The organism is Arachidicoccus ginsenosidivorans (assembly GCF_007971385.1).
Classification (GTDB): Bacteria; Bacteroidota; Bacteroidia; order Chitinophagales; family Chitinophagaceae; genus Arachidicoccus; species Arachidicoccus ginsenosidivorans.
In genome coordinates this window covers 5,536,460-5,594,130 of the sequence record NZ_CP042434.1, presented here as the reverse complement: position 1 = coordinate 5,594,130, position 57,671 = coordinate 5,536,460, and the positions used below count along the sequence as shown (strand labels likewise).

Genomic DNA, 57,671 nt, shown 5'->3' with positions numbered 1-57,671 from the left:
GGCAATTTGAATAAGCAGGTTTTATCGGAATACAATACTAGGTATGAATATGAAAGATACTTTTTATTAAAAGGTCGAACTGAAGCAAATGCTCAAAATCTTATTGATAGAAATAAGATTTTATCAAATGGTTTAAATGACTATTCAGAACTAGAAATAGAGATTGAAGATCTTAAAAATAAACTCGCTGGTTTCAACTTAAAGGTAGAGATAGAAAGGGCACAAATAAAATTAGGTGAAAAGATGAGTGCCATTTGTGAATTGCTTGATTTTGAGGAAGAGTTTAAGCCAGGAAAAATTCTTTTCGATTTGGAGAAGTTTAGCTTAAAATACAATTTAAAGAATAAAGAAAACATTCTTCTTTCAGAAATGGGAAGTGGTTCAAACTGGTTAGCAATTCATTTATCTGCATTTTTAGGTTTTTTATATCTGCATAGCATTACTCCGACTTCTAAAATACCATCTATTTTAGTATTGGATCAACCAAGTCAAGTTTATTTTCCGAAAATTTACAAACAATTGGATGAAGAGGGTGAAAGTAAGGAAAAGAAAGAAAAGAAAGTTGATGATAATATTATTCAAGTGAAAAATATATTCAAAGTGATATCTGATGAAATTGCTAATATTGATAAAGAATGTGGATATAAACCACAAGTTATTGTTTTAGAGCATGCTGATGAAGATGAATTTTCACAATTTATTAAATATCGATGGAGCAAAACTGGTGATAAACTAATTTAAGCTAGTGCAAGAAATTTAAGTTGCCGTAATATGGTAAGGATTTGTCGGGGCCTTCATTGCCACTGTTTTCCCATGGTATTTTTTGGCATAAACCAATAAATTTGGCAAGATTTACAGAAGAATAAATTATTAAAATTATTGATGGGATGCCGGAGGACGTTTCGATTAAGGATGACTATTCACAGGAAGTGGCATGGAAAATAAGTACTCACCAGGACCACCCGTTGTAAAGTTTGTAGGCTTTTAGCAACGACATAAAACGATACCAATTAGCGATACATGAAAGTTATATATTTTATTCAGAGTCCAGATTATGCGTTTAGAACACCATGCGTGTCCCTTAACTCCTTATCAAATAGCGCATGGTCATATCCAGCTGTATAATAACGGCTGAATTTCTCCCTGCCGCCCGCCTTTTGGTAATTTAAGGAATGCTGCTGTATATATTTAATAGGAAAAATACCAGATGCCGCCTTTTTGACCACCTCCGCATTAATATCCGTGCCATATATAAAATAGACTTATGTAGTAAACTGGCTTCCTTTAGTAATATAGCTATAGAATAGACTTCTTCCCCAGTAGAACAGCCCGCATGCCAGATCCGGATCAAAGGATAAGTAGCCAGTAACGGTAACACATCTGTTAGTAAAGCCTTATAAAACAGCGAATCCGGAACGTTTCAGTAACATTTACTATCAACTGCTCAATAAAAAGGTTAAAATAGCCCTGATCCAGCCGAAGCCTATACCTATATACTGCAAAACTTGGGGAACCTAACAAGCGCATACAACCGGTTAATTCTCCATTTGAAAAAGTTTTAGCGTAAGCTGTAAAATCATACGACTTAGACTTAGGTGCCAGGCTTAACGCAAAGGTACTCTGGTTATCGTCCTCAATAATCAAAATAGACGGAGCTTTATTTTCCGTAATTATTGTCATTGGCTACTTTAAAACTAATATGTTCAAACTATTTTGCCCAAGGTTTTTCATTAAATAACCATACCCGCAACAAAGAAATCAACTGATCATTATTCAAAGGCTTAGAGATATAATCAGAAGCAGCCTCTGAAATATAATATTCCTATTCACCAACCACTTTCGGCTTAGCCGCAATAATTGTTACAGGTGCTGATATATGTTTAGATCACACATAGTTATATTAAAATGATACTGGAATTTTTTTAAAAAGCTGATCAATCTTAATTCTCCAGAAGATTTTTCAAATATCTGGCCGATATTCAATTGGTTAGGGCTTTGATATTTTGTTACTACTCAGCGGGGTTATTGACCCAATTTCGTCCTTTTTTATTAGCGGCACCTAAGCTCTTCATAATTCTTTGGCATTGCCTGACTTTTAGATCGATTCTAAATTTATCTTTCAAAAGAGTCGACAGGCTTTGTCCTTCCCATCTCTGAGCATTAATACCATAATTTTGTGGAGACTTTTTTAATACGTCTGATATTATATTCAATGGGCTTTCTTGAACACGTGGCCTCCTTCCAGATTTATCCTTATCTTTCAAAACGCTAATATCTCCATTTGTTATATTAAAGGCGTGTATCCATCGTGCAATTGTTTGTGGTGTCGTCCCATGCAGCTGGGCGACATCATCACAACTTAGTTTACTGTCTTGGATCAACATCAGAATACAATGTAACCGATAGGATAATTTTAAATCATCCGAAGTGTCAAAGTATTCCAGAATGCGCTCTTTGATCAATTCCCTATTTTTAATTTCTAATCTCTTCATGGTAAAACAAAATTACAAAAAAATATCGTTTTTTCATTGTTTATAATATATGACGTTATATATTTGCGTATCGTTACAAAATCTACCATAAAAGGCGCGGCGAAAGCCATAAGCAGGACGCAATCGTCCTACAAACCGGGTTTAGCGGCCGACGAGGCTAAAAAGGAATTCAGTCCCTCAAAGTGAGTCTCGAAGAAGAAAAAAGGCTGTCAAAAATAAAGGATGCCATCATTGCAGCAGAGAAGTGGAAGAATGTAAAGTTAAAAAAGGCTAATACATTACTTCAAAAAAAGGTCAACAATGGACTTGCGACTATTGCAAAGTTGAAGGAAAATCTGCGTATTGCCAAGCTGCCTAAAAACAGTTCCAATAGCTCCAGGGCTCCGTCAACTGATTTATACAAGCCTAAACGGAGTAAAGACTTAAGCCTCAGGGAAAAGTCTGGAAAAAAGACAGGGGGCCAACCAGGTCATAAAGGCACCACGCTTGCTTTTAGTACTGAAACGCCTGACGAGGTAATAAACCATATTCCAGATTTCTGTTCTGAATGTGGAAGATCCCTTGCTAGCATTCCGGCGGAACTCGGAGAAGTGCATCAGCAGGTTGACATTAAAGTGCCACCTCCTGTTTTGATCAACCACCAAAGCATGATTAAACACTGTACCTGTGGTAAGTGCAATAAAGGCGCCTTTCCTAAAGGGGTTCAGGGAAGAGTCAACTATGGATCAGGACTTATAGCCCTTGTTGTCAATTTATCAGTTCGTCAATATGTTTCTTATGAAAGAGTCGTAGAGTTTATTGAAGATCTTTATAAAATCCATATCAGTGAAGGAACGGTAGCCAACATTTTAAAAAGATTTGCCATTGGTTGCGACGGTAAAATAGAAGAAATTAAAGATGGGCTACAGGCATCAAAGGTTGTTTGTGCAGATGAAACCAGCGGCAAATTAGACGGCAAGAAAATTTGGTTTCATGTCTACCAAAACGATCGCCTTACTTTTATCGGGGCGCACCGTTCCAGAGGACAGATTGCTCAACAAACATTTTTTCCATTAGGTTTTCCATACAGTGTACTGGTACACGATTGCCTATCAATGCAATTATCGACACCAGCATGCCTCCACCAGATTTGCAACGTCCATTTGCTGCGTGAATTAAAAGCCTTCTTGGAAGCGCATCCAAAGATCGAATGGTCAAAACAATTAATTAGGTTAATAAAAGATGCCATAGACCTTAATAAGAAAGATCCGAAACCAACTGAGGTGGCAAAAATTGAAGACAGATTAACCAAGCTACTTAAACAAAATATGGGGAAAGCACCTGGTAAGATACCAGCCATGTGGAAGCGTTTGAACAAACACAAAGACAAAATCTTTTTATTTCTAAAATACCCAGAACTGAAGATTCCTCCAGAAAATAATTCAAGTGAAAGGGCGATCCGCAACGTAAAAGTCAAGGTAAAGGTCTCGGGACAATTTAAATCTGACGATGGAGCAAAGGACTATGCTACCATTAGATCTATTATCGACACCGCAAACAAGCAAGGGATAAACATCCATGAAGAACTAGTAAGCATCGCCCAGGCCTAGGTTCAATTAATTCCGTATTATTTATTTTAGACACCCATACCGAGTCAAATACATCAGCTCGGTATGGGTGTTTGATTGCAACAACGGGTCTTTGTTATTAAACAGATCCTAATCGTCTGCCGGCTACACAAAATGCGTGCGGAAATAAAAGACCCAACCATGACGCGACGTAAAAAAAACAGACATCAACGTAGATGTTCCACAACAAATTTAGGTAAATTTTGTATTAAAGAGAGTTAGTATCAGGAATTAATCCATCCAATATGATGATTATCAAACAATTATCCACCTGAGTAGTAACGATATTTTAAATTTTAAGCGCTGAAAAATTTATTTTTGGAATTGTCCATTTATTTTCTTTTAACTTTACATTTAAACTGGATCCTATTTAAATTTCTGATGAGTACCTATCATTCATATGATGATCTTACATTATTATCCCTGCTAAAAAGTAGTGATGATGCTGCTTTTACGGAAATTTATAATCGTTATGCTGAGACTCTTTACCATTATGCTTATAACATTTTGCGTGATGAAGATGAATGTACAGATGCCATTCAAGAAGTCTTTGTATGGTTATGGAATAGTAGAGAGAAGCTCCAAATTACTGAATTAAAATATTATTTGCTAGCGGCCGTCAAGCATAAACTAGCCAGAGCCATCCGCAACAGCAAAAGGAAGGCAGAAATACTAGCTGCCCATCCATTAATCCAGACTTCTTTTGAAGAGGACAGTCTGGAATTAAAAGAGTTAAAGGCGGTTATAGTTCAATTCACGAACAATCTGCCTCCAAGAGCAAAAGAGATTTTTCACCTCAGTAGAAATGAATATTTGACCAACCGGGAGATTGCCGCCAAAATGAATATCAGCGAAAAAACAGTTGAAAATCAAATGACTATTACGCTAAAGAAGCTAAAACAAACCCTGGGAAGCTTTTGGGTGTTCTTTCTCTAATAGCGAATACTGCGATTTATAATACCAATAATTTTAATTTTTTTTGTCCCTTATTGGGGGCTGAGTCTTTTTGATGTCCCTTTACTATGTAGGCCTTTGTTTACTGGCTACATAATATAATGGAAAAAGAAGAAATAATTCAGTTATTGGAGCGTATCTCAGATGGAGTGGCTAGTGAAAATGAAATTCGCCAGTATAATGATTGGTGCAATGAATTTCAAATAGATGGCGTTTCCAATGTGGATTTTGAAAAGATCAAAGCCTCCATGTTGGCGGAGATCGAAAATAAGATACACCCGCAGCCGCGGGCTGTAAGGTCTATTGTATGGCCACGCATTGCAGTGGCCGCTTCCATTATATGCGTTTTGTTGCTTGGTGGCTATTTATTTAACCATCAGTCTAAAAATCAATTAGTTCTAACTAAAAAATCCGAAGTTGCCCCAGGAGGCAATAAAGCGGTACTTACACTAGCTGATGGCAAGACTATTGTTTTAAACAGTCTTGCTAATGGAAGCTTAGGTGCGCAGGCGGGCAGCAATATATCCAAACCTGAAAACGGTGTACTTGTTTATAGCGCAGCGAAAGCAGAACCCAAAGCTGTTCAGTATAATACACTGCGTACACCCAGAGGAGGAAAGTACAAGGTTGTACTCTCTGACGGAACGATTGTTTGGTTGAATGCGGCTTCTTCCATTACCTATCCTACCGCATTTAATGGCAATACAAGAACAGTCTCCATTACCGGAGAGGCCTATTTTGAAGTAATCCATGACCAGGCAAAGCCCTTTACGGTGTCTGTTATGGGACAGACTATTGAAGACCTTGGGACAAAGTTTGATATAAATGCATACGGTGATGAACCTGTGGTAAAAACAACCTTGGTACATGGTAGTGTCAGAGTGACCAAAGGGAGTCATCATGTTTTATTGCGTCCTGGTCAACAAGCAGTTGTAAGCAATTATAAAGATCAAATTACCGTGCAAAATGTCAATACAGAAAATGAGGTAGCTTGGGTCAGTGGGTTTATGTCACTGGATAATATTGCAGTAAAGGAGTTAATGAACCGCCTGTCCAGGTGGTATAATATTGATATAGTCTATAGTGGAAATGTACCAGAGAATAAAATCAGCGGGATGATTAGCCGAAAGGCTAATTTATCCGACGTACTCTCTGTGTTAGAAGCTAGTGGCATTCATACCAGGCTGGAAGGAAAAAAAATCATTGTTTTACCCAATTAAATATAAAAGGAATGCATAACATGACCTGACTTTTTTAAAAAGTTGCTCATAAAAAAACCGGATTTCGATCGGAACTCGAAACCCGGCAAATATTTGGGCAAACTAAAATCTCGTACGCTTAATGAACGACCTCTTTGTTAACCCAAACTATGCAAAAGTATGGTAAATATTACTTTTCCCAAACTGCCTTTTTTCTATAGGCGGTTTTGGCCTAAAATCTGGATGATTATGCGTTTAATTGTCATATTAATCATCATTTCCACATTGTCCGTAAGTGCCAAGAGCTATTCTCAGAAAGTAAGCCTTTCCCTAAAAGACGCTCCATTGGCAAACGCCTTTGCCCAAATTCGTCAACAAACAGGCTACTCCTTTTTATGGGACGAACATGTGCTGCAACATATGCCCTCCATTAATGTAATCTTCCAAAATAAGGGCGTAGAAGAAGCCATTAAAGAGTGCCTGCAAGGGCTTCCGCTTACATATCAGATTCATGGCAATGTGGTGTTGATTAAACCAAAGCCTAAAATTGAAGTTACAATACCATCTGCGCTTTACAGCCTTCCTCCCGTCAGAATGATTCGTGGACGAGTCATTGATACCGTGGGGCACCCGCTGGAGGGGGCCTCCGTTAAAAATAAACGTACCAGACAAACGACCTCCACAAATGCCAAAGGAGAATTCGAGATGACCGATATATTACCAGGAGATATTTTGGACATCTCCTATGTCGGGTTTATTCGTCGTCAAGTGACTGTTCCGCAAAATTTTATGAACAGTAATGTTTTTATGATGGTGGTATTAAAAGCCAGCCAAAATGAACTTGACAAGATGATTGTACAAGGGTATGGGACCACTTCCAGACGTTTTAGTGTAGGTGCAATTGCGACAGTAGACGCATCCACAATTGAAAAGCAACCTGTAACCAATCCATTATTGGCACTGGAAGGTCAGGTGCCTGGTCTCTCAGTGATTGCAAAAAACGGTGTGCCGGGCTCAACTACGCTCGTGCAGATCAGAGGACAGAACTCACTTGCTACCGACAGACTGAATTTTAAGCCGTTTGATCAGCCTTATTTTATCGTAGACGGCATTCCCTTTGCTTCTGGAAACGCAAATATTAGCCAACTAAGCAATCTTGCCATGTCTCAGTCCTTTAGTGGTGGCCTGGATCAAGCCACTGGAATAGGCTCATTTAATGGCATTAATCCAAGCGATATTGAAAGCATTTCCATTTTAAAAGATGCCGATGCGACGGCTATTTATGGTTCCAAAGGCGCCAATGGGGTTATTTTGATTACCACCAAAAAGGGTAAACCTGGCAAAACAACCGTTGACTTAAAAATCAATACCCAGTTCAATCAGGTCACACGGCCCATTAAGTTCTTAAATACCCAGCAATATCTTCAGTTAAGAAAGGAGGCCTTTGCTGCTGATGGGATTACACCCAATGATAACCCAAATGACTATACCGGTGGGTATGCGCCTGATTTGACCATTTATGACCAAAATAAGTATACTGACTGGCAAAGGATTATCCAAGGCAAATCCACCAATAATACAGATGTCCATGCCACCATATCTGGAGGGTCGGCAAACAACACATTTATAGTGTCAGGTGGATATACCCGTTCTAATTATAATTATCCCGGAGATTTTGCAGATCAGCGCTATAGTTTACATAGTGCACTGACCAGCACTTCAGCCAATAAAAAACTTAACCTTACGTTTATTTCTGATTTTTCTTATGATCAGAACAGGTCTGCTGGATTTGGTGGCAGCTCTTATATCACCTTACCGCCAAATGCACCGGACCAGTTGGATGAAAACGGGAATTTAATCTGGAATTATAAACAAATACCCATTAATTCTAATTTTTATGCCGGATTATTGCAACCAAGCACCTTGCAAACGTATAATTTTAATACTTCACTAAATATACACTATGAAATATTAAATGGCTTAAAAGTTGGTTGGAGTATGGGCTATAATCGTAATACAGCAAAAGAACATGCAATAAGTCCAGGGATTGCACAGCCACCTTCCATTTATAGTGCGCCAAATATATCCGCTTCTTTTGCAGATGTTGCCAACCAGGCCATCAACGTGGAACCGCAAATCAATTACCACCGAAACATTGGGAGGGGAGTCCTTTTAGCCTTATTGGGCGGGACTTACCAAAAAAATATAAAGTACTCTTCCCAGACCCAGGCATATGGATATTCTAATGATGCTTTTTTAAACTCTGTTAATGGCGCTGCCTCTACTTCTTCCTATGATGTACAGGATCTGACTAAATATGTGGCTTTATTTGGGCGGCTTAAATATATTTATGACCAGAAGTATATCATTGAACTCACCGGAAGAAGAGATGGATCCAGTAATTTTGGCCCGGGAAAGCAATTCGGTAGTTTTGGCTCTGCAGGCGCCGGATGGATCTTTTCAGAAGAAAAAGCCATTCAAGCAGCACTACCATTTATCAGTTATGGAAAGCTGAGTGGTAACTATGGTGTTACGGGAAGCGATGCCTCGAAGTCCTATCAATATCAGGCGCTGTATGGCCCGTATCCTTATACCAGTACGACACCATTCCAAGGTATTCGCCAAACTATTCCCAAAAATCTATATAATCCTGATTTTCAATGGGCAACGACCAAATCCTTGAATTTGGCGCTGGATCTGGGCTTTTTTAAGGACCGTCTGTTACTGAATGCAACCTTTTACAGAGACCGACAAGACAATCAGTTGGTGGCCTATCCACTAGCTGCACAGGCAGGCTTTGCTTCAGTGTTTGAAAACCAGGATGCCACTGTACAAAATCAAGGCCTGGAATTTACCCTTACCTCAGTAAATATCAAAAACAAAAAACTTAGTTGGACCACCAACTTCAATTTGACATTTAATCGCAATAAACTCATTGCCTTCCCTAATCTGGCCTCTTCCTCTTACGCGACCCAATATGTAATTGGAGAACCCACCTCAGTAATTTATGGTTACAGGTACAAAGGGGTAAATCCCACAACTGGTCTATTTGAATTTTATGCGGCGGACGGTTCGCTTACCTCATCACCTAAATATAAACCAGTCGCACTGGGCGGTGATGAGGTAGTCATCGGAAACAGGGAAATAAATTATATGGGCGGATTTGGCAATACGATTAGTTATAAGCATTTCAGCCTGTATGTATTCTGCCAGTTTTCCAGTAGCATGGAACCCAATGCGCTCTCCGCACTTTATAGTAATCCTCCAGGATACGCCCATAATCTTCCGGCTTATGTTCTTGGAAAATACTGGACTGGACCCGGGGATACCCATGCGACGCTACAGCGCCTGGTCAGTAGCTATTATTCACCCTATACATCTCCTGTATATACTTTCCAACAATCTTCCGGTGCATATACCAATGATACCTATCTCAGGGTTAAAACAGCAGCATTATCTTATGCCTTCCCAGAGCAGTGGTTAAGTAGGATGAGCATTAAGAGCGCCAGTATCTTTTGTAATGTGCAAAACCTGTTCACCTTCACCAATTATAAGTTCGGCGATCCCGAGCAACCTGGCAATTTCCTAACGTTTCCCTTACAGCGCATCATAGCGCTTGGCCTAAATCTTAAATTTTAAATCATGATGACGATGGAAAATATATGCACTTATAGAAGGGTATTTCACTTAAGTAGCCTGCTGGCACTCCTTAGTATGCTGGGATCCTGCAAAAAACTAATAGAAATACCAGTAAACCCTCCAACTTCTGTTATTAGAGAGCAAATTTTTAAGGATAGTGCTACAACGCTTTCGGCGGTGGCCGGTGTATACTCACTAACGCCTGGTGGAGCAGGACTGCCATATCAGGATGGTACTTTTACAATATCTACGTCACTTTCTGGCCATGAAATCGCCTACACAGGCAGTACAGAGGAATTTTCACAATTCTTTACTTATAACGTTACTCCTGTAAATGCGGTATTAAACGGTATATGGCAGGCGCATTATACAGAAATCTATCAGGTAAATGATATTCTGGAAAATATAAAAGATAATGGTTATTTATCTACCTCATTTATCCGGCAAATAACCGGAGAGATGAAGTTTGTACGCGCTTTTTGTTATTTTAATTTAGTAAATCTGTTTGGGGGAGTACCCCTGGTCACCACGACAGATTATCAGACCAATGCAAGGCTTCCAAGAGCCCAGTCGGAAGCCGTGTATGCCCAGATATTAGCCGATCTTGGCGATGCCGTCCAGCTATTACCACCCGCTTACCCTTCACCAGGACATTTACGCCCTAATCTTTATACGGCCATTGCCTTACAGGCCAAAGTAAACTTATTTCTGGGTAAATGGCAACAGGCCTATAATGAAGCGGACTCAGTCATCCGTTCAGGAGACTTCAGTTTAGTGACCAACTTAAATGACGTATTTCTGGATAACAGTAAAGAGGCCATCTGGCAGGTTCCAGTTTTAAATACTTTTCAAGGCTCCATGGAAGCGAGCTATTTTTTGCCCAATAGTACCACAGTGGCGCCAAATTTTGTCATAACTGACTCATTGTTAAATCAGTTTGAACCAGGAGACCGTAGGCTTAGTGCCTGGACGGGGGTAAATGTTATTGGTGGTCAAAATGTATATTACCCTGCCAAATATAAAGACAAACAACAAACAACCCCCAGACAGATTACATGCTTTTAAGGTTCGCTGAGATGTACCTGATCCGGGCTGAAGCAGCTGCCCAGTTAGACCATTTGGATCAGGCAATAGCTGATATCAATACATTGCGCGCAAGAGCTGGTCTACCTGCAACAAAAGTAAGTGCCAGCTCCCAGTCTGCTGTGCTTATTGCAGTACGCAAAGAAAGGCGCACAGAGATGTTTACAGAGTTTGGTAGCTGGTGGTTTACACTGATTAGAACCAGTACGGATAGCAAATATCCAGCAAATACACAGGCGCCTGCTGTATTAACAGGCTGGAAGCCAACAAATGCCCTTTATCCGATCCCTGAAAATCAGATATCGCTCAATAGTACACTAACGCAAAATCCGGGGTATTCTCATTAATATACTTTCTTCAAAAACCTTTCAAATTGAACGGCCTCGGGGTTGATCAAAGAGACACCTAAGGCCTTACTTTAATAAAAACTACAATGGAAAAACCTATTTTAAAAATAGAACATTTGTCCCACCGGTACAGTAGTTCCAACTGGGCGATTCGCGATATCAATATGGAAATCGATCGAAACGGCATCCTAGGCTTATTAGGATCCAATGGCGCCGGTAAATCCACGACCATGAATATCGTCTGTGGCGTACTGAACCAGACAGAAGGCAAGGTCTTTATTAACGGGCTGGATGTGCGCGAACAACCAGAAGCAGCAAAAAGGGAAATAGGTTTTTTACCTCAAATACTGCCCTTATATACAGATCTCACTGTAGATGAATATCTTACCTATTGCGGCGAACTCCGTCAGATGGAAAAAAGCGCCATAAAACCCGCTTTAGAAGATGCTAAACAAAGATGTGGCATTGCCCACTTCAGTGACCGGTTAATCAAGAACCTATCTGGTGGCTACCGCCAAAGGGTCGGCGTTGCCCAGGCCATCATTCACCGACCAAGATTGGTGGTGCTGGATGAGCCCACCAATGGCCTGGATCCCAATCAGATCATTGAAGTAAGAGCGCTGATCAAAGAAATTGCCAAGGAGCATGCCGTTGTGTTTTCCTCCCATATACTCTCTGAAGTGCAGGTGCTGTGTAAAGAGATTATGATGATTGAGCAGGGAAGAATCGTATTTGCTGACACGATGGATGCGTTCAATAATTATATCGAGCCCCATAGTTTGCTATTGTCCATGGAAAACCCACCTACTGAGTCGGAATTATTGCAGATTGCCGGTATTGAAAAAGTAGAATTTCTGACACAACGGCAGATAAGGCTCTGGTTTAACAGTGGTCAAGACATTAGCGAACGAATAATTGCGCTGAGCGTAGAAAAGGGCTGGCGGTTAAGAGAAATCAATCTCGATAAGACAGCTCTTGACGAGATTTTCAAACAATTATCCTCAAAAATCACCTTGTAATACCATATTGACATGAAATTAATAGGAAAAATAGCCAAAACAGAATTGCGTAATCTGTTTTATTCGCCGATAGCCTGGTTTTTAACCGTCGCCTTCTTAGTACAATGTGCGATCACTTATACCAGCAATATACATTCTTATGCCGTTACGCAGGAGATGGGAGGGATTGGATTGCATTACATGAAAAACCTGACTTATCAGGTCTTCAATAATCCCTATAACGGCCTTTTTGGCCGGGTCATGCAGAACTTGTACTTATATATCCCTCTTTTGACCATGGGCCTCATCAGCCGCGAAATGAACGGCGGCACCATCAGCTTGCTATATTCGTCGCCCGTGAAAGTAAGGCAGATCGTGCTCGGCAAGTACCTGGCAATGATGATCTATAGTCTCGTACTGGTGGCCGTCGTAGGCATTTTTATCCTGTCCGGTATTTTTGATATCCGGTCTGCAGACTACGGCATGCTGCTTTCAGCAGCGCTCGGTTTTTATTTGCTATTATGTGTTTATTCGGCCATTGGTCTTTTTATGTCTTGTCTGACCACCTATCAGGTGGTGGCAGCTATCAGCTCCTTTGTGATGATAGGCATCTTAAGTTATATTGGCAAACTTTGGCAAGGGATCGATTTTGTACGAGATCTGACCTATTTTTTATCCCTTCAGGGAAGAACACAGCATATGCTGCTAGGACTGATCACCACCAAAGATGTACTTTATTTTGTGCTGATTTCAGCCATGTTCTTGGCTTTTGCCATTTTTAAACTAAGAGGCGACCGGGAGACCAGACCCTGGTATACCAAAGCCTTACGGTATACAGTTATTGTTATAGTAGCCTTATGCATCGGCTATATCAGCTCCCGCCCGGCGTTAATCGGCTATTGGGATACCACCGCAAATAACATCAATACCTTAACGCCAAATGCCCAAAAAATTATAAAAGAGTTTGGTGATAGCACGCTAGAGGTTACTGCCTACAGTAATTACCTGGATAATTTTTCGTATTTAGGAGATCCAGAGCGTCGAAATGACTACCTGTCCAGATGGGAGATATATTTACGCTTTAAACCGGACATTAAATTTCATTACCAGCGCTATTATGACAGTGCCTACGGCAATGGCTATAATATGTTCCAGTTCTACAAAGGAAAGAGCTTAAAACAAATTGCCGAACAACGGGCAAAAGGCCAGGGACTCGACCTCTCCAAGCTAAAGACTCCAGCGGAGATGCATAAAATCATTGATTTGCGCCCGGAACTGAACCGCTTTGTCATGCGTTTACAATACAAAGGCAGAAGCACCTATCTCAGGGTCTTCAATGACCAGATGGTTTGGCCTTCAGAAACAGAGGTATCCGCAGCCTTTAAGCGGTTACTACAAGCAAAAATGCCCAAAATCGTTTTTATTACAGGCCAGGGTGAACGTAATGTCAACAAAAAAGGTGAGCGTCACTACCGAACCATTACCAATGAAAAGACTTTCCGCTATGCACTATTAAACCAAGGATTTGATGTGGATACCGTTTCGCTGGAGACCCAGGATATCCCCGACTGCATTACAGCCCTGGTCTTAGCAGATCCTGTAAGTAGTCTCAGTCAAATAGCATTCAATAAAATACAGCAATATATTAATAATGGTGGCAATATGATGATCATGGGAGAGCCTGGCCGGCAGCAACTCATAAATCCGCTACTGAAATCCTTAGGCGTTCAAATGCAAAATGGCATGCTGGAAGAACCCAGTGAAGATTATGCCCCTATGTTTATTATGTCCCATATGACCAAAACGGCCATTGGCTTCTCCAAGGCATTAGATAAGCCTTCTGTAGATACCCTGCCTGTTACCATGAATGGTATCACCGCTTTAAATTATGTAGATACAGCCGGATTTAAAGTGGCCCCTTTGCTGGTGACAACGGCAGGTAAGGTGCATAATACCCGGGCCAGAAACCCAGATCTGGATTTGGTCGGAACTGCGGATACTTTAGCTGAACAGCAAAATCAAATGTTCACCAGCTATGGAGGCGGAATGGCTGTATCAGTGGTATCTGGCGATAATGCATCAAGTAATCCAAAAGCCGAAGCAGCTAAATTAAAGGCGATAAAAGATTCGCTGTTACCAGGCAACAGCAATAGCCCGAATAAAACCTATACCCCCGCTTTGGCACTGACCAGGCAAATTCATGGAAAGCAGCAGCGCATTGTCGTTACCGGGGATGCGGATTTTATGAGTAATGGTGGCCTTGTCAACAGAAATATGCAGACGGCTAATTTCTTATACAATACTGCATTATTTAGTTGGTTAGATGATGGCAAATTCCCCATTGATACCTCCAGGCCAGATGGCAAGGATATAAGAGTCACGGTAAGTACAGATCATGTTGGCCTACTCAAGATTATTTACATCTGGATACTGCCAGCGATATTATTAATTTTTGGTACCGTCTTATTAGTGCGCAGGAAAAGAAAATAGCGACTTTACTTGTAACCATCAAATTTTGAAAAGTGAATTTAACAACCGATAGCCAAACAATCGCAGATTTAGGCCTATTTAGCAGTTCAAGTGGGAGCAGTATCTATGAGTTATATAACCGTACCCATACACGGGGCGGGGAAGCGGTGCTTAAGGAACTGTTTTTAAATCCGCTATCCGATAAGGAGCAGATTAATCGAAGAAGCAGCATTATAAAAGCCTTTGCCGAGGCAAAACTTCAATTTCCTTTTGAAGGAGCCCTTTTTGATATGACCGAGAAGTACCTGATGGAAGGGGCAGATATAAGTAATGGTAGTCCGCAACGACCCTTGCTCGGAGAAAAGGAAATACTTCAAGGCGTTACAGCGGTCATTGAGCTTATCCAAGGCGTTAGGGGATTTACCAATCAACCTGAGATTATGGCAATGAACCCCTTCCAAAATGAGCGGGAGAAAATGAAGGCGCTCGTAGAAGACCCGGTATTTTTGCCTGCACTTCAACAGTCGCTAAAGTCAAGACCTTCCTATTCGGCCATAGCGGCTTACGATACCTTGTTTCGGGAACAGCAATCCGGCAAACTAATCGCACTATTAAAACATATTTATTATCTGGATGTCTATCTCTCCATTGCTCAGCTAGCCACCGAAAGGAATTTTGTTTTTCCAAAAGCATTAGAGAAGGGCAGTAGCTTGCTAAAACTAGTAGATGTCTATCACCCAGAATTAGAAAAGCCGGTGGCTAATTCCATTCAGATGGACGGGGCAAACAATGTAATTTTCCTTACCGGAGCGAATATGGCGGGCAAATCCACTTTCTTACGCTCAGTCAGCACTGCCATTTACCTGGCCCATATAGGCTTTCCAGTAGCGGCCAGCTCCATGGAATTTTCTGTGCTGGATGGCATTTTTACCACCATTAACCTGCCGGACAATTTAGGCATCGGTGCCAGCCATTTTTACAATGAAGTGCTCAGAGTGAAAAAGGTGGCTACTGCACTCAGTCAGGGCAAGACCTTGTTTGTGGTCTTCGATGAACTTTTTAGGGGAACCAATGTGAAAGACGCTGAGGAAGGCACCATTGCTGTTACCGGTGCTTTTTCTGGTAAAAATAGTAGTCTCTTTATTATCTCTTCCCATATTGTGGAAGCCGGAGAAATACTAAAACGTTATCCCAGCATTGGTTTTAAATATCTGCCCACCAAGATGAACGGGCATATACCGGAGTATACTTACCAGTTGGAACAAGGCATCACTGACGACAGGCATGGTATGATTATTATCCGCAATGAATCCATCCTGGAGATCTTAAAAAATGGTCGGAAGAAAAGGGAATAAAAAAAGGGAATTAGCAGCGGTCCTAACAAAATGCCGGACAGAGCGCCTGAAAGACGCAATCTTTCAATATGCATACGGTCGCTTAATATACAATCATTACAAATTATGAATCAAAATGGCCTTTAATATAGATAAACAGACAGCCCAAGAGCTAAATCTGCTGGGTAAATTTAAAAGCGGTTCCATATTTGGCCTATTTAATAAGGTAAAGACCGGCGGCGGAGAACAGCTGCTTAGTAAAATGTTTCAGCGCCCCCTGGAAGATATGACAGCCATTAATGAGCGCAGTGCCCTGATACAGTCTTTTGAAACAAGTCAGCTTAGCTTCCCTTTTGATGTCCAGCAGGTAGCCTTAATGCAAGATTACCTGGATACAGGTGTGGGAAAAAATAGCCTGGTCACTATGGGGAACTCATGATTAAAAATTGCTTTCTGGCCTTACTCGTGATGAGCGCTATAAACAATCCATTCAGGGACTTCATGCCGTCATTGCCACTCTGCAGAAAGCCCACCAATTTTTGCAGCTCATAGGTAGTACTGCTATTGCAAAAAGTCCATACCTGCGCCGCTTGCAAGAGGTCAGCGCAGTGTTAGCTAACCCGGATTTAGAAAAGCTACGCGAAGTGGATATTTATAAGTCATTGCCAATAAGCATATTAGCAAAATATGATCATCTGTTAAAAAACGAGCTGAGTACACAAATGGAGACAATACTCACCTTTATAAGTGAAGTTGACGTGTTTATCTCCGTAAGTGACGTCAGTAGAGAAAGAGGATTTCATTATGCAATGGCCTTGCCCGCTCAGTCAAATCAACTAAACGTCACAGGACTAAGGCATCCTGCCATCATAAACGGTGTGGGCAATGAGTTACAGCTCACCAGATCGAAAAATGTGCTGTTTTTAACCGGTGCTAATATGGCTGGAAAGTCCACCTTGATGAAATCCATCGGTATAAACCTGTACCTGGGGCAAATGGGTTTTCCGGTAGCAGCAGATGAAATGGAATTTTCAGTAAGAGAAGGCTTATACAGTTCCATAAATGTGGCAGATAATATCAATCTTGGGTATAGCCATTTTTATGCAGAAGTAATCCGGGTCAAGCAAGCGGCTGAGGCCGCTGCCAGTGGCCAAAGATTACTTTTGATGTTTGATGAACTGTTTAAGGGAACCAATGTTAAAGATGCCTTTGATGGTACACTGGCCGTGACAGAGGCTTTCGCTGAATATGAGGAGTGCCTGTTTATTGTCTCCACCCATATTATAGAAGTAGGGGAGGCACTAAAAAATACATCTAATATAAAGTTTGGGTATATGCCAACAGTAATGGACGGTATGCGTCCACACTATACCTATCAATTAACTGCAGGTATAACAAAGGACAGGCAAGGCATGCTGATTATTGAAAATGAAGGGATTCTGGAGCTGCTCAGGTAGAAAGTAGAAATCGAAGGCGCAAAAAAGGCAAATGAATGGAAAAGGCAGGATTAGAAAAGATTAGAAAAGAGGAGACAAGAGGAGACGAGACGAGAATAAAAAAAGAATAGGAAATAAAACAAGCAAAATTAGAAAAGGGAAAAATGTCATCAATGAAAGGGTAAAACCCGTGAAGTAAGATAAAAAAGGAGTGACGAGCGAGGAGAGAAAACAGAGACCAGTAGTAAGAGGCCAGTAATATAAGGCTAGAAGTATGAAGTAAGTAGTAAGTAGTAAGATGCAAAATTAAAATAATCTATTAAATAAGTACAATGCATAAGGATAATTTGATGCTTAAAAAGAATTATAAAAAGTTGTGGCTGATGGCAGTTTTGGCCTTACTTACCAGTTTGACCAGCGTGACCAGCTGGGCGCAGGCGCCCAGTATGGATCAGTACCTGGGCCAAAAACTAGCTCAGGACAGTACCGTGACAGTGGGGAAATTGTCTAACGGGCTGACCTATTATATTAAACCCAATGCCAAACCTGCTAAAAAGGTAGAATTAAGACTTGTCTTAAAGGCGGGGTCTATATTGGAAAATGATCATCAGCAGGGGCTGGCTCATTTTATGGAGCATATGGAATTCAACGGACTCAAGCATTATCCCAAAAATGAGCTGGTAGATTATTTGCAAAAAATAGGCGTTCGTTTTGGCGCAGATCTCAATGCCAACACGGGGTGGGATAGAACCTATTATATGCTGCCTATCCCGACGGATAACCCTGAAAATCTTGAAAAGGGGTTCCAGATTTTAGGGGACTGGGCTTCAGGTGCCCTCATATCTTCAGCAGAAGTAAATGAGGAAAGACATGTTATTTTAGAAGAATTGCGGATGCGGGATTTAAATGCGCAAACCAGAATGCTTAGAAAATTTCTACCTGAACTGCTCAATGGCTCCAGATATGCTTATAGAATGTCTGGGGGTAAAGATAGCATTGTGGCCAGTGCAGATCCCCAATTGATCCGCGATTTTTATCACGACTGGTACCGGCCGGATTTGATGGCCGTCATTGCAGTAGGGGATATTACCGTAAATCAAGCTAAAGCCCTAATTAAGCAATATTTTGGGCAAATAACCGCACCAAGTAATGAACGGCAAAGGACTTATTATCACGTACAGGCTTATACCAATAAGAAGGCTCTGGTGGTGACGGATTCTGAATCAACCAGCTACCAATATGCTCTTTTATATCCAGCCCGCAAAAGACAGGTAGAGAAAACGGTCGGTGATTTTAGAAAAAGCCTGATAAAAAGTATATTTTCTCAAAGTATGAATCGGAAATTCAGGGACCTGGCTGCCACCTCAAATCCGCCTTTTGCAAACGCGCAGCTAAGCCTAAGTGGAACCGTGGGCGCTGTCACGCTGGAAGATGAAGGGATGGAACTGGACGTTACACCAGTGGGTAACCTTAACCGTTCAGTAAGGGCGGCCATTGGCGCGCTACTGAACGTGCGTCAATATGGCTTTACGAAAGAAGAGATAAATACAGTAAAAAAAATGTATCTGCCTTACTACGAAAATAATTACAGAGAGCGTAATGACCTGACTTCTGCTTCATTTACAGATGGTTATGCCGATGCCTTTATGAAAAATACGCCGTTAATAGGCATCGCAAATGAATACGGCTATGTCAAGCAGTTGTTGCCGACCATAACGGATAAGGATATTAATGATTATGCAAAAACTGTATTCATCACGCCTGAGCATTACTTTGTGATGGTTACCGGTCCGAAGAAGGGGAAACTTTCGCTTCCTACAGAAGATGAACTGCTTCAGCTGACAGATGCGGCATTTGTGCAAAAGACAAAAAGGGATACAGCTGAGAAGGCCGCCATTGAGCTACTAAGTCAGGAGCCCACTACTGGCAAAGTGGTCGCCCAATCCCAGGATACAGCGCTCAGTACGGTTACCTATACCCTTAGTAATGGTATCAAGGTCACGGTTAAGTCCACCGATTTTTTTAAAGATCAGGTACTTTTCAGTGGGATTAAATACGGAGGATCGAACCAATATGGGGTAGCCGACAAGTCTAATATTGCATTTTTGGGTAATGTTATTGGTGCGATGGGGTATGGATCGTTTACGCCAACAAAATTAAATGATTTTCTAAGTGGTGTGCAGGCCAGTGTGGGGGTAGGGCTTACCGGACTCGCCGACCAGGTAAATGGCAGATCCTCAGTGAAAGATCTTAAAACGCTGTTACAGCTTACTTATCTTAAACTGACAAGTCCCAGAAAAGATACTGCCTTGTTACAAGGCTTCCTAAGTAAAGTGGAAGCTCGCCTGCCATTACTTAAAGCCGATCCAGGCAATGCTTTTAAAGATTCTTTGACTAAGGTGATGTATGGTCATAACCCATTAGCTCCTATGGTCATCCCCAGCCAGGAGGATATGAGAAATATTGATGTTGACAGAATAATCCAAATTTATAAAACGGAGTTTAATAATGCTGACGGCTTTCATTTTTCTTTGTTGGCAATGTGAATGGCGACAGTTTGAAGCCTTTAATAGAAAAATACCTGGGAAGTCTGCCTGTACAGCATATAACGCCTGCCTATAAGGATAACGGACTACGCATGGTAAGCGGCAATCATTTCTTTAAATTTTACAGGGGAGCTGATAAGAAAAGCCTTGTTTTGGATATTTACCATGGGAAAATTGACTATAGCCCAGATCTGGCCTTAAGGGCAAATATGCTCAGCCAGATTATGACCATTGAGCTAATTAAAAAAATAAGGGAAGAGAAACAGTGGATATATAGCGGAGGTGTGTCCGCATCCGTTATTGAACACCCTTATGGGCATTACAGCCTGACTGCCCAGATGCCTTGCGGTCCTGAAAACGTACAAAATATCCTGACTGAGCTGGATAATGAGGTGGCTGGTTACCTAAAGGATGGTGTATCAAAAGAAGATCTTGATAAAGTTAAAAAAGCCATGATAGAGCAGTATAAGGAAGGTGTCAAAAGCAACGGTACCTGGCTGCAGGAACTGCAGCAAGTGTATTTCTGGGGCATAATAAAAAGGATTTTTTAAATTATGAAGCCCGGGTCAATGCAGTGACCACTGAAGACATCAAAGCAACTGCTAAAATGCTGCTGGCAAATGATCATTTTAAGGCTGCTACCTTTCCTCAACAATAAACCTCTTGGTGAATAATAATACTGTCGTTTAATTAAGTTCTCATGTACTATAACGGGGCTTCTTTTTCTGGAGGCCCCCTTTTTATTATAATGAATGCCAATTAGTAACAACGAATTCTAAGACAAAATATTTGGGATAGCGTTTATGTAATTGCAAAAGAAGAGGACCAATTGGCATAGCTCTTATTACAGGAGTTATAAGGTACTCTAAATTGAAAACTGCCATTAAATAACATATATTCTGAAGAAGCCATTATGGATAATTTTGGGTATTTAATGATAGGCAAATATTAAGGTTGTAAATTATATGTTATTGTATATCAATATAATAATAGATTATGCCATAGGGGCAATTCGTATTTGATTTGGCTAAAACGTAAATGATAATCGCCGAAATATAACTTTTAAAAAATCTTTCCAGCGGTGTCAGTATTTGGCATACCACCACTATTATTTTTGCAGTAAATAAAAGAAATTAATAAAAAAATTACTGCAAAATGAAAAAACTGACAATTGGACTATTACTTATTATGTTATGTGTAGGCATCGGATGTTCAAAAACTGGCCCTGTGGGCCCATCTGGCAAGGATGGGATCAATGGTACGAGTGGTGCGGATGGTACAGACGGTGTCAATGGTATTAACGGGAAAGACGGTTCAACCATATTGAGCGGGAAAGGGCAGCCTGGTACTACAGTGGGTAAAACTTGAGATTTCTATTTGGATTTATCCGCCAGCCGCCTTTACGGACCCAAAACATCGTCTGGCTGGGGAACAGGGTATAGTTTGAAAGGTGTGGATGGGAGTGATGGGGTTGATGGCAAGGATGGCGTAAATGGGAAAGACAGTAGCCAGATATTAAATGGTTATGGGTATCCTCTAGTTGATGTCGGCCAAATGGGGGATTTTTATATTGACCTCAACGATTTTACATTAAATGGCCCTAAACTATCCGAAACAGATTGGGGTAATGACAGGTATAATGCTTAGAGGAACTAATGTTGCTGATGAAAAGGTGGGTGTTGATGTTAAAGTTGCAAATGCCCGAACTTATATCATATCCAATCCCTGGAACTATTATTATACAGATGTACCAATATTGGGTTATTTAGATTTACGTTATAAGGTGATTTTGATATTAAAAGATTATGTATATTTGATTTATTAATGTTAAACTAAATTATATTCTTATGAGTGAAATTAAGCTAAATGATATTTTGCAATTGCAAGATACTAAACATGTCAAAATTAGGCTAAATCTGACCAATAATTCATGGGATGGTATATCTCATTATCATCAAAATCCAGATTTATTGTTGCAAGGTAATTTTTCCAATAGCGCAAAAAAAAGTTTTTCAAAACTGATGATATTGTTATTGGGTTGGTTCAAATAGAGTGCTGGGATTGGCTTTTAATAGACATTTCCAGGATAACAAAGGATTATAATCGACTTTTAAATAGAAGTGAAACATCTATTAATTATTATTATGATAGAGAAGTTTTAACGGAATATCAAAAATATTTTGGAAGGTTGGTTCTGAGTTTTCATAAAAATGGAGCTTACGTGACCCTTGGGGGAAATCGATTAGATGATTTTATCGTAAAGGAGATTCTGGCACATTCTTTTACTAATGATAAATTTCCTGGATATGATAAGGTGAATGTATCATGGAAAGACTTAAGTCGGTTATTGGAAAATAAGGAGTGGAAGAGTGTGCTAGAGAATCAAAAAGGAATTTATTTATTATCGGATACATTAACTGGTAAGAAGTATGTAGGGGCTGCGTACGGAGAGGCGAGGCTTTTGGGAAGATGGAGAGATTACATTAAGAATGGGCATGGTGGAAATAAAAAATTGAAACCATTCTTATTTGATTACATTAAGGAGAATTTCAGGTTCACAATCCTTGAAATTTTTAAAAACTCTACAAATGATGATCATGTAATTGAGCGTGAAAGGTGGTGGATGAATGTTTTACAAACTAGGAGGGAATTTGGTTATAATGAGTGATAAGAACATAAACAAGCTTTTATTTATTTTGTTGTGCTCCGAAAAATCTGATATCAGTGGGTTAAATCGTAAAAAATGATATGTTTTTGACACAATAAAATACTAAAATTCTTTATAACTAAATGATTTGCAAAGAATTTTAGTGTCCTGAATAGGGTTTTAATCTACTTATTAGTGATTTCCTGGTCAAGGAAGACGAGCTTCATGAAATTTTATATCGATCTTTATTCTATAGTCCTATTATAAACAAATATTGGATAACACATCAATTGTTAGAAGTTTCTTGTTCGTTAAGGGTTACTAAAAAAGATAAAAGATTTCCTGAGGTTATCGGGTATTTGCGATGATGATGTTCTTCTTACCTGTAAATGATCCTATATTACGGAGTTTTCATCATGCTTTAAATCATAAAGTCTTTTTTGTAACGCATTCCGGCGGTTGTTTTTATTGGTGATACAATCCCACTGCCTTTTTTTGACGAACCGGAAATATGGATGCCTTGATCGTTAACTTAAATGATTATGGTGCTGGTACTAATATGCGTTGGGATACCATAAATTACGCCACAGCAACAACGTCTACAGTAATCTGTATTATGGCTCCACAAAATGTGATTGAGCATAAAGCTTATCTGTTGACCTCGGATAAGCAGCAGTCAAATGAGTTAGTGATTTCCCACAACGGAAACCGTTTAGAAGTTTCAATGGACACACTGGATGTCTTTGCCAGCGTTGTTTTACTTTTAACCTTGCGCCGGATATGCCGCAAGGGAATGAAAATCCGACCACTACTTTAAATGATTTAAAATTATCTTTTGATTACAGGGGTAGTACGCTCAACGGCTTATCAAGGCGCAAGTTCTCTGCATGTTTCGGGAGGAAGGCTCACTTTTACGACTAACGAAAATAATGCCATTAGAATTCCGCTGGATACATACAAGACCTTTGAAGTGGCCATTAAACCGGATAATTCGACTGCAACCTGGTTCGGGTTTACACTTTTCAATCCGAAAACATACGAAATTAAAGATTTGTACTATCGGATAGGCGCCGATTTCACGCTGCCTTACCAAATGATTAGTGAAAATGCACCGGCGCCCAGATGGACATTGTATAAAAGAAATTTATATAATGATGTCATTAGTCATCCATATCTAGGCGCTGGATGGGATTCTTCCATCGTTACCAAAGTGCATCTCGGACCGTTGAATGGAAACGGGGCATTCTTTGATGCATTTAAATTCAGAAAAGTGCTGTCTATGGCCATGCAGGTCAGGTCAAAGACCTCCACTACTTTGTATCCGAATCCGTCAAAAGGGGATACTTTCTTTATCCAGTATAAAGGGAATATAAAAAGAAAATGGAGCTCAGGGTGCAGCAGGTGGATGGCAGAGTCGTTTTTAAAAAATTGGTCCAATTTAATCCTGGTGAGAAGATTAGCATAAAGTGGGCTAAAAAACCGGCAACTGAGTATATTATGTACAATTAGAAGGTGAACCTGCAGTTGCGCTCCTGATATTATAATATTACCGGACTAGCAGGTGGCTTTGCCGATGGCGGATTATCCAATATTGGCATTGTGCCACCTGCAATTGTTTATGACCACTCCCCAAATTGCATCCTTTGCATAATCATAAGCTTGGCCACTTCAATGATATGAGCACGCTTTTTCATATCTGTCATGTAAAAAGACCAGGAAGCCTTACTCGGCCCGTGCAACCTATACAATATTTGTACACCTAGGTGCTTTTTAAATTCCACCCAATGGTTTTTTAGATCAAATGTCGTATTCGACTTGGTGTAAGCCTGTATTAGTCTATGCATGGTGGCATCCATATCAATACCATGATACAAGCAGGCCATATAGACCTCAGATAAAATATAGGCCAAATCGTAGATGGGGTTGCCCACATGGGATTGCTCAAAATCAATCACACCAAAGCTGTTATCTTTTGAATTTATGATGACATTTCTGCTATTCAGATCACCATGTAAAAGGGTATACTTTTGTGTTTTATACCGGTCGGCTAAATCAATAATTGAACTTTTCAATGCAGAACTGGCCTCCATTCCAGCCGCCAGATCATAGTATTGCAGCTGTAGTTTAAAATCCCTGAAAGACGTATTTTCATATAACTCATTATTAATGAATACTTCCTTTGCTCTAATTGAATGCAGCCTGCCAATACCTGTCATCAGTAGCGCCAATGGCTCCCATAAAACTTCTCCGGAAGCCAGATACGCTACTAAAGGTTTAGGATATGGGACGCCTTGAATAACCAGCAGATCATATTGCTCCATATAATGAATCTGTGCCGTTATATGCAGATCTTCATTTAGTTCATTAAAAAGACAATGAACCTTAAAGGCTAGCGTACACCTTATTTTTTATCAATGGCAGGTGGCGTAAAAACGCTGGATCGATGGCTATTATGATACTGTTTCAGATAATAAGCGACATGAGGCACTTTCTTCTTTCCAGGAACTTCCTGTGGTATCCACCTGTAAATATCATTAAAAAGACCGCCCTCCACCTGGGTAAGGTCTGCACAGCTGGCAAGGCCTCCAGATACCATTTTTATAATCTGAGGTTCCAGTGCAGTAAAATCGGGGTATGAAATGAACATCCATCATCATTTAAGTTGCTCCAAAACTAAAAGAAATATATGGATTTTATCATTAAGCAGCTAAGCATCAATTGTTAATATGCTGGTCGTTCCCAAACTTCATTCAGCGACCAGCAGTTTTAAGATAAAGCTTTTTTGTCAAAGCCAGTCAAAGCAAACCACTGCATAATACTTTTAAACCGTTTTAATATTCGGCAATTCAATGCAATTGCTCCGTATTATTAAAACTTAAAATATAATTTTAGTCCTTATGCGGATCTACTCCATTCTTACAGTGCGGGAAAGAGCCATTTTAATTTTTAACGTTACGCAAATAACCGAAAAAAAAATAAAATTGATGTTGGCACCAATTAAGTGCGAGACTCAAGTGCCCTACTGAACCTTCCTCCAAATACTTTCCTTCCCCAACTGCCTGAACTTGGAAGCCACCTGCGACAGCTTTAAGGTCTTCTTACTACCCAGCGCTAAATACCCTAACTGATCCAGACTCTCATCAAATAAGCTAATCACCCTGCTCTGCAAGTCCCTTTCAAAGTAAATCAGCACATTTCGGCAAAAAATCAACTGAAACTGGTTAAAAGAGCCTTCAGAGACCAGATTATGTGTAGAGAACACCATGCGCTCACTTAACTCCTTATCAAATAGCGCATGGTCATATCCAGCTATATAATAACGGCTGAATTCCTCCCTGCCACCCGCCTTTTGATAATTTAAGGAATGCTGCCGCATATATTTAATGGGGAATATACCAGATGCTGCTTTATTGACCACCTCCGCATTAATATCCGTGGCATATAAAATAGACTTATGTAGTAAACCAGCTTCCTTTAGCAATATAGCAGTAGAATAGACTTCTTCCCCAGTAGAACAGCCCGCATGCCAGATCCGGATCAAAGGATAAGTAGCCAGTACAGGTAATACCTCCGTAAGTATAGCCTTATAAAACAGCGGATCCCGGAACATTTCAGTGACATTTACCGTCAACTGTTCAATAAAACGGTATGCTTAATGTGGAGACGCCTTCAATGTCTTGTTTCCCTTCAAACAATTCAGCAAAGGAAACGCTGCCATTTGATTCCTGGGATTCGTATAAACTCATTGGTCGCATTAAAATACTGGCAAAACACCCTGTACCCGTCTGTGCGGTAACATTATCTGCTGGAACAGCTGAACCTGTAAAGATAAACTGTCCGGATTTTTGTCTTTTGTCCATCTCGAAACGCACCGCATCCCAAAGGACGGGCGACATTTGCCATTCGTCTATTAGGCGTGGAGCTTCTCCTTGAAGCAATAACGAGGGTTTGGTGTCTGCCAATTCCCGGTACGAATGGGCATTGTCAGGGTCTTGCATATAGAGATTACTGCGAGCCACATTAGCTGACGTACTGGTTTTACTGCACCATTTTGCACCTTCAATAAGTATGGCACCCATTGTGTTGAGTGCGTTTTGCAAGGTTGTATCAGAAATTCTGTGTATGTATTTGTTATTTCACATTTTTACATATTGATACCCACAAAGATTCACAAACTTCTGGATTTGGCGTCGATTTACTTCCGTATATGGCGCCAATTTACTTCCGGATTTGGCAATTTTGACCGCAATCTTAACTGTACTCTTGATTTCGACAGAGGGCAGAACACGTCTTCCCGTCTAAATAGCCAGGACGCAAGCCTGAAAATTACCAGAAATCCTCAGAAGTCCCCAGGAATCCTAAGTGATTGTCTAATCCAGTGATTCTAATACCATATTCACAATCTCCTCGCTAATGAACAGAATTGCAGTGTAGTATAAATTTTAGTATGAGAAAATTTATATTTTTTAATGCCCTTTTGCCATTATATTTGTTTTCAAACAAATTAGTATGCTTGACTTTTTAACTAACTTGCCACCCCTTTTAAAAGGATTTTGATATTTAGCCATTATTAGTAGTGTTATTTTTGTGATCCAATCCCTACTTACTATTATTGGAGGCATTGATACAGATGGCATGAATGCTGATTTTAGTGCTGACCTGAATCATATGGATGCGCCATTTCAGCTGTTTTCTTTTAGGAATGTCATTAATTTCTTGTTAGGGTTTGGCTGGACAAGGGTGGTATTTTATAATACTATAGAATCTAGTGTTCTTTTGCTTTTGCTAGCCTTTATTGTTGGTTGCGTATTTGTCCTGTTGTTTTTTCTCTTAATTAGCCAATTACTCAAACTCTCAGAGGATAATACTTTTAGATGGACAATCTAATAGGGTTGAACGGGCAGGTCTATATTCCTATACCTGCAAACATGAATGGTAAAGGTCGGATTCAGATCAGTGTACTGGGTGCCACCCATGAGATTGATGCCATGACCAGGGGCGCTAACAGGCTAACATCCGGAACAAATGTAAAGGTCTTACAGATCGAAAACGCTATTTTAATTGTAGAAAAAGTAATTTAGTTTAAAAAAATATATAATATGGGTGGTTTTACCTTGATTATTGTAGTAGTATTGGTGATTTTTGTCACCTTTCTGGCTTTAGTATCGCGTTATAAACGCTGCCCCTCGGATAAGATTTTAGTAATTTACGGTAGGACAGGGGGCAAATCTGCCAAATGTATTCATGGGGTGGTGCCTTTATCTGGCCTGTGGTCCAGGATTATGCATTTTTGGATTTAAGGCCCATGTCCATTGAAGCGAACCTAACTAATGCCCTTTCCCGTCAGAACATCCGGGTGGATGTGCCCTGTCGCTTTACCATTGCCATCAGTACGGAACCGGATACCATGGGTAATGCAGCTGAAAGGCTCTTAGGGCTCAATGTGGCACAGATCCAGGAAATGTCCCAGGATATCTTATTTGGACAACTCCGGTTGGTCATTGCGATGATGACCATTGAAGAAATTAATTCTGACCGGGATAAATTACTGGAGAACATCTCTAATAATGTCGATACAGAACTAAAAAAGGTTGGCTTAAAGCTGATTAATGTAAATTTCACGGATATTAAGGATGTATCCGGATATATTGAGGCTTTGGGTAAAGAAGCAGCTGCCAAGGCCATCAATGAAGCTAAGGTCAGCGTTGCAGAACAGGAGAAGATAGGGGAAACCGGTAAAGCGGATGCAGACCGATTAAAGGATATCCAGATTGCCGAGTTTATTCGGGACAGGGATGTCAAGATAGCGGTGACCAATAAAGATAAAGAGGTCGCCATTGCCATGGCGGCCAAAGATGAATCCATTGGCCGGGCCGATGCAGACAGAGATGCCAGAATCGCCACTTCTTTGGCCAATTCTTTGGCGGTAAAAGGAGAAAATGAAGCGAAAATTACCATTGCAGACTCCGATGCCGAGAGAAGAGGGCGTCAGGCAGAGGCCTTAAAACTAGCCACCGCTGCTGAAAAAGTGCAGACGGCCATGGCCTTGCAAGAATCTTATGTTGCAGAGCAAAAAGCGGAAGCCGCCCGTGCGGAAAGAGAGCGTACCACCCAAAATGCGAATATTGTCGTGCCTGCAGAGATCTCCAAACAAAAAGTGGTCATTGATGCAGAAGCCGAAGCTGAAAAAGTCAGGTTACAGGCAAAAGGGGAGGCAGACGCTACCTTTGCCAAAATGGAAGCAGAAGCTAAAGGTTTGTATGAGATTTTGTCTAAACAGGCAGAAGGCTATGATAAGGTAGTGAAAGCAGCCGGCGGTGACACGAATAATGCCTTCTTACTATTGATGCTCGAAAAACTGCCTGATCTGGTGCGCACACAGGTACATAGACAAGCCTTCATTAGCGTATTGCAGCGGCCCGCTAGCCGCACGATCAGTGACGTCCAGTCGCTTTACCATAGCCACAATCCCATCAGTGCCCAGGTTTTCTGTCTGCTGCATATTTTTAACCAGTAACCCGGAATCCGCGGCTGGCATGGCAGCCAGCAAATCCGCAATTTTAATGCTAGTCGTCCGGTGGTCTTGTTCGACCTGAGCCTGCACCGTTCCGGTACTGACAATCAGCCCAATAAGCCAGAAGGCAAGTGGAGTCGCCCATCTTTTTCGTGTAAACATATAAGTAAGTTGAATCTGTTGTTAAGAAAATTTGTAGGATAATTAGTAGGATAGATAAATTGAATAACTTCAAGATGAAGCCTGGGTGAATTCAAGATGTAGCCACGAAGCCCACGATGAAGCCAAAATGAACCTAGGATGACTTAAATAGTATAAGGAGCGCGTATGGCAGGCATAAGCATTATATTTGCTGTCTGGTCATCAATAAATTCCTGTTTATCGGGGTCAAACCTCAGAGAACGGCCAAGTCTCAACGCAATCATCCCCATATTGACAATCGTGCAGGAATGATACCCGTTACGTTCATTAAGGGCAAAGGGACGCCTGGACCTTACCGATGCAGTGAACGTCGTGATCTGTGACACCGGGTCAGGGAAATTAGCCAGTTTACGTTCCAGGTTCGGGATATCAGATTTGAATCCCGGATATAATTTACCCTTAGGCCCCTTTATATAGGGCGCATTCGTGTCTTTACCCTCACCATCCAAAATGATTTTGCAACCATCAGCATAGGTGTAGGTAATTCTTCTCCAGGTGCCAACAGTATCGGGATGCAGTTGGGGCGCATCCACTTCCACCAGAATGGTGCTGGCCTGATCCTTGCCTAAAAAGTATTGAATGGGATCCAGATAATGTTGCCCCATGTCACTCAAACCCCTACTATCATAATCCGAGTATCCTTTAAAAGTCTGATGTACCCTGTGTTGATTATAAAGTTTAAATTGGGCAGGCCCTGGCCAGGTGTCATAATCAAGTTCCTTCAGAACAGGTTGCGGTTGCGGGTTTTCTTTGCCAAACCAGTAGAATTTCCAGTCAAAGCCGGTATGCTTGCCCATCCGAACCGTCAGTGGCCAGCCTAAAAGGCCGCTCTCCACCAACTTCTTAATAGGCTTTACAGTGGTGCCCATCCTGTAGAATATATTCTTGAACCTAAACTAGGTATTGAGTCGGAAGATACGGTCATGAAGAGGCATAGCCTCCATCATCCTTTTACCTTCCCCAATTGAATGGGGCATTGGTTTCTACACCAAATGTCCTTGACAGCCGTCGCGGCATCTACAGTCATAATACCATGGCAATGGGGTGGGGTGGTGATATGCACAATATCCACTTCGACAGTTCAATGAGTTTCTGGTAGTCATGAAAGGTTTTGACTTTATTTTTCAGCATGCCTGCTGCTTGGGCCAGATGTTTTTTGTCCACATCACATATAGCCACCACAGGGGTGTTTTCATAGCCAAAGTGGTTTGCCCCCATGCCGCCAACACCAATGACTGCTTTAGTTAGTTTATCACTGGGAGCTAAGAACCCTTGCCACCTAAAATAAATCGAGACACTATAGTAATGCCTGCAAGTACAGTAGAAGTCTTTTTAATAATGTCCCTTCTAGAGTGCGAGTGCCCTTTTTTTATAGGAAATAAGAATTTTTGGTAAATAATGAAAAATAATTTGTTTAATGGGAGTTCTTCAAGATACTAATAAACCTCATTTTAACACGAATTGTACCGTATAAATTATGTCAATTTCTGAAAATGGCAGAAACTACCCAGGTAAGAATGTTGAAAAAAATATTCTACCCGATGTTCTTTATGTACGAACCGAAAAAGACCGCTCAAATCGAATGTTTACTTTGCCACATAAATTGAAATACTCCTTACCGCAAAAGACTGATATCTAAACCTGTCAAAATATTAAACCATGAAAATAATACTGGGCAATTTTGAGTCCAGGTGTGCCGCCCAGTTGTTCTTTGTTTACACATAAACCGAATGGAAAATTTTTTTGTGATGAAATAAGTGGTGAAAATCATTACTTTTTAGGCGCAAACGGTTTATACCAAAATGAGACGGATTAGGAAAAATGAAATTTATTCCCAATGCTATTCGTATTGGATTTTAATGTAATTTAGCAAATAATTGCAAAAGAATTCGTTAAGTGGATATTAGCTGGCCTTTTAAAGGCCCTTAGACAATGACAGGGATAATAGGAATTAACAAAACAAGATAGACTCTATATTATAATGATAATACTAATAAATGCCACAAAATGGAACTCACCCCAATACATATCCTTAATAGTGATGAAATTGTAAAAAGTTTTATTAAATACTTTGAAAACATAAAGGGATTAGAAAAAGCAAATAAAATCCAAACGCATGTAAATCAATGCCAAGCTACTTCAAACTACTTTGCCCACACAATTAAAAATAAAGAATATCCAGTCGGTGACACTATCTTGACAACTCTAAATACGAAATCGTATTTCATCTTTTCAAAGGGCGAAACTGCCTGTATGGGGGGCATGATTTTTATGCATGATTGGATGCTTAATCGAAAGGCATGTGGGGAGCCATACGATGACTTAATAGTAAAGGATATTTTGATAAAAATATTGAACAGATCTAGGCGATCACAATTTAATGTAAGCATTTTCGAAAATTATTATGAGTATCTAAGAAATATATGCGATTTATCATTTAACCATATTCAAAATAAAATCAAAGAGATAGATACCATATCTAATACCGATCAAAATTTCCTTTGGGAAATATTAAAAAAGGTCGGAAGAACGGAACAAGCTGAACTACTAAAAGCTAGAAAGAGTGAATTAAATACAGTTTATTACGCTTACTTGTATCAAATCATAGATGAACAAATATTTAAAAAACTGATTGATAATTTGATTGAATCTGATTCTTCGCACAACATAGTTCCTGATGTACCAATACCAAGTTTGATTCTAAACACAAACGGCCAAAAAGAGAAAATATTAATCCCTTATCGAAAAGGGATAAAGTGGGGGTTTTGTGATTTAAACGGAGATATGAAAATAGAGTGCATTTTCGATCTCGTTTGGAAATTTAACGGAGAATTTGCTTGCGCTATTTTGAATAAAAAACACGGAGTTATAGATAAGAACGGAACGATTATATTGCCTTTTATTTATGATAGTATACTTATTTTTGAAAAAGGATATTTTAAAGTTGAGTTGGATAAAAAATTTGGGGTCTCAAATAAATTTGGCGAATTACTAGTGCCTCTCGTTTTCGATAGTCACATACACATCGATTTTGAAAATGGTTGGGAAAGTGCTGATATTTCTATTGACGGAAAATACGGGCTCAAAGATGAAAGAAACAACCTAATCATTCCTTATATATACGACAGTCAAATTCAATTTGAAAGTAATGATCTGGCCTTAGTAAGTGTTGATGGACAATTCGGATTTATAGATAGAACCGGAAAAACTATTATACCATTAATTTATGATGCACTTTTGAAGTTTAAGGAGGGACTTGCGCCTGCAAAAATTAAGAATAAATGGGGGTTCATCGATAAATCAGGCAATACCGTCATTCCTTTTAAATACGCAAGTGCGAACCCTTTTAATTGTAACAGAGCCGCGGTTAAAGATTTTAATGACCGCTTTGGTTATATCGATAAGAGTGGCAAGGTTGCAATTCCGATTAAATATGAAAAGGCTTTCAACTTTGATGAATCTGGCCTAGCTGTTGTCCAACTCAACGGATTCTATGGAGTTATAAACTTAATGGGAGAGATTTTGGTTCCTTTTGAATATGATGGCCTCAATATAAATAATAAGTACGGTATAATTATGCCATGCAAGAATAAAAAGTATGGGGCTATGGACTTAAAAGGAAAGGTAATTATTTCCTGTCAATACGATACAATTCAGTTGAGAGAGGGGGGATTCAATGTATATCTAAAAACGAAAGGGTGGGGAGTCATTGACTATAAAGGAAATCAGATTATTCCGCCAATTTATAGTGAAATAAAATATAATGATGGAAAGTCTATTATATTTCAACGACATGATGAAGTTGGGATTAAAGATTTTAATGGAGAAACCATTGTCCCACTTGGATTATACGACGAAATCTGGAATTTTAAGGAAAACCTAGCCAGCGTTTCAAAAGACTTTAAATGTGGCTTTATCGACCGGTTTGGGAATCTAGTTATTCCTTTAATTTATGATTGTACATCGAGCTTTGAAAATGGCTTCGCTCATGTAGATATTAATCACAATATGGGGTTTATTGACAAAAATAATAAACAATATTGGGAAGATTAAAGATTTGATTTACATTAAATATAACAGTGGTTGGCACTAGATGTCTATAGTTTACAGTATTTACCGTAACTTTGAAGCATTCGATTTGAGCCGTCTTTTTTGGTTCTTACGAGCTTAATATCTTTGCATCAAATAAAAAACTATGTCGTCAATTGATCGTGATGCAATGATGTAAAAAGTAAGCCGTCTGGGATGTTAGTGCGGGAATTTTGCAAGTTTAATAATATAAGAGAGTCGCAGTATTTTTATTGGAGGAACAGAATAAATAGTAAGAAATTGAAGGTTATTGGAAGGGGAGGATAAATTCCCCACTCACAGCCGTAAAATTAAATTATTTTACCGGCCTATATGTCATATACCACCTATATTTTTTTAAGCAGTTGAATTGCTGACATTACGTAAAACTTTGGTTGTTTCCCATTTTCATTATCCTATAAAGCCAATCATAAATTTGAGCAGAATTATATTTTAACTTTCCATCGTTATCTCTCTCTTTTAAAAGAGAAATGGCTAAAAAGGCGTATTCATTTTCTAAAGATGTAGAAAATATACCTTGATCGTCAGTATTTATAGATACGCTAATTTGTGGGCTTTTTGAAATTGCAATTGGGTCTGTTTCTAGTCCTAAGTTGTAAAAGATTTTAATTGGATGATTTGCATACTTTTGAAATGTCCCGATTAAATAATTGGATGTAGGATTAGTCTCAATACTTATTTGCTTTCTTCCGAACTCAAACAACATGTGATATTGTACCATTTTGACTAGTTCGACGTATGATGTTGTTATATTAAATTGTTTTATTTCTTCACCTGCTAATTTTACCTTTGCATTAAAATGGTACTGTTGGGTTATAAATTTTGCTAATCTATTATTCCTAATATTTTTATTCGTTGGGAATGATTGATTAATTCGGCATCTATCCCAATAAGAAAAATTAATTATATCATATACATTCCTATCTATATTTTCAAAATATAAATATGGATCGTCTCCTCTTAATTTGTATGAATCATAGTATACTGAATAAGGTATATTTTTGACTGAATCGATATTGTTTTTATCTAGATTTTTTGTGAATATTTCATAATACAAATTTTCATATAATGCTTCGAGGCTATTAACTTCATTTCTATTTGATGCGATTCCAAATTGGCTTATTTTTGACAATAACCATACAATATTATCTAACAAGGTTTGGGATGAAAGGATCATTTTATTTTCCTTGAATGAGTAATATTCTTCTACATTAATTCCCAGCGCCAATGCATGTCCAATTCTATCACCTGCATATAAGTTTAGAAAATTTACACAATCATCTATTGCTCTTAAACCATCTACTATGTCATTAAAATCTTCACCGACGTGATAAGTAGCAAACATTTTTTGTGCTTCAATTGTCTCCTTTAAATGGTCAAATTTTCCATTAACTTTATGATTTTTTATATATCTAAATGCTTGTGCAAATACTTCTGGTTGCGCAGCAAATTCACTTGATGCTGCATCGATGCCTTTTAAATATTTTGAATTTGAAGAATAGCTTTCCCTAAATCGACCAATAGCAATTGCTTGTCTTTTTATTTTATTTCTTAATTTATAGTTCCTACAATATATTGATTGATAATTTAGATTATTTGGTTCTTTGTCTTTTTCCTTTATAAAATGTAGAACATAATATATTCCCTGGTTAGTATTGCTGCCCTGAGGATTGTTTTCTAATTCATAAGGGTTTAAATTTAACTGAGTAGATGCAAATGAAATTTTTTCAATTAATTTGTTGAATTTTTGTATTGTGGATTCTAATATCTGGGCATTCTCCTTTGGTGCTATTCGTAACTCCAATGATAATAAGTTGCAGTTTTTTTTTGTTTCTCTTACTGCCAAGTTTATAAATGCGTTATAATATATGGATGATTCATTTATAAAAGACTCTTTTCTATTTTGATATAACAAGAAATTTCCAAATCCAATTTTTTTGTTTACTGCTATCAATTCAGCACGAAATTGTGATTTTATATTTATATATGCATGGAATAAGTAATGGTAACTTTTAAAATTTAAATCTTCGGAATATATTAATTGAAAGCAGTCATATAAAAATTTTCTTTCACCAAAAAACAATAATGAGTCATTTAAGTTTTGAAGGTGAATATTTTTGGGGATAGCATAATCTATAATAATCTTGTCGTCGTGAAATTTAAACTCGTGCCCTAATTCTAATCGTAATAATTCTATTTCGTTATTTAATTGATTTGACTTTAAAATGATATCAAATGATTCGTCTGAATTACTTTCTTTGTCTATTTCAATTTCAAGATTATTGTTGCATTTATGTATAATGGAAAATAGTTTGAAACGGATGTAGGCGGCTTTGTATATTAATACGGATAATTCTTTATTTGAACTTCTAGGTGAATTATTAATATTTGTTCTTAAGTTTATTTCTTTTGTGAAACTTTTTAAATTAAAATTAAGATCGTTTGAATGATTCATTAAGTTAATCCAATTGATATCAAATACAGGACCGGACCCTTTCAGATGAAAGTGATTATCACTAATACCTTCTTTTAGTATTTTATTTAATTGGAAATTGTTAGAAAATATTGTTGATTTCCAAGAAAAAAACTTCCTATCATATTTTGTTAAATTATCTAAGTTGGCAAAATAAGATGTCGTTAGTATATCTTCACCTAAATAAAATGATACATCTCTCCATTTCAATAGTTGTTCAAAAATGACGTAAAGCTCATTGTTTTCTTCAATTAGAATTGACTCTGTAAAATTATTTAAAATTTGAAAATAATTCCTTTGTTTTGAGTTTATATTATAACACCAGTCATCGTTCATCATTTTATAGATATTCCTAATTTCATCAAGGGAATAGCACATATAGTTGCTGAAAGCATATTCAATAAAATGATCGAAACTTAAATAGAATTCAGTATATTTTTCTTTTAAGATTAAATCGGGACAATAATCTCCGAAAATTATTTTTAAGGTTTTGCGTATATTATCCATTTGCTATTTCTTGTAATTTTGATTCAATTTTTCTAAGGGAATCCTGAAAACTAAAATCCATTTCTTCTCTTAATCGCTGAAATATTGTAAATAATTCATTTCCCTCGGTAAATGACTGATAAAGTCTATTCATAGCCTGTTTAGTACCCAATTGTGTTTTATTATTTCCATTAAAATAATCATAGTATTTTTTTAATAGCATTTTCGCTGTTCCGATTTCATCCTTAGTATATGTTTTTTGGTCTTGCGATTCATATACTTGATTGAAACACTTGGTGAATATTTCCCTTTTGTATTTGTCTTCCATTATTCGTTTCCAATATTTAATTATGGGGTTTGTTTCTACCCATATATCTGGTTGGATGTTTAAAAAGCTATATTTTTGTGATATTGTTCGGAGCACTCTCGGTAGTGAATTGGAGAAATAAGAGTATAATAAATCTAGATATAATTCATTCCCATATTGATCTTTATTAATTGCTTCTGATTTAAATTCACTTCTGGCTTCCATATTGAATAGTTCAATAACTTCTAAGTAGAACATTGAATTTCTGAGTAATAAATTTATTTGGGCACCATTTTTTTTGTTCCATTCATCTATTTCAGATATTAATTCTATTGAATCTATGTTTGAGATGTTTAATTGATCCAATATAAGTTTAGGATATAATGTACGGTTAAAAATTGCGAAGGGGGAGAATACCCCATTGGTTACATTTTGTATTGGTTTTATAAATGGATTAGACCATTCCTCCCTATATCTTTTCTGAAGTTTACCGTAAATTATGAAAAAGTTGGCAAACCAATACTTATCTTGATTTGATGGTAACTTGTCAAATAATTCCTTTAAATTTAGATTTTCAATTTCAAAATAATCTCTTCTTCTTTTTTGGGAGAAGAATTTTGAAAGCAATTTATTTGTTCTGAATAATAGAATAATGTTATATACTCTATCTTTTGATTAAAAATTATATCGCTTATTCTTATTGAATAATATATTTTTAATAATTCAACGAATAAAATCATATCTCTATTCGAATAATCAATAAAATGGCTTAAATTGAAAAATATTGCGTTTATATCTCCAATAGTGACATTTTTGTAATTTTTTGCTGATAGGATATTGTCAATACTTGAAAGACCTAAATTATTTCTAATTTTCCTTATGCAATTTAATATTGTAATGTTTAATGTTTCTAAATTCTGACTTTCTAATAAAGTGAATATTTCTTGATATTTATTAGGTAGATTATAGTTTGAGATGTTTAATATATATTTTTTAAATTCGATTTTGAAATTCTTTTTTTTGGATAAGCTTAAGAATTCTACTAATCCTCTAAGTGTTTTTGGGAATATTAAATTATATTTATTTTCTGGATTATCAATGAATATGTTTGATTTTAAATATATGAATTCAGCTAATAAATGGCTTAAATTATCCGCCTCTAATAGAATTTTATTTTCGATTAGAGGTGTTTTTATTTCGATTGCTTTACATGTATCCTTTAGTTTTAGATTATTTAATTTACTTTCATCTCCAATATACACGTGCAATTTATTTCGGCCTAGATAAAGTTCCGGTAATTCTAAATTTCTGTGAACGGGTATCAGTTTTTCTATATATTTGGAAGCTGAAACATTGATTTTATTTAGTAATGATTTATTTAAATTTTGTGTTTCAAAGTTTTGGCTGATATTGATAGATCTGTAGTTTTCAATATTATTTTGGATTTTTAATTCTCTTTGTCTATAATATAAATTCGATAAAGCATCGTACTGTTGTGCAATATAATTTGAAATGGAATCATTTAATTGGTTTGTTTGGCATGCAAGAAATATTATAATTTTTGGTTGAATTAAAAATTGCCTTATGTCCTCTAACATGAAGAATGATTTTCCAAAATTTAAATCAAAATCATCTATGGCTATTATTAAATAATCTTTATTTGACTCGAAGTATTTTAAATAATTAGCAACTAAATGTTTGAAACTTTCTTTCAGATTGTTACTTGTGGCTAATTCACTTAGGGCTTCAATTGACTCTTTTTTATATATGTCTTTTCGAGATAAATTTATAGTTTGTAATGCTTGGAAAGTATTTTGAAATAATTTAATTAGTGTCCTTTTTTCGTCATGATTTATTGATTCCCTTTTTTCATCTTTTAATTTATTTTGGAATTTCTGAAACATCTTTGCTATTATAATTTCAAATAAAGTTTCATCGCCTCGGAATAACGATGGATCTATTACCCCAATTTCCGCAAATGATTTATTTTTTAAATAGCTATATTCTTGTTTATTAAAAAATATTTCGTTTTCAATATTATGTTTGTAAATTAAGGAATCAATTAGAGAATTCATTGAAGAAGATTTTCCCTTTCCTCTGTCTCCTGTAAATGCTATGATATTATTGAAGTCCTCTTGTTCTTGATAAATATCTGACTGTTTAGCAATTTCAATTACATTATTTAAAGCAGCATTATATATATCACTGAAGATAGACGATTCGAATTCGTTTCCTTTTTCGATTTTAATTTTATATTCTTCATTAAGGTTTATCCAGAGTTCTTTATCCATAATTTCTTGATTTGGTTACTTTTGGTTTTATTGAATTTAACTGTTTAAGTTGCTACACAAATTTATATATTATTTTTTAAATTGTCTTTTTTTGTTGGTTTTTAATTTGCTTTTGTGATTAATTGAATATTGTTTGTAATTTGATCAATTTTAATTTTTGATTTATTTTGTGTATAATTTTAAATTGGGTAATTGATTAATTTTGCTATTTTTTATGAAAGTATACGAGTTCCTCATTTAATTTTGGGTTGTTTAATTTTGAATAAAAAATATTTTCTTCGATTCCTCCCTACTGCACCTTCCTCCAAATACTTTCCTTCCCCAGCTGCCTGAACCTGGAAGCCACCTGCGACAGCTTTAAGGTCTCCTTACTACCCAGGGCTAAATATCCTAACTGATCCAGACTCTCATCAAACAAACTAATCACCCTGCTCTGCAAGTCCCTTTCAAAGTAAATCAGCACATTTCGGCAAAAAATCAACTGAAACTGGTTAAAAGAGCCTTCAGAGACCAGGTTATGCGTAGAGAACACCATGCGCTCCCTTAACTCCTTATCAAAAAGCGCATGGTCATATCCAGCCGTATAATAACGGCTGAATTCCTCCCTGCCACCCGCCTTTTGGTAATTTAAGGAATGCTGCCGCATATATTTAATAGGGAAGATACCAGAGGCCGCCTTTTTGACGACCTCCGCATTAATATCCGTAGCATATAAAATAGACTTATGTAGTAAACCAGCCTCCTTTAGTAATATAGCAGTAGAATAGACTTCTTCCCCAGTAGAACAGCCCGCATGCCAGATCCGGATCAAAGGATAAGTAGCCAATACCGGTAATACCTCAGCAAGTATAGCCTTATAAAACAACGGATCCCGGAACATTTCAGTGACATTTACCGTCAACTGTTCAATAAAACGATTAAAATAGTCCTGATCCATCCGAAGCCTATACCTAAATTCCGCAAAACTAGGGAACCTATCCAGCGCATACAACCTGTTAATCCGCCTTTTTAAAGAACTCTTTGCGTAAGCAGTAAAATCATACCCATAAATATCCAACAAATCATTTAATACAATACTGAGCTGCAGATCACTGATCGGTGTTTCCATCTATGACAAGTTTTGTTTAAGAAAACCCAACAGTAATCCCAGCAGTAAATCCACATCAATCGGCTTAGAAACATACGCATTTGCCCCAGCTGCCAGACATTTCTCCTCATCCCCAGGCATAGCCTGGGCAGTAACCGCAATAATCGGCAAGCTTTCACGCCCAGGAACCTTTCTAAGCAGGTCGATGGCCTCATAGCCATCGACTTCCGGAATCATCATATCCAGTAGTACAATAGCAAGACCCGGGAAATCTACAAGCAAAGCCATGCCTTCCTTGGCGCTGGTTGCCGCCAGGCAACCATACCCCTTAGACTTAAGCACAAGACTCAAGGCAAAGATATTTCGGTTATCATCCTCTATAATCAGAATAGACGGAGCTTTATTTTCCATAATATCGCCATTGACAACTTTAAAACTACATTCAAATGACCAAACTACATTGCCCCAACCACATTTCCAAACTACAATGCCTAAACTACTTTGACCAAGATTTTTCATTAAACAGCCATACCCGCAAGAGAGAAATCAATTGATCACTATCCACAGGCTTAGAGATATAATCAGAAGCACCTGCAGCAATACATTTCTCCCGGTCACCCAGCATTGCTTTGGCGGTAACGGCAATAATCGGTACCTGCCCCAATTTTGGGTGTTGCCTAATCAAACGGGTACTCTCATAGCCATCCATCTCAGGCATCATCATATCCATTAGTACAACAGATACTTCTGGATGCAGCTCCAACTGTTCCAGTGCTTCCTTGCCATCAGTAGCAGAAACAATCTGCATACCATGCCTTTCCAAAGACTTCGTCATGGAAAAGATATTACGCACATCATCATCCGCAATCAATACCGTTTTCCCCTGCAAAACATCATTTTTGAACCGTAATTTATTATTATAGCCACTACCACGGCCAGATCCAGTTCCATAATCAGAACCTACTCCCGCTCCAGTTCCTAAATCAGCACCAGCACCAGAATAAGACCTACTACCACCAACGCCAATACCTGTGGCAGCGGCTCCGCCGCTGCCATCTGGCCTAATTTGCCTTTGGTCTTCCACCAAATGTAAAAACAAAGTCACTTCATCCAGGATCCTTTGGTAGGAGTGGGCTGTTTTAACCACGATCGTGTCTGCATACCTGCGAATCCTGCTTTCTTCTCCTGAGGATAGATGCTTACCAGTAAATACAATAATCGGCAAATATTCCAGTCCAGGGTTTTGTTTAATTATATCTAGGGTTTCATAGGCATTCTTATCAGGAATACCCATATCCATAATAACACAATCTACCTCCTTACTTTGTAAGGCTTCCACACTCTGGGCAGCGCTGCTGGCCACTCTGGAAGTAACCTGGAAGGTTTCCAGAAAATTAGCCAGCGCCTGGGCATGGTAAGCATTTTCTTCAACGATCAGCACTTTTTTCGGATGCTTACGCCAAACCTCTTCTAATTTCTGGTACATCTCCTTCATTTGCTCCATGGCGATCGGCTTACTGATAAAGTCTACAGCACCCTTAAGCCTGCTTTCCCTTTTGGCTTCCATCACTGACATAATATGTACCGGTATATGCCTGGTAGCACTATTGCTCTTTAATGCTTCCATTACTTCCCACCCGTCCATAACAGGCAATTGGATATCCAGTAAAATAGCAACAGGCTTATACTGTTCAGCTAGTGGCACCCCATGGTCGCCCCGAACAGCGACTATTCCCTTATAACCCCTTTTTCGGGTAAAATTCAGTAAAGCCTTCGCAAAAGCCGTATCATCCTCAATAATCAAAACAACCTTGTCCTGATTATCATCTCCCTCCAGCAAATGCCTGTCATCCGGTATCTCTTCCGGAATCCTCGATACGATAAACTTACTGCGTTTAGCAGTGGCAGTGACCGAATCAGAGTCAGAGTCAGAGTCAGAGTCCGAGCCCGCGGCCGAGTCTCCAATGCCAGCGTCCAAGTTAGACCTGCTACCAGATCGAGAACGACACGCAGTACCAGTACCAGTACCAGAATGAGAACCAAAACCATTATCTATCACCTCTGCATCAAGTGATTGCCCAGGTTGATCGTCTCTGCTGGATGCTCCAACTCGGCCAGTCTGGTCCAAAGGTAAGCGCAGTGTAAATACGCTACCCTTACCTGGGGTACTGGCAAGGGTAATTTCACCTCCTAATAATTGTGCAAGCTCCCGACTAATGGAAAGACCAAGGCCTGTTCCGCCAAACTTTCGTTTGGTGGAACCATCCGCCTGTTGGAAGGCATCAAATATGAGTTGTTGTTTGTCTTTTGGTATCCCAATACCTGTATCAGTAACAATAAATTCTAGTAAGTAGCCTGATCTATCTGAACTACCCGAACTAGCTGATCTGCCTGAACCACCTGCATTACTTATGTTGCCTGGTACCGCTGATTGACTGGATTGTTCAGATGCAGATCCAGATTTAGATGCAGATTTCGATGCATCTGCATCCGCTTCTAATTTATCCAACAGCTCCGTACTATGGGTATCCGCCAATTCAGATGGCAACGCTGATTGACCAAGTTGTGCAATTTTGGAGGAGGGTGGAGATTGTTCTGACTGATCAGGCCGTTCAGTCTGTCCAGGTTCTGCAGCCGGGCCGGCCTGTCCAGCAAACGCCTTCTTGCTCGACGCCTGAATCTCCAGTTTGACCTGGCCCTGGCTGGTAAACTTAAGGGCATTGGAAAGCAGATTTTTTAGGATTTGCTCCAGTCGCATCTTGTCTGTCTCTATTTCTGCTATACCGCTTAGGTTATTTTCAAACAACAGTTCCAGCTTTTTATCAGCAGCAACAGGGGTAAACAGTGACCGGAGGTCACTGATAACACTCTCTATTGCAATGGGCTGATATTCAAGCTCCATTTTTCCTGCCTCAATTTTCGATAAATCCAATAGTTCATCAATCAGACTCAGCAGGCCATTGCCGGAACTTAAAATGACGCCAGCTGATTCTACCTGTTCATCGGTCAGGTTCTTTTCACTATTCTCATATAAATAATGGGAGAGTAGTAGTATTGAATTCAAAGGTGTTCTGAGTTCATGGGACATATTGGCCATGAATTCAGATTTATACCGGGTACTTTGCTCCAGGGCCTTCGCTTTTTGTTGGATTTCCAGGTTAAGCTCATTGGTTAACCGGTTTCTAACCTCCAGTTCCAGGTTTGTTTGCTGGAGTTCTTCTTGTTGTACTCGGAGCTCTTCTTCAGAGGTCTGTAGTTTCTGGGTATGGGCTTCGAGCTCTGCATTCATATTCTCCAGCTCACTGTGTTGTGCTTGTAATTCCTCTGCCTGTGCCTGGGTTTCTTCCAGCAGCTCTTGCAATCGTTTATGGTTCTGGGCACTATTAATGGCAATACCGATATTCTCGGCCACACTTTTTACAAAAGCCAGCATTTTTTGCGGATAAGGATGCACGGCTGCCAGCTCAATGACGCCCATAACCCTTCTGCTGCCTTGATAGCGAATAGGAACTACCAGGATATGGCTGGGTCTGATTGCACCTGTGGCATGGCTGACTGTAATCTGATCATTTTCTACATCTCGCAGCCACATGGCCTGGTTGTTTAAGGCTACCTGGCCCACCAGCCCTTCACCGAGTGCAATTTCCTTTTTGGCCCTGTTTAAGGCATAACTACTTTCTAATTGTAAGGTCTCATTACTTAATATATATAAAGCACCTACCTGACTTGCTGTATATCCTGCAATAAAATGCAGGATATCGTTTGAAAGGATGGGTAGCTCCTTTTCACCGATCATCTGATCATTTAAGCCAGCGGTGCCAATTTGCATCCATTCACTCTCAGACAACTGGTTAAATGAATCTTCAAGGGCAGCAGCCATTTTATTTAAGGCCTGGCTGATGCCGCCCAGATCATCATCATCCAATTCTTTCTCTTCTTTACTTACCCGAATACTATAATCTCCATCAGAAATCTGACCTGCCACATGTTGGATCAATTCAATCCGCCGGGTGGTTTCTACATTTTTTTCTTCCAGCTGCTGCTGCAACCTGGTTTTAGCGGTTACCTCACTGGTCACTTTAAAATAGGAGAATATAGAAACAGCAATGGCCAGCAATGCTGCAAATACAATAATCAGTGGCGTATAGGTCGTAAACATTTGCAGGGTGCTGAGTCTGGTGGCCAAAAGTTGCTTGGCATCAGTTTCTGCCTTGCTGATGGTTGCCCTTAAAGAGTCCATAGCAACTTTACCTGCCTGCATATCCTCTTCATCAATTACCTCTCCAGCCTTTTTTTTATCCAGTAAGGTTTGCAGTACACTTAGGCGGTGCAGAATAATATCTTTGATCTGGTCCAGGTTCTTTTGCTGTACCGGATTATCTAAGGTCATCTCCTGGACCTGACTTATTAATTGAATGGCCCGATCTGAAGCACCATTATATGGCTCTAAGAATTTCTGCTGTCCGGTAATCAGAAAACCGCGCTGACCCGTTTCTGCATCTTTCATCGTAGACATAACCGATTCCAGCCGGGTGACTACCTGGTTGCTATGATCCACTAACTCAGAACTCTTAAGCAGGTTGCGAATACTAACAAAAGAGGCAATGGAGATGATAATCAGCAACAACAGGGAAAGGCCCAGGCCAATTTGCAGATTACGGGTGAGTTTTGTACGCATAATATAATAACGGTAATCTATTTTTATTCATTTCTAAACTTGTTGCTATTTCTTTTCCTAAATAAAAACGTAAATCATTGAAAGTCAAAACAAAATTTAATCTGAATTAAAGCTAAACTGTAATTAACAAAGATGTGGGTCCATACCAAAATCCAAACGTCAACCTAATTAAAGTAAAAGTCAATTTAAAAATAAATACCTATTCAAATCCAATATTATACGCTAATCTTATATCAATTAATAGGTCATATTCAGAATGGTCAATTTCCAAGGTCAATTCACAGGTTAAATCAAATTAGACTCAAATTCAAGTTCTAAGCCTTCGTTACACCTACAAAAATCCCCCGACCTTAAATGCTACTATGTAGTCACATCTGTGATGAGGTTTTAATAAAATGCTTATTCAAAGCTGCAGTCAGGCAACTTTAGAATGAGCATTACTATTGGCGCTGCCTGTCAATTCACTGGTAGCATTAATTGCAGCTTATAAAACTAATGCAATATTTATTTGCTTAACAATGCACCGATATGTCTAAACTTTTATTTTAGACTATGTATGTAATAATATTAATAATCATTTAATTAATTAATTAATTAATTAATTAATGCTATAGCCCAATTGGCTTTGTACTAATCTTAACCCTAAACCATTTCTCAAACTAATTGGCAGATATGCTTGATTCAACGGTGACTGGGTTTAAGGGGATTCTAAAATAAAAGGTGGAACCCTGGCCTAGGTCGCTTTTTACCCCGACAGCACCTTTATGGAGTTTAATGATTTCTGCGCAGATAAATAGACCCATACCCAGTCCTTGAAACTTACCGTCACTTTCTTCCACTCGGTAGTATTTCTGAAATAACTGCTGCTGTTCCTTACTAGATATGCCAATTCCATGATCAATTACACTAATTTGTAAGGATTCATCTGGTAACAACAGTGATTCTACAGTGACTTCATTACTTTCTGGCGCATATTTGATGGCGTTACTGATATAATTGAGTAGTACCTGTTCTAATCTATTTTCATCTCCATATACAGAGAGACCGGATAGGTCTACTCCCTGCATGTGTATTTTTGTATCTGGATAGGACTGATGGATATTATTGATTGCATTTTCCAAAAAAGAAGATACCGAAAAATGCTTACAGGCTAATTTAAGCTTATTGGACTCGATTTTGGTAGCATCTAGTAGTTCTGTCACCAGGCGGTTTAACTTATTTAGCTGTTTTCCAGACCTTTCAAGATACATCTGGACCTGATCGGTCTGTTGATTTTTTAAGGACATTTCTGCTAATTGCAAATAACCTTTGGCTGAAGTGAGTGGGGTATTAAGCTCGTGGCTGGCAATACTAATAAATTCATCCTTTTTGGCCTCTGCCTGGGTCCGTTTTTGGATCTCTGCCTGTAATGCTTGCTGGATAGCATTAAGTCTGATGAAAGTCTGGATCTTTAAAACAAGAATATCCGTATCAAAGGGTTTAACCAGGTAGTCTTTACCACCAGAGGCGTAGCCTTTGGTGATAAATTCCTTACTGATGTTGACCGCAGACAGGAAAATGATGGGTATATTGGCGGTTTTGCTATAGCTGCTGATGGTTTCAGCGACCTCAAAACCATCCATACCTGGCATTTGTACATCCAGGATAATGAGCTCATACGCCTGCTTTAAGACTTTTTTTAAGGTCTCTTCGCCTGAAAGCGCTGTATCTGTTTGAAAACCCCGCCCTTCCAGAGCCTTGCTTAAAGCAATTAGATTCTCTGGTTTGTCATCAACAATAAGAATCATAGATATTTACTTATAAATACGCTAATAATTATATGAATAGAAGCTAAGATAAGCCAATTAAGCGAGTTTTTCGTAGAAAAAATGAAGGAGATACCCCCATAGAAGTAGGTGCCTGAATAAGGGGGTGAAAATGGAATGGTCAGAAGTTACATGTTGAGTTCATGTTGGGTTCATTCAGGTCGATTTTATATATGTAAGGTTACCTGTTGCACTGATGCTCTTTTGGCTGATGTTATCTCCAAATCCCGTCAAAGAGGGATAGGGTACAAAAATATAATTGTAGCTTATTCAAAATAGCTCCATAGGTTTGATAAGATTGTTAAGGTCATTTTTGTTCTGTCGTGTGGCAAGTTGAAAAGAAAGAAAACTGTTGGTTCTGTTGAGACATTTCTTTTAATGGCAAATAGCATTTAGTATATTTGAACTTGCTATTTAAGGCTGACATCAATCTATATAATTAAAAAAAATTAACTAATGAAAAAATAGCAAGAAAACTTTTTTTTAAATTAGCATCTATTATACATTTGCAGGAAAATATATTAAAATAGGTATTATCTGAACGGTAAATTATCCTATTGATTAATCAGGTATTTATGGATTTTTGCTGACTTCAAAACTAATCGCTTTAGTATTTAATGTTATAAATACTATGTTATTGATTGTTAGGTGTTATAGTATTGATGATTTAAATTAATTTAGTAATTTATTTTAATGAGAAACATTCTGGTTATTGATGACGATGAGATTATACAAAATGTATTAGACAAAGTCCTTACTAAGGAAGGATTCCACATTGAATTGGCTGGAAATGGAAAAGAAGGGCTGTCTCAGATTGAGAAAATGGCCTACGATCTTGTTATTACTGATCTGATGATGCCATATGCCAATGGCTTTGAAATTATTAGCAGATTGAAAAAGCATCCAAATACTGCAAATGCTGCTATAATAGTGATATCTTCCATTACAAATGAAGATTCAATTATGGATGGTTTCAAATTAGGCATTGACGAATATGTTCGTAAACCAATTATCATTGGCGAACTGGTGATGAGGATTAAAAAACTTTTATCTCCAAGAACCTGATTATGTTTGAATCTCCATATTCTTTTGAAAATCTTGATGTTGGGCAGAATCCTGCCTGGTTAAATTGGTTTTTATCACTTCCTTTAGTTATACAAATAGCTGTGGTCTCTATTCTCATATCCACATGCTTCATCCTTTATATTCAATATAGGATTTGGTATATTAGGTTTAAAAACTATATATATAATAAAAGAGTAAAGTATATTGTTCCTATACTGGATGATTTAATCACAGAGCAAATAGTCTTAAAGTCAAATGCTTCTCAAAACCAATTCGGGGAGCCGGCTTTTAATATCCCTAACCAAATCAGAGCCGAATTTAGGAGTAGAAAATATAGACAGATAATTATTGACCGGATAATCAAATATCAAGCTGATTTTACAGGGACTATCGGTACCGAGATGCGTAACCTTTACATGGAATTGGGATTGGATAAGGTCTCTTTCAGGAAAATGAAAAGTAGAAAATGGGAAAAAAAGATCAGAGGTATTAGAGAGCTGACAAATATGGATATTTTGATTGCAGATGTAAATATTCTGCCTTTGACAAATAACAAAAGGCAAGAACTTCGTTCAGAAGCCCGCAATGCTTATATCAAGTTAAGCAAAAATGAACCCTTTAAGTTCTTTGATGTAACTACAGAGCCTTTACTTAAATGGGACCAAATTGAGCTTTTTAAAACGATAACGACAACAGAAAATATAGCCATCCCCAATTTCGCTCGTTGGGTTACATATTCGAATAATAAAAGCGTGGTCGCTTTTTGTATGGAGCTAATCGTATATTACAAACAATATGACGCCGCACCTGCAGTAGTCAAGCTACTTGAAAACAAAGATCACCTATTAAGAGCCCAGGCAATAAATTGTCTGGGAAAACTAAAATATGAGCAAGCTGCTCCTCAACTGGTGCATATTTACAGTAATCAGCCGCTAAATTGCCGATTGGAAATATTAAAGGCACTTGGAAGAATGGGTAACAAAGAAAATGTTACTTTCCTAAAACAGGAATTTATGTACTCTACTGATTTCGATATACGCAAAAACGCAGCAAAATCCATTGTCCGAAACAGTAATAAGCAGCAAATAGATCTACTCATGGAGTCCTGTACACCGGAAAATCAATTAATTTTAAAGCACAATTTGAATCCCTTAATTAAATATTAATGCTCCAAATAGGTCAATGGCTAATAAATTTTTATGAAAGCAGCGTATTTGCATATGGTGCTATATTGCTATTGATCTATACCATGCTAGCTATATTTTCCTTCATTTCTATTCGGAAATATTTAAGAAGGGAAAGTTGCAGCGATTACCACGATCTTTTAAAATCGGCCTTATCACCTGGCATTTCAGTAATTGCCCCCGCTTTTAATGAAGGACTCTCCATTATTATGAATGTGCAGTCACTTTTGACTCTAAATTATCCAATTTTTGAAGTGCTGCTTATAAATGATGGCAGTACTGATAATTCAATGGAACAACTTATCAAAGTATTTGAACTTGAAAAAGTTGATTTTGCCTATAATCCTAAGCTCCATGCAAAACCTATAAGAGGTATTTATAAATCCACTAATCCGGCCTTTAGTAAATTGACCGTTATTGATAAGATTAATGGAAAAAGTAAAGCTGATGCAGTGAATGCTGGTATCAATGTAGCGTCTTTTGATTATTTTGTTTGTACGGATGTGGATTGTATCCTGGAAATGGATACGCTTTTGAAACTAATAAAGCCGGTGATGGAAGAAAGCTCCAGGCGCATAATTGCCGTAGGTGCTACCCTGAGAACTGCGAATTCTTGTGATATCGATCAGGGGTGATTATCCAAATGAAACCACCAAGCAAATTATTGCCAAAATTTCAGGAGATGGAGTATATCCGAGCATTTGTCCTGGGAAAAATGGGATGGAACCTGATTAATTGCATACCAAACGTTTCCGGAGGATTGGGATTATTTGATAAAGAAATCGCCATAAAGGCAGGTGGATATGATGCCCAGTCTTTTGGGGAAGATATGGAATTACTAGTTAGAATGTGCCGCTACAGTGGAGATAACCAAATTAAATATGCCGTAAAATATATTCCTGAAACACTATGTTGGACAGAAGTGCCGTCCACTATTAAGATATTTATGAGGCAACGAAGTCGATGGGCGCGCGGTCTGGCCCAATTGATGTATGCCCATTTTAAAATGTTTTTTAATCCTCAATATGGCAGAGCAGGACTTATAACTTTTCCATATAATTTCTTTTTTGAATTATTGGCACCCATCATTGAAATTGTAGGCCTAATATATTATTTGTATTTATGGATTTCAGGTAGAATTAATACAGAGTATGCCGTCCTGTTATTGTTATTTGTCTATTCCTATTCCATAATGATTACTACTATCGCTATTCTTTGGGACCAAATAACCTTTAGATATTACAAATCCTGGAAAGATGTATTGCTACTATGTGCAACCGCTTGTCTGGAGATCTTTTTATACCATCCTATGATTGTTTTCTTTTCCATTAGAGGGTATTACTATTTTCTTACAGGGAAAAAACATGTGTGGGGAGATATGCAGAGGCAAGGATTTGGACAGGCGCGTAAAAATTAAATTTGATAATCATTATGGTGCATAGCTTTTGGTCATATATGCGAACCTTTTTCGAAGGTGGAATATTCATCTATGGTGTTTTGATCCTGTCAGCCTATGCATTCTTGGCTATCTTATCCTTTTTGGCTATAAATCAATTCCGAAAAAAGAGCAATACACAGATTATAAGAAATTGACCAGTTCCCCACTTGCTCCAGGCATTTCCATAATAGCCCCAGCCTACAATGAAGGTGTTACAATTATTCAAAATGTACGCTCCCTATTGACATTAAATTATACAAATTTTGAGGTTATCATTATCAATGATGGTAGCACAGACGATACCCTGGAAAAACTAATTAATGAATACGAACTGGTACAAGTAGAATTTGCTTACGACGAAAAAATAAAATCTAAACCAGTCCGTCGGATATTTAAATCCATCAATACAGCCTACGAAAAATTGATGGTCATTGACAAGGTGAACGGAAAAAGTAAGGCCGATGCATCCAATGCAGGTATAAATGCGGCCTCTTTTAATTATTTTTATGTACAGACGTGGATTGTATTCTGGAAAAGGATACCCTTATTAAAATGATTCAGCCCATATTGGCAGAAGAACATCGCAAAATAACTGAATTAGGCGCACCCTGCCCACAATGTGGTTACGTTCACGTGGTAGAAGACACCAAAAGAGTAATTGCAACCGGAGCAACTCTAAGAATTGCCAATTCAAGTGATATTGAACAAGGTGAACTTGTCAGAATGAGACCACCCAAAAGCCTTTTTCCTAGATTTCAGGAGATGGAATACATAAGAGCCTATGTTTTAGGTAAAATGGGCTGGAGCAAAATCAATTGTGTCCCCAACGTATCGGGAGGTTTAGGGCTATTTGACAAAGAAATTGCCATTAAAGCCGGAGGATATGATGCCCTTTCATTTGGAGAGGATATGGATTTAATCACCCGTATGTGTGCTTATATGAAGGACAATAAACAAAAGTATGCAATACGTTATATTCCGTCCACACTTTGTTGGACAGAAGGCCCTTCTACGCTTAAGATCTTTGGGCGGCAGCGCACCAGATGGGGACGTGGATTAATACAAATTATGACACTGCACCATAAAATCCTATTTAATCCCAGTTATGGAAAACTAGGACTTGTTGTTTTTGCCTACAATTTCCTTTTTGAATTTCTGGCGCCTATTGTTGAACTATTAGGCGTGTTATATTATATATATATAATTATTACAGGGCAGATTAATGTCGTAGATGCAATATTATTGCTATTATTTCTGTATCTGTATTCCATTATGATTACCCTGATCGCCATATTTTGGGACCAGCTAGTCAATAAAAGCTATAAAACCTGGATAGAGGTGGCAGGCCTTAGTCTGATGGCCTTTCTGGAACCTATTATTTATCACCCATTGATTGTATTTTTTGCACTCAAGGGGTATTTCTTTTTTATTACTGGACGCAAACACACCTGGGGCAATATGCAAAGGCGTGGATTTGGACAACCGACACCTTAATACTTAGGACCCGTTAAAAAACGATCATGATGTGTAGAAGATATATAGGAAAATATATTACCAATTTGCTGGCTTTAATCTTGTTACCCAGCCTGCTCTGGTGTCAAAATAAAAAAGTCAGCAATACCACCTATTTGACCCAAATTAAAGCGGAGATGAACGTGCGGCAGGATTATGTCAAGGCATTGTCTATTGCAAAGGCCGCAGCAAAAGACTATCCAAGAAATGTAGATTTTCAGTTTTGATGGCCAAACTTTACCTCTTGAATAAGGATTCTGTCCGGGGAGAACGCAAATTAACCGAAATCATTACAAAAGTGCCAACCTACAAAGATGCTTATCTAACCGCTGCATCTCTATATGTCGCAAAAGGAAATGAACAAAAAGCTTTGAATATCCTTGATAAAGGACTAGATCGGTACCCTGGAGAATATCAGATGCTGGCCAAAAAATTGGATATTCTCGCCCTTACAAGGGATTATGCCAATGCAGACAAACAAGCAGATAGATTACTGCGTACTTTTCCAAAGGACAGCAGTGTGTTGAAAAAGTATGTAGATTATCATAACGAAGCAGGTAATTATTATCTGAAGCATGGAGGCCTGGACAAAGCATTTAGTCAATTTGAAATGGCCCTAGGGACTTCACCCCGTAATACCCAAGCGATTGAGGGAAGCCTGTCAGCCATTTTGCTACAAGGCAATGATCAAAATAGTCTGGCATTTATCAACCAATTGCTGGCAAAACACCCAGAGTCCTATGAATTATGGATGAAAAAGCTTGGTTTATTGCAACAAATGCGGCGCTATCCAGAAGCCCTCGAATCACTGCAGCAAATGCAAAAAAGTTTCCTTCAAATGGAAAGCTTTCGCAGCTTAGCCAGGAATTGCCCCTGGAGGCTGCCAGGTATTATAAAAAAATGGATCCCTATTATGAGTACCTAAGCGTTCTTGAAAAATCCCCAGCTAATAAAGAGGCTTTAAATAATGTGATTAATATGGCCATTAGTCGTAATATGAATCAAGAAGCCCTAGTTTGGATCGATAAAGCTTTACGCATTAGCCCAAATGACAAAGACCTACTAGCCCAGAAGCAAAACCTTTTGGAAAAAGGTGGTAGATATGGGCAAGCGGCTGCCATTGCAGCTAAGCTTATGTATATCAATCCTTCTACATTTACTAAACAAACTTATTTCGATCTAGAACTAAAGAGAGCCCGTGATTTCGCAGTGCAGGGATTATATGATAGCGCTGAAGTGGTCTATCAGACTGTTTTAAGGATAGAACCAAACAACAACAAGCCATAAACGGTTTCGTCAACCTATTAGCAGAGCAAAAGCAATATGCTTCAGCTATTCAACAATTAAATAGAGCAATAGGGTTTTATCCGGATGACATCAACCTAAAAATAAAAAAGGCTCCATTTTTCAACAAAATGGAGATTTTGACCAGGCTGCTGCTGTCTTTTTGAAATTATACGAGACCCATCCACAAAACCAGATTGTGCGCGCAGGCCTGGAGGATGCCAGTTTATCGGCAGCCAGATCCAGCATGCAGGTCATGGATTATGATCAAGCTTTAATCTTATATAAAAGAGTAGAGCAGCTGGATCCCCAAAATAAAGAAGTACTTAATAGTTTGATCAATATTCAACTGGCAGGTGATAATGATACAGGCAATAAGGACGCTTTAGAATGGATTAATAAAGCTTTAGGTTATTACCCGAATGACCAGGCATTTATGATTAAAAAATCAGCTGTTCTTTTTAAATTGAAAGCCTATCAAGATGCGCTTTTAATCAATGATTCATTGCACCAAAGATATCCTTACAATACGACAATTAAAGGGAATTACTCCGAACAACTCTCCACAGCTGCCATGCACTTTCTTAAAAGAGGAGATACTTTGTCTTCCACGGCTGCCTGGATCAAGTTAAGACAACTTAACCCGAAGGACAGTCTGGCATTGTTAGCGCTTATTAATATTAATCAGCAGCAAAATCGTTTTGATACTGCTTTACAGCTATCTGATACCGCACTCAGCATTTACCCGGAAAATACAGCATTTTTAATGAAAAAGGCCTCTGCTTTAGAATCCCTGAACCGATTTAAAGAGGCGGCAGATGTTGCCAAGAACCTCGAGAGGATAAACCCAGAAAGTCATAAATACAGTGATTATGCAGCTTACCTGAGGTCAAAGTCTTATCATAACCAATTGGGCTTCTCCTTTTTAAATTCTCATTTTGATTCTTTGGCACCAGCCAACATTGCGACCATACAGTATAGCCATTTGGGTAAAAAAATGACCCTAACTGGAAAATTGAATTTTGCAGGTCGAGCAGTGGGCACTGGCTTACAATTAGAAGTCGAGGCCTATATTCAGCACGAAAAAAATGGTACTCCTATGGAAATCTAGCAATTGCTAACAAGGTCGTATTTCCAAAATGGCGAGCTGGGTATTCCTTATTTCATAATTTTGCAAAGAGTTGGGAAGCAGAGTTAGGGGCGAGAATCATTGACTTTGATTCCTTGAAGAGCGTGTCAGGCGTTGCATCCCTAGCTCATTTTTTTGGTGATTTCTGGACCAATATAAAAGGATATGCAAGCTTTTTATCTGGAAATCAATATACTGCACTTACTCTGACGGCGCGTCAATATCTGAATGAAAAAACAGATTTCTTCTATGCAACGATGGGTTATGGGAATTCCCGGATGATTTAAGTCGCCTATACGATTTTAATCAGAATTTAAAATTTACCACCTATAGCATCGGGGCCGGATACCAGAAAATGTTCAATTACAGAAATTCCATCAGTATTAATGGCACTTGGTATAATCAAAAAATTGCTAATGGCTGGTTTCGCAACCAATACGACATTTACATCACCTTTTTCAGGAAGTTTTAATTATTTAAACCATTGTTGCTATGTTGAAGCGAAATAAAATTCCAAGATATATATTGCTATTTATTAGCCTAAATGTGGGACAGTGCATAGCGCAAGGCAGACAACAAATAGAAATTGTAAAAAATCAACACTCAGATTATCAGGTGATACTCCCACTAGCACCCACCAAAAGTGAACAAAAAGCCGCAAATCTGCTTGTAACTTTTATAAAGGCTACAACAGGAGTAAGTCTTCAGGTATTGAATGAGCCAATAGCTGGAAAACCCATGGCAGCAATGCCAGGTATTTATATCGGCCGCACCTCAATGGCAGAACATCTTAATCTATTGAGAGACAGTATCATGAGTTCGGAAGGATACCTGATTTGTACAAATAACAAAAATGTACTTATTATTGGCGGCAAAGGTCATGGTGCAGAATACGGCGTTTATTATTTTGCTGAGAAATTTTTGCAAGCGCGAATGTATGATGCCAACCCGGCGGAATTTGTACAAAAAGTAACCTTGAACTACCAAGCAATTTAAAAATCAGCTCCATACCCGCCTTTATTTATAGGGAAAGCTATTATCCATGAGCGAAGATCCCGCATATCTTAACTGGCACGGTTTGCATCGATTTGAAGATCTCTGGGGCATTTGGGGCCACTCCTATAATAAGCTTATACCCCCCTCCGTTTATTTTAAAAAGCATCCTGAATATTATGCCCTGGTAAACGGTGTCAGACAACCAACACAATTATGCCTGAGTAATCCTGAAGTATTAAAAAAAGTAATTGACACCCTGAAAATTATGATGGCAGAAAACCCTGATGCCATTTATTGGTCAGTAGCCCCAACGATGGTGGAGGTTACTGCAGTTGCGATGCGTGCAAAAAGTTGATAGGGAAGAGGGAGGACACCAAGGATCGTTGATTCGCTTTGTCAATAAAGTCGCAGATGCTTTTAAAGATAAAAAAATTACTACTTTGGCTTATGAAGGCACGGCAGCTGCGCCACAAAAAACGCATGCCCAATCCAATGTGATTATATTAATCAGTAGTATAGATATTTTCAGAGAGCAGCCACTAAGAAATGCCAACTGGCCAGCAGCAGTTTTATTGCGTAATCAATTGAAAAGCTGGGCAAATAAGGCAAATCAACTCTTTATCTGGGATTACTCTGTACAATTTACCAATTATTTGTCGCCGTTCCCCGACCTGGAAGTATTGGCTGATAACCTTAAATACTTTAAATCACAGCATGTAACAGGTATTTTTGAACAGGGTAGTGGGGACACTTATGCAGATGCAGCAGAGCTTAATAGTTACCTCCAGGCAAAATTGTTTTGGAATCCAGATCAAGATGTCCATGATCTGATCACCGAATTCTGTAATGGCTATTATGGCTCTGGATCAGCCTTTGTGCGGGAATATCTGATCGACAGGAAGACAGCGCTGCAAAACTCAGGCAAACATTTGGATATTTATGGCAATCCTATGATAGACAGCAGGGGATACCTTTCCACTGAAAATATGGAGCATTATCAGAAACTGCTGTATGAGGCGCATCTAGCGGTGGCAACAGACAATAAGTATAGCGACCGTATTAAACGGCTACAATTGAGTCTTGAATATGTGGCACTTCAGCAAGCACTGTTTTATGGTATTGATTCGGGGGGCTTTTTACAAATTTCCAAAGATTTAACCACCTACATACCCAAAGCCGGTTGGCAAGACCGAGTGGACAGATTTGTAATGGATTGTAAACAGCAAGGGGTAAAAGTATTAGCTGAAGAGGGCTTGTCTCCAGATGCCTACAAAGATTATTGGCAAAAAATTCTTTCTGTTCCTTTGCCGGTTAATCTTGCCTTACATGCAAAGGTAACGCTTGACAATCCCTTTGTGGAAGATTATCCAGCAAAAGGCAATCAGACGCTAACAGATGGAATGCCAGGTTATAAGGATTTCAGTTATAACTGGTTATGTTTTTACGCAGCAGATCTATCGGCCATCATAGATATGGGTTCGATAAAAAACTGTGGAAAAATTAGCATAAATTTTTTAGATGATCCAAGACACTGGATTTTTTTGCCTGTTTCGGTACAAGTGTCTGTTTCTCAAAATGGTATTGATTATAAAGATTTAAAACCCGTAGCTTTTAATGAAGGACCGGAACATAGCGATATTCAAATTATAACTGCCAGTTTTTCGCTGCCAGCAGCATCCAAGCTGCGCTTTATCAAGATAAAAGCCATCAATCCCAAAACATTAACTGTCTGGCAAAATAATACATCAAAAAAAGCTATGATTGCGGCCGATGAAATCAGGGTTACCCCTTAGATTGTAATAAATATTGTATTTTTGTCACAAATACCATTTATGCAATCTGAAAAGATTACTGTTTTATATGTGGACGACGAACAAGATAATTTGTTCTCCTTTAAAGCCACTTTTCGGTTAAAATATAATATTTTAACCGCTTCCAGTGGAGAAGACGCTCTAAAGATCCTGGCAGAAGAACGCGTCAATATAATCGTATCGGATCAGCGAATGCCACAAATGACAGGCGTCGATTTTTTGCAGATAGTCCAGGACCGATTTCCAGATGCAGTGCGCCTTCTGTTGACCGGATATGCAGATTTGAATGTCGTTATTGAGGCTGTCAATAAAGGAAAGATTTTTCATTATCTGACCAAACCATGGGATGAAAAAGAGATTGAAAGAATATTAAATGCCGCTTTTGCATTCTGGAAAGAAAAACAAACCCTTAAAACCACCAATGAACAATTGGAATTTATGCTGAGACAGAAACTACTTTCCTAAAAAGAATCATTGGGGTGATGTGCCCAAAACGAGCATATTTTCGCAGTAAAACATCCCTCTAATTTCACATCAAAATAAGAACGAAACTGAGATAAAAAAAACTTC

General features: G+C 38.5%; 55 protein-coding genes and 1 pseudogene (1 of these 56 cut by a window edge). 40 read left to right on the top strand and 16 right to left on the bottom strand.

The genetic code is table 11. The features are described from left to right. On the top strand, positions 1 to 741 hold the final stretch of the coding sequence (locus tag FSB73_RS22430) for a DUF3732 domain-containing protein (protein ID WP_146787544.1). It extends 1,203 nt beyond the left edge of the window; the window shows 741 of its 1,944 coding nt (coding positions 1,204-1,944); its start codon lies beyond the left edge, outside the window; the stop codon is at positions 739 to 741. A 311-nt stretch (positions 742 to 1,052) separates the two neighbouring features. Here the strand turns inward: FSB73_RS22430 and FSB73_RS25975 are convergent, their stop codons facing one another. The 3 genes from FSB73_RS25975 to FSB73_RS22420 form a co-directional block, all read right to left on the bottom strand. Further along, a complete protein-coding gene (locus FSB73_RS25975; protein WP_225974912.1) occupies positions 1,053 to 1,226 on the bottom strand; it encodes a hypothetical protein in 174 nt (57 codons plus the stop codon). Further along, a complete protein-coding gene (locus FSB73_RS27860) occupies positions 1,166 to 1,378 on the bottom strand; it encodes a CheR family methyltransferase (RefSeq protein WP_225974286.1) in 213 nt (70 codons plus the stop codon). The genes FSB73_RS25975 and FSB73_RS27860 overlap by 61 nt, the downstream gene beginning before the upstream one ends. Positions 1,379 to 2,009: 631 nt before the next feature. Next, positions 2,010 to 2,492 (bottom strand): helix-turn-helix domain-containing protein, encoded by a 483-nt coding sequence (locus FSB73_RS22420; RefSeq protein WP_146787541.1) that lies wholly within the window; start codon positions 2,490 to 2,492, stop codon positions 2,010 to 2,012. A gap of 182 nt (positions 2,493 to 2,674) precedes the next feature. Between FSB73_RS22420 and tnpC the strand changes: the two genes are divergently transcribed. The 21 genes from tnpC to FSB73_RS22320 all read left to right on the top strand — a co-directional run bounded on the left by tnpC (position 2,675) and on the right by FSB73_RS22320 (position 24,216). Continuing rightward, entirely contained in the window at positions 2,675 to 4,081 is a 1,407-nt protein-coding gene (gene tnpC / locus FSB73_RS22415; protein ID WP_158639675.1) for an IS66 family transposase, read from the top strand. A gap of 399 nt (positions 4,082 to 4,480) precedes the next feature. Continuing rightward, positions 4,481 to 5,035: an RNA polymerase sigma-70 factor gene (locus tag FSB73_RS22410; RefSeq protein ID WP_146787535.1), complete on the top strand. Its 555-nt coding sequence runs from the start codon at positions 4,481 to 4,483 to the stop codon at positions 5,033 to 5,035. A gap of 119 nt (positions 5,036 to 5,154) precedes the next feature. Beyond that, on the top strand, positions 5,155 to 6,273 hold the full coding sequence (locus tag FSB73_RS22405; protein ID WP_146787532.1) for a FecR family protein: 1,119 nt from the start codon (positions 5,155 to 5,157) through the stop codon (positions 6,271 to 6,273). Between the two features lie 228 nt (positions 6,274 to 6,501). Next, the gene (locus FSB73_RS22400; protein WP_225974285.1) at positions 6,502 to 9,891 is read left to right on the top strand and encodes a SusC/RagA family TonB-linked outer membrane protein; all 3,390 of its coding nucleotides are present in this window, start codon (positions 6,502 to 6,504) and stop codon (positions 9,889 to 9,891) included. A gap of 3 nt (positions 9,892 to 9,894) precedes the next feature. Further along, positions 9,895 to 10,956: a RagB/SusD family nutrient uptake outer membrane protein gene (locus tag FSB73_RS22395; RefSeq protein ID WP_146787526.1), complete on the top strand. Its 1,062-nt coding sequence runs from the start codon at positions 9,895 to 9,897 to the stop codon at positions 10,954 to 10,956. Beyond that, positions 10,947 to 11,321 (top strand): RagB/SusD family nutrient uptake outer membrane protein, encoded by a 375-nt coding sequence (locus tag FSB73_RS22390; RefSeq protein ID WP_146787523.1) that lies wholly within the window; start codon positions 10,947 to 10,949, stop codon positions 11,319 to 11,321. The genes FSB73_RS22395 and FSB73_RS22390 overlap by 10 nt, the downstream gene beginning before the upstream one ends. 86 nt (positions 11,322 to 11,407) lie before the next feature. Continuing rightward, positions 11,408 to 12,340, top strand: a complete 933-nt coding sequence (locus FSB73_RS22385; protein WP_146787520.1) for an ABC transporter ATP-binding protein — start codon at positions 11,408 to 11,410, stop codon at positions 12,338 to 12,340. A 12-nt stretch (positions 12,341 to 12,352) separates the two neighbouring features. Then, a complete protein-coding gene (locus tag FSB73_RS22380; RefSeq protein ID WP_146787517.1) occupies positions 12,353 to 14,809 on the top strand; it encodes a Gldg family protein in 2,457 nt (818 codons plus the stop codon). 32 nt (positions 14,810 to 14,841) lie between these two features. Next, positions 14,842 to 16,143 carry a MutS-related protein gene (locus tag FSB73_RS22375; RefSeq protein ID WP_146787514.1) on the top strand — a complete coding sequence of 434 codons (1,302 nt, stop codon included), beginning with the start codon at positions 14,842 to 14,844 and terminating at the stop codon, positions 16,141 to 16,143. A gap of 115 nt (positions 16,144 to 16,258) precedes the next feature. Next, entirely contained in the window at positions 16,259 to 16,561 is a 303-nt protein-coding gene (locus tag FSB73_RS22370) for a hypothetical protein (protein ID WP_146787511.1), read from the top strand. Positions 16,562 to 16,568: 7 nt separating this feature from the next. Continuing rightward, positions 16,569 to 17,579 carry a MutS-related protein gene (locus FSB73_RS22365; RefSeq protein WP_146787508.1) on the top strand — a complete coding sequence of 337 codons (1,011 nt, stop codon included), beginning with the start codon at positions 16,569 to 16,571 and terminating at the stop codon, positions 17,577 to 17,579. 311 nt (positions 17,580 to 17,890) lie between these two features. Then, positions 17,891 to 20,104: a M16 family metallopeptidase gene (locus FSB73_RS22360; RefSeq protein WP_146787506.1), complete on the top strand. Its 2,214-nt coding sequence runs from the start codon at positions 17,891 to 17,893 to the stop codon at positions 20,102 to 20,104. Between the two features lie 11 nt (positions 20,105 to 20,115). Then, on the top strand, positions 20,116 to 20,655 hold the full coding sequence (locus FSB73_RS22355) for an insulinase family protein (protein WP_158639674.1): 540 nt from the start codon (positions 20,116 to 20,118) through the stop codon (positions 20,653 to 20,655). A gap of 604 nt (positions 20,656 to 21,259) precedes the next feature. Beyond that, positions 21,260 to 21,472 carry a hypothetical protein gene (locus tag FSB73_RS22350; RefSeq protein ID WP_146787500.1) on the top strand — a complete coding sequence of 71 codons (213 nt, stop codon included), beginning with the start codon at positions 21,260 to 21,262 and terminating at the stop codon, positions 21,470 to 21,472. A gap of 9 nt (positions 21,473 to 21,481) precedes the next feature. Next, positions 21,482 to 21,751 (top strand): hypothetical protein, encoded by a 270-nt coding sequence (locus tag FSB73_RS22345; RefSeq protein ID WP_146787497.1) that lies wholly within the window; start codon positions 21,482 to 21,484, stop codon positions 21,749 to 21,751. Further along, positions 21,744 to 21,929 carry a hypothetical protein gene (locus tag FSB73_RS22340; RefSeq protein WP_146787494.1) on the top strand — a complete coding sequence of 62 codons (186 nt, stop codon included), beginning with the start codon at positions 21,744 to 21,746 and terminating at the stop codon, positions 21,927 to 21,929. The genes FSB73_RS22345 and FSB73_RS22340 overlap by 8 nt, the downstream gene beginning before the upstream one ends. 22 nt (positions 21,930 to 21,951) lie before the next feature. Next, the gene (locus FSB73_RS22335; protein ID WP_146787491.1) at positions 21,952 to 22,155 is read left to right on the top strand and encodes a hypothetical protein; all 204 of its coding nucleotides are present in this window, start codon (positions 21,952 to 21,954) and stop codon (positions 22,153 to 22,155) included. After that, a complete protein-coding gene (locus FSB73_RS22330) occupies positions 22,143 to 22,772 on the top strand; it encodes a GIY-YIG nuclease family protein (protein ID WP_158639673.1) in 630 nt (209 codons plus the stop codon). Before FSB73_RS22335 ends, FSB73_RS22330 begins: the two co-directional genes overlap by 13 nt. A 170-nt stretch (positions 22,773 to 22,942) precedes the next feature. Next, positions 22,943 to 23,119 carry a primase 1D-like protein gene (locus tag FSB73_RS28010; protein WP_449371704.1) on the top strand — a complete coding sequence of 59 codons (177 nt, stop codon included), beginning with the start codon at positions 22,943 to 22,945 and terminating at the stop codon, positions 23,117 to 23,119. Between the two features lie 152 nt (positions 23,120 to 23,271). Continuing rightward, on the top strand, positions 23,272 to 23,568 hold the full coding sequence (locus FSB73_RS22325) for a hypothetical protein (RefSeq protein ID WP_146787485.1): 297 nt from the start codon (positions 23,272 to 23,274) through the stop codon (positions 23,566 to 23,568). Positions 23,569 to 23,586: 18 nt separating this feature from the next. Further along, on the top strand, positions 23,587 to 24,216 hold the full coding sequence (locus tag FSB73_RS22320) for a hypothetical protein (RefSeq protein WP_146787482.1): 630 nt from the start codon (positions 23,587 to 23,589) through the stop codon (positions 24,214 to 24,216). Between the two features lie 151 nt (positions 24,217 to 24,367). On the opposite strand, the gene FSB73_RS22315 is transcribed toward FSB73_RS22320, so the two are convergent. The 4 genes from FSB73_RS22315 to FSB73_RS22300 all read right to left on the bottom strand — a co-directional run bounded on the left by FSB73_RS22315 (position 24,368) and on the right by FSB73_RS22300 (position 26,830). Further along, a complete protein-coding gene (locus FSB73_RS22315; protein WP_146787479.1) occupies positions 24,368 to 25,072 on the bottom strand; it encodes a phosphotransferase family protein in 705 nt (234 codons plus the stop codon). An 80-nt stretch (positions 25,073 to 25,152) separates the two neighbouring features. After that, positions 25,153 to 25,398 (bottom strand): hypothetical protein, encoded by a 246-nt coding sequence (locus tag FSB73_RS22310; RefSeq protein ID WP_146787476.1) that lies wholly within the window; start codon positions 25,396 to 25,398, stop codon positions 25,153 to 25,155. 372 nt (positions 25,399 to 25,770) lie between these two features. Then, positions 25,771 to 26,361: a CheR family methyltransferase gene (locus tag FSB73_RS22305; protein ID WP_146787473.1), complete on the bottom strand. Its 591-nt coding sequence runs from the start codon at positions 26,359 to 26,361 to the stop codon at positions 25,771 to 25,773. Positions 26,362 to 26,386: 25 nt separating this feature from the next. Continuing rightward, on the bottom strand, positions 26,387 to 26,830 hold the full coding sequence (locus FSB73_RS22300) for an AAA family ATPase (protein WP_146787470.1): 444 nt from the start codon (positions 26,828 to 26,830) through the stop codon (positions 26,387 to 26,389). Positions 26,831 to 27,338: 508 nt separating this feature from the next. On the opposite strand from FSB73_RS22300, the gene FSB73_RS25965 reads away from it, so the two are divergent. The 3 genes from FSB73_RS25965 to FSB73_RS22290 all read left to right on the top strand — a co-directional run bounded on the left by FSB73_RS25965 (position 27,339) and on the right by FSB73_RS22290 (position 29,268). Further along, the gene (locus tag FSB73_RS25965) at positions 27,339 to 27,638 is read left to right on the top strand and encodes a hypothetical protein (protein ID WP_225974284.1); all 300 of its coding nucleotides are present in this window, start codon (positions 27,339 to 27,341) and stop codon (positions 27,636 to 27,638) included. Beyond that, positions 27,626 to 27,832 (top strand): NfeD family protein, encoded by a 207-nt coding sequence (locus FSB73_RS25960; RefSeq protein ID WP_225974283.1) that lies wholly within the window; start codon positions 27,626 to 27,628, stop codon positions 27,830 to 27,832. Before FSB73_RS25965 ends, FSB73_RS25960 begins: the two co-directional genes overlap by 13 nt. Before the next feature lie 155 nt (positions 27,833 to 27,987). Then, the gene (locus tag FSB73_RS22290; RefSeq protein ID WP_225974282.1) at positions 27,988 to 29,268 is read left to right on the top strand and encodes a flotillin family protein; all 1,281 of its coding nucleotides are present in this window, start codon (positions 27,988 to 27,990) and stop codon (positions 29,266 to 29,268) included. Positions 29,269 to 29,570: 302 nt separating this feature from the next. On the opposite strand, the gene FSB73_RS25955 is transcribed toward FSB73_RS22290, so the two are convergent. Both FSB73_RS25955 and FSB73_RS25950 read right to left on the bottom strand, forming a co-directional pair. Continuing rightward, the gene (locus FSB73_RS25955) at positions 29,571 to 30,335 is read right to left on the bottom strand and encodes a hypothetical protein (protein ID WP_225974281.1); all 765 of its coding nucleotides are present in this window, start codon (positions 30,333 to 30,335) and stop codon (positions 29,571 to 29,573) included. A 154-nt stretch (positions 30,336 to 30,489) separates the two neighbouring features. Continuing rightward, the gene (locus tag FSB73_RS25950; RefSeq protein WP_225974280.1) at positions 30,490 to 30,684 is read right to left on the bottom strand and encodes a hypothetical protein; all 195 of its coding nucleotides are present in this window, start codon (positions 30,682 to 30,684) and stop codon (positions 30,490 to 30,492) included. Between the two features lie 789 nt (positions 30,685 to 31,473). Here FSB73_RS25950 and FSB73_RS22280 point away from each other — a divergent pair. Beyond that, complete coding sequence (locus tag FSB73_RS22280) at positions 31,474 to 33,519, top strand: WG repeat-containing protein (RefSeq protein WP_146787467.1); 2,046 nt, start codon at positions 31,474 to 31,476, stop codon at positions 33,517 to 33,519. 394 nt (positions 33,520 to 33,913) lie between these two features. Here the strand turns inward: FSB73_RS22280 and FSB73_RS22275 are convergent, their stop codons facing one another. The 7 genes from FSB73_RS22275 to FSB73_RS22240 form a co-directional block, all read right to left on the bottom strand. After that, the gene (locus FSB73_RS22275) at positions 33,914 to 36,535 is read right to left on the bottom strand and encodes a hypothetical protein (protein ID WP_146787464.1); all 2,622 of its coding nucleotides are present in this window, start codon (positions 36,533 to 36,535) and stop codon (positions 33,914 to 33,916) included. Next, positions 36,528 to 37,448 carry a hypothetical protein gene (locus FSB73_RS22270; RefSeq protein ID WP_146787461.1) on the bottom strand — a complete coding sequence of 307 codons (921 nt, stop codon included), beginning with the start codon at positions 37,446 to 37,448 and terminating at the stop codon, positions 36,528 to 36,530. Before FSB73_RS22270 ends, FSB73_RS22275 begins: the two co-directional genes overlap by 8 nt. Continuing rightward, positions 37,388 to 39,112 carry a hypothetical protein gene (locus tag FSB73_RS22265; protein WP_146787458.1) on the bottom strand — a complete coding sequence of 575 codons (1,725 nt, stop codon included), beginning with the start codon at positions 39,110 to 39,112 and terminating at the stop codon, positions 37,388 to 37,390. Before FSB73_RS22265 ends, FSB73_RS22270 begins: the two co-directional genes overlap by 61 nt. 289 nt (positions 39,113 to 39,401) lie before the next feature. Further along, entirely contained in the window at positions 39,402 to 40,220 is an 819-nt protein-coding gene (locus FSB73_RS22260) for a CheR family methyltransferase (protein ID WP_146787455.1), read from the bottom strand. Continuing rightward, positions 40,221 to 40,610, bottom strand: a complete 390-nt coding sequence (locus tag FSB73_RS22255; RefSeq protein WP_146787452.1) for a response regulator — start codon at positions 40,608 to 40,610, stop codon at positions 40,221 to 40,223. A gap of 85 nt (positions 40,611 to 40,695) precedes the next feature. Further along, complete coding sequence (locus FSB73_RS23435) at positions 40,696 to 44,877, bottom strand: response regulator (protein ID WP_158639672.1); 4,182 nt, start codon at positions 44,875 to 44,877, stop codon at positions 40,696 to 40,698. Between the two features lie 659 nt (positions 44,878 to 45,536). Next, positions 45,537 to 46,664, bottom strand: coding sequence for a hybrid sensor histidine kinase/response regulator (locus FSB73_RS22240; RefSeq protein WP_146787449.1), 1,128 nt, complete (start codon positions 46,662 to 46,664; stop codon positions 45,537 to 45,539). Positions 46,665 to 47,375: 711 nt separating this feature from the next. Between FSB73_RS22240 and FSB73_RS22235 the strand changes: the two genes are divergently transcribed. From FSB73_RS22235 to FSB73_RS22175, 14 genes and pseudogenes are all read left to right on the top strand, one after another. Then, entirely contained in the window at positions 47,376 to 47,747 is a 372-nt protein-coding gene (locus FSB73_RS22235; protein WP_146787446.1) for a response regulator, read from the top strand. Positions 47,748 to 48,199: 452 nt separating this feature from the next. Beyond that, positions 48,200 to 48,913, top strand: coding sequence for a HEAT repeat domain-containing protein (locus FSB73_RS22230; RefSeq protein WP_146787443.1), 714 nt, complete (start codon positions 48,200 to 48,202; stop codon positions 48,911 to 48,913). Then, positions 48,913 to 49,566, top strand: coding sequence for a glycosyltransferase family 2 protein (locus tag FSB73_RS25945; protein WP_225974279.1), 654 nt, complete (start codon positions 48,913 to 48,915; stop codon positions 49,564 to 49,566). The genes FSB73_RS22230 and FSB73_RS25945 overlap by 1 nt, the downstream gene beginning before the upstream one ends. A 47-nt stretch (positions 49,567 to 49,613) precedes the next feature. Beyond that, positions 49,614 to 50,348, top strand: a complete 735-nt coding sequence (locus tag FSB73_RS25940; RefSeq protein ID WP_225974278.1) for a glycosyltransferase — start codon at positions 49,614 to 49,616, stop codon at positions 50,346 to 50,348. Between the two features lie 172 nt (positions 50,349 to 50,520). Beyond that, entirely contained in the window at positions 50,521 to 50,925 is a 405-nt protein-coding gene (locus tag FSB73_RS25935; RefSeq protein WP_225974277.1) for a glycosyltransferase, read from the top strand. Beyond that, positions 50,886 to 51,863 carry a glycosyltransferase family 2 protein gene (locus tag FSB73_RS22220; protein WP_225974276.1) on the top strand — a complete coding sequence of 326 codons (978 nt, stop codon included), beginning with the start codon at positions 50,886 to 50,888 and terminating at the stop codon, positions 51,861 to 51,863. Before FSB73_RS25935 ends, FSB73_RS22220 begins: the two co-directional genes overlap by 40 nt. A 26-nt stretch (positions 51,864 to 51,889) precedes the next feature. After that, positions 51,890 to 52,108, top strand: coding sequence for a hypothetical protein (locus tag FSB73_RS22215; protein ID WP_146787440.1), 219 nt, complete (start codon positions 51,890 to 51,892; stop codon positions 52,106 to 52,108). Positions 52,109 to 52,125: 17 nt separating this feature from the next. Continuing rightward, positions 52,126 to 52,806 carry a tetratricopeptide repeat protein gene (locus FSB73_RS22210; protein WP_158639671.1) on the top strand — a complete coding sequence of 227 codons (681 nt, stop codon included), beginning with the start codon at positions 52,126 to 52,128 and terminating at the stop codon, positions 52,804 to 52,806. Beyond that, the gene (locus tag FSB73_RS22205; RefSeq protein WP_146787434.1) at positions 52,782 to 53,168 is read left to right on the top strand and encodes a hypothetical protein; all 387 of its coding nucleotides are present in this window, start codon (positions 52,782 to 52,784) and stop codon (positions 53,166 to 53,168) included. The genes FSB73_RS22210 and FSB73_RS22205 overlap by 25 nt, the downstream gene beginning before the upstream one ends. A gap of 244 nt (positions 53,169 to 53,412) precedes the next feature. Then, a pseudogene (locus FSB73_RS22200) lies at positions 53,413 to 54,581 on the top strand (YaiO family outer membrane beta-barrel protein). Positions 54,582 to 54,786: 205 nt separating this feature from the next. Then, complete coding sequence (locus FSB73_RS22190; protein WP_146787428.1) at positions 54,787 to 55,290, top strand: alpha-glucuronidase family glycosyl hydrolase; 504 nt, start codon at positions 54,787 to 54,789, stop codon at positions 55,288 to 55,290. Positions 55,291 to 55,336: 46 nt separating this feature from the next. Then, positions 55,337 to 55,645, top strand: coding sequence for a DUF4838 domain-containing protein (locus tag FSB73_RS27135; RefSeq protein ID WP_146787425.1), 309 nt, complete (start codon positions 55,337 to 55,339; stop codon positions 55,643 to 55,645). Then, positions 55,632 to 57,083 (top strand): DUF4838 domain-containing protein, encoded by a 1,452-nt coding sequence (locus FSB73_RS22180; protein WP_158639670.1) that lies wholly within the window; start codon positions 55,632 to 55,634, stop codon positions 57,081 to 57,083. Before FSB73_RS27135 ends, FSB73_RS22180 begins: the two co-directional genes overlap by 14 nt. A gap of 39 nt (positions 57,084 to 57,122) precedes the next feature. After that, the gene (locus tag FSB73_RS22175; RefSeq protein ID WP_146787420.1) at positions 57,123 to 57,566 is read left to right on the top strand and encodes a response regulator; all 444 of its coding nucleotides are present in this window, start codon (positions 57,123 to 57,125) and stop codon (positions 57,564 to 57,566) included. Positions 57,567 to 57,671 lie beyond the last annotated feature (105 nt).

Coding starts and splice junctions, on each gene's coding strand:
- FSB73_RS22190 (WP_146787428.1), top strand. CDS start 54,787: ATGTTGAAGCGAAATAAAATTCCAAGATATATATTGCTATTTATTAGC.
- FSB73_RS22275 (WP_146787464.1), bottom strand. CDS start 36,535: ATGGATAATATACGCAAAACCTTAAAAATAATTTTCGGAGATTATTGT.
- FSB73_RS25950 (WP_225974280.1), bottom strand. CDS start 30,684: ATGGGGGCAAACCACTTTGGCTATGAAAACACCCCTGTGGTGGCTATA.
- FSB73_RS22370 (WP_146787511.1), top strand. CDS start 16,259: ATGGCCTTTAATATAGATAAACAGACAGCCCAAGAGCTAAATCTGCTG.
- FSB73_RS22340 (WP_146787494.1), top strand. CDS start 21,744: ATGCTTAGAGGAACTAATGTTGCTGATGAAAAGGTGGGTGTTGATGTT.
- FSB73_RS22310 (WP_146787476.1), bottom strand. CDS start 25,398: ATGTTCATTTCATACCCCGATTTTACTGCACTGGAACCTCAGATTATA.
- FSB73_RS22305 (WP_146787473.1), bottom strand. CDS start 26,361: ATGTTCCGGGATCCGCTGTTTTATAAGGCTATACTTACGGAGGTATTA.
- FSB73_RS22380 (WP_146787517.1), top strand. CDS start 12,353: ATGAAATTAATAGGAAAAATAGCCAAAACAGAATTGCGTAATCTGTTT.
- FSB73_RS22230 (WP_146787443.1), top strand. CDS start 48,200: ATGAAAAGTAGAAAATGGGAAAAAAAGATCAGAGGTATTAGAGAGCTG.
- FSB73_RS22205 (WP_146787434.1), top strand. CDS start 52,782: ATGGATCCCTATTATGAGTACCTAAGCGTTCTTGAAAAATCCCCAGCT.
- FSB73_RS22240 (WP_146787449.1), bottom strand. CDS start 46,664: ATGATTCTTATTGTTGATGACAAACCAGAGAATCTAATTGCTTTAAGC.
- FSB73_RS22315 (WP_146787479.1), bottom strand. CDS start 25,072: ATGGAGCAATATGATCTGCTGGTTATTCAAGGCGTCCCATATCCTAAA.
- FSB73_RS22255 (WP_146787452.1), bottom strand. CDS start 40,610: ATGGAAAATAAAGCTCCGTCTATTCTGATTATAGAGGATGATAACCGA.
- FSB73_RS22420 (WP_146787541.1), bottom strand. CDS start 2,492: ATGAAGAGATTAGAAATTAAAAATAGGGAATTGATCAAAGAGCGCATT.
- FSB73_RS22235 (WP_146787446.1), top strand. CDS start 47,376: ATGAGAAACATTCTGGTTATTGATGACGATGAGATTATACAAAATGTA.
- FSB73_RS22265 (WP_146787458.1), bottom strand. CDS start 39,112: ATGGATAAAGAACTCTGGATAAACCTTAATGAAGAATATAAAATTAAA.
- FSB73_RS22280 (WP_146787467.1), top strand. CDS start 31,474: ATGGAACTCACCCCAATACATATCCTTAATAGTGATGAAATTGTAAAA.
- FSB73_RS27135 (WP_146787425.1), top strand. CDS start 55,337: ATGAGCGAAGATCCCGCATATCTTAACTGGCACGGTTTGCATCGATTT.
- FSB73_RS22410 (WP_146787535.1), top strand. CDS start 4,481: ATGAGTACCTATCATTCATATGATGATCTTACATTATTATCCCTGCTA.
- FSB73_RS22390 (WP_146787523.1), top strand. CDS start 10,947: ATGCTTTTAAGGTTCGCTGAGATGTACCTGATCCGGGCTGAAGCAGCT.
- FSB73_RS25945 (WP_225974279.1), top strand. CDS start 48,913: ATGCTCCAAATAGGTCAATGGCTAATAAATTTTTATGAAAGCAGCGTA.
- FSB73_RS22215 (WP_146787440.1), top strand. CDS start 51,890: ATGATGTGTAGAAGATATATAGGAAAATATATTACCAATTTGCTGGCT.
- FSB73_RS25955 (WP_225974281.1), bottom strand. CDS start 30,335: ATGGGCACCACTGTAAAGCCTATTAAGAAGTTGGTGGAGAGCGGCCTT.
- FSB73_RS22290 (WP_225974282.1), top strand. CDS start 27,988: ATGTATTCATGGGGTGGTGCCTTTATCTGGCCTGTGGTCCAGGATTAT.
- FSB73_RS22350 (WP_146787500.1), top strand. CDS start 21,260: ATGAAAAAACTGACAATTGGACTATTACTTATTATGTTATGTGTAGGC.
- FSB73_RS22405 (WP_146787532.1), top strand. CDS start 5,155: ATGGAAAAAGAAGAAATAATTCAGTTATTGGAGCGTATCTCAGATGGA.
- FSB73_RS25960 (WP_225974283.1), top strand. CDS start 27,626: ATGGACAATCTAATAGGGTTGAACGGGCAGGTCTATATTCCTATACCT.
- FSB73_RS22385 (WP_146787520.1), top strand. CDS start 11,408: ATGGAAAAACCTATTTTAAAAATAGAACATTTGTCCCACCGGTACAGT.
- FSB73_RS22335 (WP_146787491.1), top strand. CDS start 21,952: ATGAGTGAAATTAAGCTAAATGATATTTTGCAATTGCAAGATACTAAA.
- FSB73_RS22400 (WP_225974285.1), top strand. CDS start 6,502: ATGCGTTTAATTGTCATATTAATCATCATTTCCACATTGTCCGTAAGT.
- FSB73_RS22300 (WP_146787470.1), bottom strand. CDS start 26,830: ATGGGTGCCATACTTATTGAAGGTGCAAAATGGTGCAGTAAAACCAGT.
- FSB73_RS22260 (WP_146787455.1), bottom strand. CDS start 40,220: ATGGAAACACCGATCAGTGATCTGCAGCTCAGTATTGTATTAAATGAT.
- FSB73_RS25940 (WP_225974278.1), top strand. CDS start 49,614: ATGGAGTATATCCGAGCATTTGTCCTGGGAAAAATGGGATGGAACCTG.
- FSB73_RS23435 (WP_158639672.1), bottom strand. CDS start 44,877: ATGCGTACAAAACTCACCCGTAATCTGCAAATTGGCCTGGGCCTTTCC.
- FSB73_RS22395 (WP_146787526.1), top strand. CDS start 9,895: ATGATGACGATGGAAAATATATGCACTTATAGAAGGGTATTTCACTTA.
- FSB73_RS22360 (WP_146787506.1), top strand. CDS start 17,891: ATGCATAAGGATAATTTGATGCTTAAAAAGAATTATAAAAAGTTGTGG.
- FSB73_RS22175 (WP_146787420.1), top strand. CDS start 57,123: ATGCAATCTGAAAAGATTACTGTTTTATATGTGGACGACGAACAAGAT.